This is a genomic window from Vibrio sp. R15-SG3-ISO1A, from assembly GCF_059833955.1.
In genome coordinates, this window is the sequence record NZ_JCBDGH010000093.1 from 1 (window position 1) to 40,474 (window position 40,474).

38 protein-coding genes and 2 pseudogenes are annotated in these 40,474 nt (G+C 43.5%); 19 read left to right on the forward strand and 21 right to left on the reverse strand.

Features of this window, described 5'->3' with window-relative positions; all coding sequences use genetic code 11:
- Window positions 1-45: 45 nt before the first annotated feature.
- Window positions 46-1,386 (forward strand): CDP-diacylglycerol--serine O-phosphatidyltransferase, encoded by a 1,341-nt coding sequence (gene pssA / locus AC6R0L_RS16820; RefSeq protein ID WP_500629900.1) that lies wholly within the window; start codon window positions 46-48, stop codon window positions 1,384-1,386.
- Window positions 1,387-1,408: 22 nt separating this feature from the next.
- Window positions 1,409-2,470 (forward strand): UDP-N-acetylglucosamine--undecaprenyl-phosphate N-acetylglucosaminephosphotransferase, encoded by a 1,062-nt coding sequence (gene wecA, locus AC6R0L_RS16825; protein WP_500629865.1) that lies wholly within the window; start codon window positions 1,409-1,411, stop codon window positions 2,468-2,470.
- A gap of 215 nt (window positions 2,471-2,685) precedes the next feature.
- Here the strand turns inward: wecA and AC6R0L_RS16830 are convergent, their stop codons facing one another.
- From AC6R0L_RS16830 to AC6R0L_RS16920, 19 genes and pseudogenes are all read right to left on the reverse strand, one after another.
- Entirely contained in the window at window positions 2,686-3,777 is a 1,092-nt protein-coding gene (locus tag AC6R0L_RS16830; RefSeq protein WP_500629866.1) for a DUF1972 domain-containing protein, read from the reverse strand.
- 183 nt (window positions 3,778-3,960) lie between these two features.
- Window positions 3,961-4,743, reverse strand: a complete 783-nt coding sequence (locus AC6R0L_RS16835; RefSeq protein ID WP_500629867.1) for a phosphoadenylyl-sulfate reductase — start codon at window positions 4,741-4,743, stop codon at window positions 3,961-3,963.
- Window positions 4,744-4,795: 52 nt separating this feature from the next.
- The gene (locus tag AC6R0L_RS16840; RefSeq protein ID WP_500629868.1) at window positions 4,796-5,902 is read right to left on the reverse strand and encodes a glycosyltransferase family 4 protein; all 1,107 of its coding nucleotides are present in this window, start codon (window positions 5,900-5,902) and stop codon (window positions 4,796-4,798) included.
- Between the two features lies 1 nt (window position 5,903).
- Window positions 5,904-6,581: an acyltransferase gene (locus tag AC6R0L_RS16845; RefSeq protein ID WP_500629869.1), complete on the reverse strand. Its 678-nt coding sequence runs from the start codon at window positions 6,579-6,581 to the stop codon at window positions 5,904-5,906.
- Entirely contained in the window at window positions 6,575-7,807 is a 1,233-nt protein-coding gene (locus tag AC6R0L_RS16850; RefSeq protein WP_500629870.1) for an O-antigen ligase family protein, read from the reverse strand. The genes AC6R0L_RS16845 and AC6R0L_RS16850 overlap by 7 nt, the downstream gene beginning before the upstream one ends.
- A gap of 17 nt (window positions 7,808-7,824) precedes the next feature.
- Complete coding sequence (locus tag AC6R0L_RS16855) at window positions 7,825-8,982, reverse strand: polysaccharide pyruvyl transferase family protein (RefSeq protein ID WP_500629871.1); 1,158 nt, start codon at window positions 8,980-8,982, stop codon at window positions 7,825-7,827.
- The gene (locus AC6R0L_RS16860) at window positions 8,972-10,450 is read right to left on the reverse strand and encodes an alkaline phosphatase family protein (RefSeq protein ID WP_500629872.1); all 1,479 of its coding nucleotides are present in this window, start codon (window positions 10,448-10,450) and stop codon (window positions 8,972-8,974) included. Before AC6R0L_RS16860 ends, AC6R0L_RS16855 begins: the two co-directional genes overlap by 11 nt.
- Window positions 10,447-11,727: an oligosaccharide flippase family protein gene (locus tag AC6R0L_RS16865; protein ID WP_500629873.1), complete on the reverse strand. Its 1,281-nt coding sequence runs from the start codon at window positions 11,725-11,727 to the stop codon at window positions 10,447-10,449. Before AC6R0L_RS16865 ends, AC6R0L_RS16860 begins: the two co-directional genes overlap by 4 nt.
- Window positions 11,728-11,777: 50 nt before the next feature.
- On the reverse strand, window positions 11,778-13,187 hold the full coding sequence (gene cysN, locus AC6R0L_RS16870) for a sulfate adenylyltransferase subunit CysN (protein ID WP_500629874.1): 1,410 nt from the start codon (window positions 13,185-13,187) through the stop codon (window positions 11,778-11,780).
- A 960-nt stretch (window positions 13,188-14,147) separates the two neighbouring features.
- Window positions 14,148-14,795, reverse strand: coding sequence for an adenylyl-sulfate kinase (gene cysC, locus AC6R0L_RS16875; protein WP_500629875.1), 648 nt, complete (start codon window positions 14,793-14,795; stop codon window positions 14,148-14,150).
- 24 nt (window positions 14,796-14,819) lie between these two features.
- A complete protein-coding gene (locus AC6R0L_RS16880; RefSeq protein WP_500629876.1) occupies window positions 14,820-16,559 on the reverse strand; it encodes an SLC13 family permease in 1,740 nt (579 codons plus the stop codon).
- Window positions 16,560-16,571: 12 nt separating this feature from the next.
- The gene (gene cysD, locus AC6R0L_RS16885) at window positions 16,572-17,486 is read right to left on the reverse strand and encodes a sulfate adenylyltransferase subunit CysD (protein WP_500629901.1); all 915 of its coding nucleotides are present in this window, start codon (window positions 17,484-17,486) and stop codon (window positions 16,572-16,574) included.
- Window positions 17,487-17,639: 153 nt separating this feature from the next.
- Window positions 17,640-18,188, reverse strand: a complete 549-nt coding sequence (gene rfbC / locus AC6R0L_RS16890) for a dTDP-4-dehydrorhamnose 3,5-epimerase (RefSeq protein ID WP_500629877.1) — start codon at window positions 18,186-18,188, stop codon at window positions 17,640-17,642.
- A gap of 12 nt (window positions 18,189-18,200) precedes the next feature.
- Window positions 18,201-19,073 carry a dTDP-4-dehydrorhamnose reductase gene (gene rfbD / locus AC6R0L_RS16895; protein WP_500629878.1) on the reverse strand — a complete coding sequence of 291 codons (873 nt, stop codon included), beginning with the start codon at window positions 19,071-19,073 and terminating at the stop codon, window positions 18,201-18,203.
- On the reverse strand, window positions 19,070-19,966 hold the full coding sequence (rfbA, locus tag AC6R0L_RS16900) for a glucose-1-phosphate thymidylyltransferase RfbA (RefSeq protein ID WP_500629879.1): 897 nt from the start codon (window positions 19,964-19,966) through the stop codon (window positions 19,070-19,072). The genes rfbD and rfbA overlap by 4 nt, the downstream gene beginning before the upstream one ends.
- Entirely contained in the window at window positions 19,966-21,063 is a 1,098-nt protein-coding gene (rfbB, locus tag AC6R0L_RS16905) for a dTDP-glucose 4,6-dehydratase (RefSeq protein ID WP_500629880.1), read from the reverse strand. The genes rfbA and rfbB overlap by 1 nt, the downstream gene beginning before the upstream one ends.
- Window positions 21,064-21,199: 136 nt before the next feature.
- Window positions 21,200-22,282: pseudogene (locus AC6R0L_RS16910) on the reverse strand (ISAs1 family transposase); the annotation flags it as partial.
- A gap of 146 nt (window positions 22,283-22,428) precedes the next feature.
- A complete protein-coding gene (locus AC6R0L_RS16915; RefSeq protein WP_500629881.1) occupies window positions 22,429-22,755 on the reverse strand; it encodes a hypothetical protein in 327 nt (108 codons plus the stop codon).
- 257 nt (window positions 22,756-23,012) lie between these two features.
- Window positions 23,013-23,297: pseudogene (locus tag AC6R0L_RS16920) on the reverse strand (helix-turn-helix domain-containing protein); the annotation flags it as partial.
- Between the two features lie 278 nt (window positions 23,298-23,575).
- On the opposite strand from AC6R0L_RS16920, the gene AC6R0L_RS16925 reads away from it, so the two are divergent.
- From AC6R0L_RS16925 to coaD, 16 genes are all read left to right on the forward strand, one after another.
- Window positions 23,576-23,893 carry a hypothetical protein gene (locus tag AC6R0L_RS16925; RefSeq protein ID WP_500629882.1) on the forward strand — a complete coding sequence of 106 codons (318 nt, stop codon included), beginning with the start codon at window positions 23,576-23,578 and terminating at the stop codon, window positions 23,891-23,893.
- A 68-nt stretch (window positions 23,894-23,961) separates the two neighbouring features.
- The gene (locus tag AC6R0L_RS16930; protein ID WP_500629883.1) at window positions 23,962-24,462 is read left to right on the forward strand and encodes an N-acetylmuramoyl-L-alanine amidase; all 501 of its coding nucleotides are present in this window, start codon (window positions 23,962-23,964) and stop codon (window positions 24,460-24,462) included.
- The gene (locus AC6R0L_RS16935) at window positions 24,459-24,800 is read left to right on the forward strand and encodes a hypothetical protein (RefSeq protein WP_500625410.1); all 342 of its coding nucleotides are present in this window, start codon (window positions 24,459-24,461) and stop codon (window positions 24,798-24,800) included. The genes AC6R0L_RS16930 and AC6R0L_RS16935 overlap by 4 nt, the downstream gene beginning before the upstream one ends.
- 305 nt (window positions 24,801-25,105) lie before the next feature.
- Entirely contained in the window at window positions 25,106-26,047 is a 942-nt protein-coding gene (gene rfaD, locus AC6R0L_RS16940) for an ADP-glyceromanno-heptose 6-epimerase (RefSeq protein WP_500629884.1), read from the forward strand.
- A gap of 160 nt (window positions 26,048-26,207) precedes the next feature.
- Window positions 26,208-27,374, forward strand: a complete 1,167-nt coding sequence (locus AC6R0L_RS16945; RefSeq protein WP_500629885.1) for a nucleotide sugar dehydrogenase — start codon at window positions 26,208-26,210, stop codon at window positions 27,372-27,374.
- A 151-nt stretch (window positions 27,375-27,525) separates the two neighbouring features.
- Complete coding sequence (lpxM, locus tag AC6R0L_RS16950) at window positions 27,526-28,482, forward strand: lauroyl-Kdo(2)-lipid IV(A) myristoyltransferase (RefSeq protein ID WP_500629886.1); 957 nt, start codon at window positions 27,526-27,528, stop codon at window positions 28,480-28,482.
- A gap of 13 nt (window positions 28,483-28,495) precedes the next feature.
- Window positions 28,496-29,740 carry an O-antigen ligase family protein gene (locus tag AC6R0L_RS16955; protein WP_500629887.1) on the forward strand — a complete coding sequence of 415 codons (1,245 nt, stop codon included), beginning with the start codon at window positions 28,496-28,498 and terminating at the stop codon, window positions 29,738-29,740.
- Window positions 29,737-30,858, forward strand: a complete 1,122-nt coding sequence (locus tag AC6R0L_RS16960; protein ID WP_500629888.1) for a glycosyltransferase family 4 protein — start codon at window positions 29,737-29,739, stop codon at window positions 30,856-30,858. Before AC6R0L_RS16955 ends, AC6R0L_RS16960 begins: the two co-directional genes overlap by 4 nt.
- Before the next feature lie 3 nt (window positions 30,859-30,861).
- Window positions 30,862-31,890, forward strand: coding sequence for a lipopolysaccharide heptosyltransferase II (gene waaF / locus AC6R0L_RS16965; RefSeq protein ID WP_500629889.1), 1,029 nt, complete (start codon window positions 30,862-30,864; stop codon window positions 31,888-31,890).
- A gap of 6 nt (window positions 31,891-31,896) precedes the next feature.
- A complete protein-coding gene (waaA, locus tag AC6R0L_RS16970; RefSeq protein WP_500629890.1) occupies window positions 31,897-33,168 on the forward strand; it encodes a lipid IV(A) 3-deoxy-D-manno-octulosonic acid transferase in 1,272 nt (423 codons plus the stop codon).
- Window position 33,169: 1 nt separating this feature from the next.
- Window positions 33,170-33,874 carry an acyltransferase gene (locus AC6R0L_RS16975; RefSeq protein WP_500629891.1) on the forward strand — a complete coding sequence of 235 codons (705 nt, stop codon included), beginning with the start codon at window positions 33,170-33,172 and terminating at the stop codon, window positions 33,872-33,874.
- A 5-nt stretch (window positions 33,875-33,879) separates the two neighbouring features.
- Window positions 33,880-34,611: a 3-deoxy-D-manno-octulosonic acid kinase gene (locus AC6R0L_RS16980; RefSeq protein WP_500629892.1), complete on the forward strand. Its 732-nt coding sequence runs from the start codon at window positions 33,880-33,882 to the stop codon at window positions 34,609-34,611.
- Between the two features lie 79 nt (window positions 34,612-34,690).
- On the forward strand, window positions 34,691-35,737 hold the full coding sequence (locus tag AC6R0L_RS16985) for a glycosyltransferase family 9 protein (RefSeq protein WP_500629893.1): 1,047 nt from the start codon (window positions 34,691-34,693) through the stop codon (window positions 35,735-35,737).
- A 1-nt stretch (window position 35,738) separates the two neighbouring features.
- Window positions 35,739-36,521: a glycosyltransferase family 2 protein gene (locus AC6R0L_RS16990; protein ID WP_500629894.1), complete on the forward strand. Its 783-nt coding sequence runs from the start codon at window positions 35,739-35,741 to the stop codon at window positions 36,519-36,521.
- A gap of 9 nt (window positions 36,522-36,530) precedes the next feature.
- Window positions 36,531-37,565 carry a glycosyltransferase family 4 protein gene (locus AC6R0L_RS16995; RefSeq protein WP_500629895.1) on the forward strand — a complete coding sequence of 345 codons (1,035 nt, stop codon included), beginning with the start codon at window positions 36,531-36,533 and terminating at the stop codon, window positions 37,563-37,565.
- Between the two features lie 7 nt (window positions 37,566-37,572).
- Window positions 37,573-38,055, forward strand: a complete 483-nt coding sequence (coaD, locus tag AC6R0L_RS17000) for a pantetheine-phosphate adenylyltransferase (protein ID WP_500629896.1) — start codon at window positions 37,573-37,575, stop codon at window positions 38,053-38,055.
- A 38-nt stretch (window positions 38,056-38,093) separates the two neighbouring features.
- Here coaD and AC6R0L_RS17005 read toward each other — a convergent pair whose 3' ends face one another.
- On the reverse strand, window positions 38,094-39,098 hold the full coding sequence (locus tag AC6R0L_RS17005; protein ID WP_500629897.1) for an NAD-dependent epimerase: 1,005 nt from the start codon (window positions 39,096-39,098) through the stop codon (window positions 38,094-38,096).
- 218 nt (window positions 39,099-39,316) lie between these two features.
- Here AC6R0L_RS17005 and AC6R0L_RS17010 point away from each other — a divergent pair, with 218 nt between their 5' ends.
- A complete protein-coding gene (locus AC6R0L_RS17010; protein ID WP_500629898.1) occupies window positions 39,317-40,084 on the forward strand; it encodes a glycosyltransferase family 25 protein in 768 nt (255 codons plus the stop codon).
- Between the two features lie 8 nt (window positions 40,085-40,092).
- Here AC6R0L_RS17010 and AC6R0L_RS17015 read toward each other — a convergent pair.
- Window positions 40,093-40,474 (reverse strand): zinc finger domain-containing protein (locus AC6R0L_RS17015; protein ID WP_500629899.1); only part of this gene is annotated, 382 nt, incomplete at its 5' end.

The window sequence follows — 40,474 nt, forward strand, 5'->3', positions numbered from 1 at the left end:
TTGCTAAACTCCCTGTCCACTTTAAATAAAGGTAACGCCGTCACCATGATGACCAATCGTAATTTGTTTGAGCAACTGCCTGCTCTGGCTCAAGATCCAGCTCAGTTTGAAACGCTGTTTTCTGCGGCCGATTTTCGAACTCGCTTAATTGAAGCGATTCGTCAGGCAAGCAAGCGAATCTATCTGGTTGCGCTCTACTTGGAAGACGATGAGGCCGGCCGAGCGATCCTCACCGAGCTCTATGAAGCCAAGCAGCGCAATCCAGGCCTCGATGTCAAAGTGTGCGTCGACTGGCACCGCGCGCAGCGTGGGCTGATTGGCGCAGAGCACGGCGAGACCAACGCCGCGATGTACAAGCGCTTTACTGAGCAGTATACCCATCGCGTGCCTGTGTACGGCATTCCGGTGCGTGGGCGTGAAGTGTTTGGTGTGCTGCACCTCAAAGGTTTTGTGATTGATGAACAAGTCATCTACAGCGGCGCCAGCTTAAACAACATCTACCTGCATTATAAAGAGCGCTACCGCTTTGACCGCTACCATGTATTGGCGAACCCAGCGCTCGCCGATAGTATGGCCGAGTTTATTGATGAAGCCATGGTGGCGCACCCGGCCGTGAACGATCTCGCGTGCCCAAGCAAGCCGGAAACCGCGCAGATCAAAGCGCAAATTCGCCAACTGCGCGCGCAACTCGCCAAAGCCAGTTACCCGTTTGAACCGCAAAGCATTGGCGCACATCAAGTGGCGGTGACGCCGATTGTCGGCGTGGGGAAAAAGCGCAACAAGCTTAACCAAAGCATCAACCATTTACTGGCGATGGCCAAAGATGAGATTTTCATCTGCACGCCCTACTTCAACTTCCCGCGCAGCGTCGCGAAAGAGGTGAAAAAAGCCATCCGTCGCGGCGTAAAAGTCACCATTGTGGTGGGTGATAAGACCGCCAACGACTTTTACATCTCCCCGGAGCAAGAGTTCAAAACCATTGGCGGCCTGCCGTATCTCTACGAGCGCAACTTGCGCGCGTTTGCCAAAGCCAATGAAGCCAATATTGCCGCCAGAAAGCTCTCCTTGAGACTGTGGAAGCACGATGAAAACAGCTTCCACCTCAAAGGGATTTGGGTCGATAAGCGTTACATGATGATCACGGGTAACAACCTCAACCCACGAGCTTGGAGCCTAGATCTCGAAAACGCGCTGCTCATCAGAGATGACTACCATCACCTCACCCCGCAGTTCGATCAGGAAGTGGAAAATATTCTCAAGCACACTCAGCTGATCTGCACTTATAAGCAGGTGGAGAAGTTTGAGGATTACCCGCTGCCGGTGAAGAAACTGATGCGAAAGATCACGCGTGTGAGAGCGGATCGGGTTTTAAAACGAATTTTATAAAATAACAAAAGAAGCAGTGGCTATGTTAACGCAAATCATCGACCTAGGTTTTCTATTCTTCTTCTCGCTGGTCACGATCTTTTTTATGCGAAAACTCGCGCAAGGGATCGGGCTGGTCGATAAACCGACAAAACGTAAGCAACATCTAGGAAGTATTCCCTTGGTAGGTGGTATTTCCATTTGTGTCTCGTTACTTTACTTCTTGTCTAATAACCAAACCATCTTGCCGAATACACCTCTATACGCGGTTTGCATCCTCATTTTGGTCGCGGTCGGCGCATTAGATGACAAGTTCGATATCAGTTTTAAGATCCGTTTTGCTGTTCAAGCTGCATTATCAGTTGCCATGATGATGCTCGGAGGTATTGAACTGCACACCATCGGTGACATCTTTGGTTCGGGCAACATCATCACTTTAGGTTGGTTTGGGTATTTAGTTACTATATTGGCGGTAGTCGGCGCTATCAATGCCTTTAATATGGTTGACGGTATCGATGGATTATTAGGTGGTCTCTCTGTCGTCACTTTTGGCGCTTTAGGCATGGTACTTGCTTATGACGGCCAAAGCAGCATCGCTTACTTCTGTTTAGTGCTCGTGGTAATCATGCTACCGTATATTATGCTTAACCTTGGCATGCTGAAACGAAAACACAAAGTCTTTATGGGCGATGCTGGCAGCATGCTAATTGGTTTTACCGTTATATGGTTGCTGTTACTTTCGAGCCAAAACGCAGGTCCTTCACCACTGAGACCTGTCACCGCTTTATGGTTTATTGCGATCCCACTGATGGATATGGCAGCAATCATGATCAGACGTATTCGACGAGGTGACTCTCCATTTAAACCAGACAGAGAACACCTACATCATATCTTCCAGCGTATTGGTTTCAGTCCTTTACAAACGCTTTGCTCTATCTGCTTATTTGCTACGCTATTTGCTGGTATGGGTATCGCTGGAGAGATTTATCACATACCCGAGTATGTCATGTTTTATGGGTTTGTCGCACTGTTTGGGGTGTATTACTACTTGATCACGCATGTGTGGGTAGTGACTGCGAAAGTGAAACAACTTTTGGGAAGATAGTACAAGGGTTACATAGTGAAGTGAAGCGAGACCGTCGGTCTATACCTGATGGATTACTACAACTAGCAGCGCAGCGTCCAAATCAACATAATGACGGGATGCTGCCAGCTGAAGCCAAGAATCTGCCTAACAGAGTGTCCGGATTTAGTTGGCCACTACATTACACATGTTACGAACGGATAGTTTGACCCAGGTGGACCAATTTAAAATCGGCGTTAGTGGGTCGGTTTTACATCAGCGATGACACCTAAAAAAGTGTCTTGATAACATCTTGATATCTCACGCCAAGTATATGATTTTTCTGCGATAGACTTCATATCGTTGCCAATACTATTTAGAGTTATTCTGGCACTACCTTTTAATAATTTTTCTAAACTATGTACGTCATTGAAGTATTCAGCTCTATTGTTTGTAGAATACCTATTAAAAGAACAGTCAAAAGCGAAAATTGGAACTCCAAAGTGCATCATCTCTACCAACGAAGGGTTGGTCCCACCAGCAGAATGACCATGAACATACAGTTCGCAATTGACTCTTAACTTATACAACTCGTCAAGATCATAAATTGGATCTATTAACTCAATATTATTAAAGTCGTTGTATTGCATTTTCAATCGTCGACCATAATCGTTAGCCCCCCAATTTCCAACAAATTTAAGACATCTATCAGACTTGGAAAAAGCTTCGAGAATTAACTCTACATTGTTCTCTGGTTCTATGCGACAGAGCGCGAGAGAGTATAGCTCTTCAGTTTCAGGCACTTGAATATCTCGTAACGCGTGATCTCCTCCATAAGCTATAGTAACGCTATCCATATTATATTTTTGCTTAACATAATCACTGATAGCCTGGTTATCTGTAATAACCACATCGGAATACTTTATTGCAAGAGATTCTGACCATTTTAGGAAACTCCGTGTTAACTTACCCCACTTATCTCTTTTCCACTCTAAACCGTCAATATTTGTAATAACACGGCTTCGAGAAAACAAACGAAAAATTGGCAAAAACATACATCCGGACACTCCTAAAATCACAACTACATCTGGGGTTGATTGAAGACACTTAATTAAGGACACAATATCATAAGGAATACTTTGAACTCCATTAGCCTTTAGCGGGATATAAGACAGTGAAGCTTCATTATGCTTGTGTAGTCGTTCAGGATAACTCTTGGATGAACAAAAAACAGTATACTCAACATCATTACTTACGTTCAATGTTAAGTTTTCAACTAACGATTCAAACCCACCGTAGCAAGCGGGTATCCCTACAGTACCAACTATAGACACTTTATATTTTTTCATAACGCAATACTCTAATATAATAGTTTCAAGAACAAAAGTTTCGTTTACAAGAAAGTATGTATGTTTACAAAGAGGCGCAATCTAACTTTATTCTAGGAAAAACTTAGTTACATTTGACTATCTACACAGGGGAATACAAAGGCAATACTAACATGCCCCCCCTCAGAAGAATAAGTGAAACTATCATTCATCTTCTTTAAAAAAAGTAGACATATCAACCTGAACCTCTTTAGATATAGTATCATCATGTAATCCACACTCACGCTTTAACCCATAAAACCTAGTATCTTGAACTTTCATCCCCTCCTCTAATGGGACGGTAGTATGAATATCACCTAAAGAAACGTAACCTTTATAGTAAAGTGGATGATAATCTAATTGATTTTTGTCAAAATACTCTCTAACATCTTCTTCTGACCAATCCAAAATAGGTAAGAACTTTAACCTGTTCCCTTGAATAGAGAGAAAATCAAAATCTGCTCTAGTATCAGACTGAGACTTACGGAGACCCGAATGCCACATAGATAAATCTAATTGTTCTAGAGCGCTAATCATTGGCAAAACTTTATTAATGCGATTATATTTTTTGATTCCTTCAATGCCCTGCTCCCATAATTTTCCATAGCAACTCTCTTGCCATGCTGGAGATAATTCAGGTCGAAACACTTTTAAATTAATATCCAACCTATTCTTCATTTCTTCAATAAACGTATATGTTTCTGGAAATAAGTAACCCGTATCAATCAATATAACCGGTATATCAGGCTTTATTGTGCTATACATATGTAAACATACTGCTGACTGAATACCAAAACTAGATGTCAATGCATGATTACCTGAAACATTATCAATAGCCCACTTTACTCTATCCTCAGCTTTCAAATTTGAAAGATATCTATTAATCTCGTCAATTATTTTACGTTGACTACCTGACTCTTTACTCAATAAAACATGCAAGTCTAACATATATGCGACCTTAAAATACTATAACATTAGGTATATAAATAATAATCTAAAACTAAGCTAAGCCTTCTTCTTGGAAATACAATCTAAACGTTCTTATAAAAACTGAGCTTCTAAACTGTTTTGATGTATAGAATGCATGGTGAGAAAAAGAGCTCCAAATATTTATAGAGGAATTCAACTTTTGTACAAAACAAACTATGTCATCAATACATCGTGAATCTACTAATAAACCGTTACTCGAATCGACAAACTCAGTCGGCCCACCGACAGGAGGAGCAACAACAGGGGTACCGAAAGCCATTCCCTCAATTAACGATAAACCGAATGTCTCTACCCATCCATCTGGTAGAGACAAATTTAATACAATAAAACTCTTCCTAAAGTAATCTTGAATGTCCTGTGGACGAGCGAGCGGTAAAAAATTACTCGGTAACTCTCTGTTTGCTGTAAAATGATGAAGTTCATCTAGAGAGCAATTCAATGCGGCTACAACCTTAAATTCAGGCAAACGATTAGCAATCTCAATAAGTTGAGATATCCCTTTATACTCTCTTAGTGAACCTGCGAAAAAAATCATTTTCCCTTCAAATTTTAAGCTAATATCCACTTCCTCTATTTCAGGAAAATCGCTCCTCAACCCATTATATATAACATTTTGTTTAGGACGCTTGAAAGCTTCTACTGACTGAAGATATTTCGAAACAAAAATAACGTTATCCGCACAATGCTCTATAAATAATCGAAGAAACTGCTTAAGCAGCTTAGGCTTTATTTTTGTTTCATGGACATAAGAAACAACTTTTTTCCCAAATAACTTTCCAGATAGTACCGCTCCAAAAGGGAGCATTGTATTAACAATGATTGTAGATTCCCTTTTTCTAATAGTCGAGCGTAATAAATAAAATGACAATTGAAAGAAAATTAAAAGTTGAGAGAGTAAATAGTAGAATAACTGGATATACCTGTTATTGCTGCGAGCATAAAAACAACTAAGACGATGCCCACATACTCCATCTAGAAAACCACTATGCCTACTCGTTAACACATAAATATTGTCGGGATCAATTATTTCGCTATCGATGACATCCCTAAGCACTCTAGGGCTACCACTGAAGTCATTAAAAATATGAACAAAATACAGTTCTGTCTTATTATTCAAACTAGATCTCCTTCAAAACTCGAGAAGGGACACCGCCTATAACAACATTGTTAGGATATGTTCCATTAACTACAGAACCAGCAGCAACAACGCATCCATCACCTATTACACTTCCGTCCAGTATAGTAACCTTAGCGCCAATCCAACAATTATTGCCAACTTTGATCCCTTTTCGATTTACTCCTTGCTTTCTAATTAGTATATCTTTGTCATCAAAGTTATGATTTTCTGGATGAACACTAAAATAAGCTCCAATAATTGTGTCATTCCCAATACTGACTCCACCTGCGCCACCTATATGCGAAAAATCCCCTATTCCAACATTGTCACCAAACTTAATCCCTTTGCCAATATCAGTCAAGGTCCCACTAACCCGAATTATTGAATGCGCCCCAATTGAAACCGCATTACCAAAAATCAAACCTTCTTTACTCAAACCATCAATTTCAGTAAACCTGCCTATGACAACACCTTTCCCAAAGAACATCCTAGAACGTGATGTTATTTTTGAACCCGAACCGATAAACACGATCTTTCTGATTAAAATAATCCCTCTCAACAAATCAATTGCTCGATGAAAAAAAATCGACAAAATTGCTCTATTAGGAACTTCTTTATCAATCTTAAAACTTCGCCCTTTAATAACTTTAACAGCGAAGGAAATAGCTCTTTTTAACATCTAGTTATTCCCTTAACATTTGAAGCAATAGCGTAAGAAATAGCAAAACACACGGAACTCATCCCATTAAAGACTACATGACCAGCTATAAACGAATGGCCAAATAAAAGTATAAAACCAAGAAAAAGTATTGGAAACTTTAGTAATCTAATTCCAACAAAAATTGAAAAACAAAAATACAAAAACACAGTTACCAGACCATACATAAATAACAGATCAAATAAATCTGTTTCTAATACGTCGTAATTCGCAAGATATGTTGGATTAAAGGAAATAAATGCTCCTGAGCCTAAAAGTAAACGTGCCGCACTTCCGTTCCCAGCCCAGAATACTTGAAATGCTGATGTTACATATTCAATTCGTCCACTTCCAAAATAAGAGATAATACTATCCGAATTTTGCAACCTCGCCATTATAACTTCAAACATAACACTCATAGTGTTTATGAGAATATTTGAAACAAGAGGGGCACCAAAAAATACACATATAAACATGAACACTCTATATTTAGAAGACCAAAAAAGAGCAACTAGATTTAAAGCACAAAATATCAACGAAGTTTTTGTTCCAATAAGAGCTACACTTAAAGAGCACACAAGCAAAATTTTGAAACTTAGAGCAGAAAAAAAATAGTTCCTAACTCCTATCAGAAGCATAGTGCCAATACCGAGGTATAACCCTAGACCGTTACCTGACGAAAAGAAACTTTTCGTTCCAAATCCCCAACCATACGTACTGTTTCCAATCCCGGTTATTGTTGAGAACACCAAGCACAATGAAATTACTAACAAATTATATTGAAACAGTTTAAAAAAATACCGTTGATTATCTGTTCCGTTGCTTAATACCGACCTCATTACCAATGAAACAAGCAATATATATACTAGCTTTTGAACAGATACTATTCCAATCAAAACTCCATAGATTTGCTCGTGAACAACTCCAAAGAAAAACTCTATACACAATAAATAGAATAGAAAGTAAAAAGGTGAAATGGAAAGTTTTCTCTTATAAATAATATAAATCACTAAGGACATTAATATCGCACGCCCTAGCTGGGAAGGAGATGCAACCCCTCCTTCCGAAATAACCCCACTTACAACCAAAATACCATTTACAGCATCAAAGAAAGGCAAGATTAGGAAAATGGAAAACAATACCAATCTATCTAAACTAATAGAAACGGTATTGCTACTACAAAACCGTTTATTACTATATTCGTCCATTTTAATCATGGCAAAGATTAACGTATATTACCTAGCGCTTCTGAAAGAAAGGATATAGACCTATCTCTTGCAACAGACAGTTTTTCGTTCACCTTATCGTAATCTATAGCCAACATCGCCTCTAAACTGTCTTTATTGATTACAGTTCCAAAAGAAACTAAATTCTGCTCCATGCCACACATACTCAGTAAACCTGTCAATCGAAGATTCTGCTTGTCCTTAAAAAGATCGCGCTGGAAGCCCAATAGAGGCTTTTTGAAAATTATTGAAAAAACCAACCCATGAAAGGAATTCGTTAAAACCAGTTCAGCATTTTTTATCAATCCTAGTAATTGATTTGGCGTTGGTAATCGAATATCTGCATTTGGTAAATCTAACGCACCATCTGGGGAAACAAAAATAACTTTATAACCAGTTATTTCTGAAATAGTTTCGACCTGAGACAAAAAGTAGTTTGACAAAGAATCGACTTGATTTAGCTTGTAAACCAAGATGTATTTGGAATCCGTCGGCTCGCATACCAACTCATTATAATCATTTAAAAGTAACGTTGGATCTAGTACCTGGCAAACTCGATCCGTAAACTCACTCACTATATCTAGACCACTACTTTCTCTAACTGAAATATAGTCAATTTTATTTATATACTGATTAAAAATTGGCTTTAGATAACCCTCTAACTCCATTTTTCCAAAGCTAGCTGCATAGCTTATTTTTGTCTTCCTGTCAGGAACAAAAGAGAGTAGATACGTAGGGCTAGTAAACAAAAAGTCAGCAGCCCATACTTGATCACTACCTACAATGAAGCAATCGAAATCATCACTCTTATACTTAATCGTTTCTGAGTTTACTGCACTCTTTGATATATTAAGGTAGCTCTTCCTAAAGTCATCAAATATTTCCTGTTTAATCAGCGAACCATTATTGACATCCGCCGTACTAGATAATCGACCTAGTATATTAGAAGGCTTAAACATCCCACGAGACAGCATTTTTCTTACAAATGATATGGGATTAGATAAGACCATGCTTTTTCTTGAAGCCTCCATCTTATAATCAAGAACTTCAACATCATAGCCTTTATCCTTTAGAAATTTAGACAGTGCATAAACCTGTAAAACTGCACCATAATTATTAGCCCAGTGCAGTGTCAAAATCGCTATTTTATTTTTCATTTTCATTCTTTCCAAAATACTTTACAATTAGTTTATAAACTTCTGTCAAGTCTCCGTTAATATTAGAAGACGCTGTCTTATCAAGAAGTGTATTTGATGCCATAAAAATAGGAGAGTGCGATTTTATACTTAGAATGTCCCCCTTAGTAATTGAAGAAAGAGACGAATTCGAATAAGGAGGCTTAAACTCTTCTAATTTATTAGTAAGCTTATCATCGGTCAAATATCCATCCTGAACCAATAACACAACATCCGGAAAATATTCATTTTGAGTATTTTTGTAATCATATTGCGAAATAGCTTTTATCCCATGTTTTTTATACAGAGGGTCACTATTTACGATAGTTACGATTTGACTTACTATTTCTTCCTTCTCGACTTTCTCTACCGGTCCAGAAAATCGATAGTCGTTAATATAGATACCATGGATCCAGTCACCTACAGTTTTACAAAAGGCTTTTGTACCATCGCCAAAATCTACAGCACCAAAGTTCTTATACTTAACCATCGGAGATTTTTTCAAGTAGGCTTTAACTTTAAAAGGCACTAACTCTTTGATTTTCCCAACTATTAGTTTAGATAGACTCTCTTTTACTCCCTTAAAGTAGAGACCATTTTCCATTAATAAAATATTAGGGTTAATGGAGAATTTACGCTCTGTACTTCCATGATCAGATACAAAAATAAACTCCGTATCAGGAAATGCAGATGACAACTTTCTAATCTCGTTATCAAAGTCATTGTAATACTTTTCGACTGCCTCGAGCATTTTGATATCTTTAGCATTAGCCGAATTTTTACCCCTAGTCTTCTCTGTATTATAAAATGTTTCCGCAAATACTGAGGAAGTTTTATAAACTACGAACCCGAAGTCTACTTCCTTTTCTTTGGATAGATGAATAAATGCATCTGTACGCTTACTATTTTTATATGAAAGTCGCCCCATAATATCGATTGGTGAAGTTAGCTTTTTCTCCGCGACTAACTGATATAATCTTTCATCAATAATATACCCAGAGTTGTTGAGGTAATCCTTAATTTCTTCTGGGTAGCACAGAGATTCTTGAACTTCTGCCGTTACTGGAGCTCCACCGCCACCTCCTGAAACAAAAAAACCATCAACTTTAGGAGCAGGAAACGTCGTCGGTAAGTTCATAATACCAACTTTATAGCCCCCTTCGTTTAATCTTTGCCATATTGGTTTTACTTCTGTGTTCAGATGAGGCACATCATCAAGCTTGAACTCGTTTGACCAGTTTAAGTTAGCTTCTTTTGTCGGTAAGTCGTAAAGGGCACCGGTCGAAGTTGCATGCTCTCCAGTTGCAATCTCCAACCACCCCCTACTTAATAAATCGTTATAAATATCTAATTGCTTATGCCCTTCTAACAGCGAACTAATAAATGGAGTCCAACCTCGATTAAACACATCTTCATGACAACCATCCATACCAACTAATAGCACTTTCACGATTTACACACCTTATTTAATAAAAAAACCAAACCAGAACTTTCAATCCCGGTTCTTTTCATAACTTGTTTTCTGAGCAGAAAATTCCATAATAACATTGATAACGTCGCAGACATTGCCGCTCCATAAACTCCAAAATAAAAAATCAATAGCACGTCAAAAAGTATATTTAATACTATAGTGACCAACATCGGCTTTACTGCATAGGACTCATTTCGCGTCATGTTGAGAATAGTGCTTACAGAACCAATACCCATATTTGCAATTTGCCCGAAGGAAAGTATCAGCAAAATGTAGTATGCGGCTTGATATTCAGCCCCGTAGAAATAGATAATAAAGCTTTCACCAAAAACAAGAACTAATGTAAAGACAATAACACCTAAAACTGTTATTAACAAAGAGCTATTACCAATTAGGTCTTGTAATTTTTCCGCATCTCCAGACTCATATTTCTTTACAATTTCAGGTTGTATAATTTGGTTTACAACTGTTTGGCTAAATATAATAATCAAGCTTATAACAAGTGCTATTTTGAATATTGCAACTTGTTCGCTTTCAACTAAAGCCCCCAAAATGAAAACTTCTATATTTGCAAATATAACTTGACCACCCGATATAATAGAGAGATTAAACAATTGCTTAAAACTATAGTCTGTTGCAGCTTTAGCTGTAGTACCTTTTTCAAAGTTGATCTTGATAAAGATTAAATAGTATATTGTAATTAGAAGATAAGAAACAACAGTTGAAACTATAGCAGCATAGATACTTACTGCCGAATATTGCACGTATAAAGCAAATACACACACTAATACAATAGAAGGTCTAATTACATGCTCCGGTATCATACTGGTTAATAGATACCCACCACCTCGACATATAGAGCTAAACAGCATTGATAACGGGATTAATACACAAAGAGGCGCAAATATATAAACTTGCCAGCTTACTACATTAGGTACTTCATAGTAGTTGATAATACCAATAGCTAGACCTACTATTAACACCCCATAGAAGATGACTTGCACAATAAAAGAGCTGAACTTTTCTGGTAATTCAACCTTTTTTTGCGCAAGTTTATTTCTGGCCATGTCTCTGAGTGCAATTACCGGGATAGCTGACTGTGTTGGTAGAGTTAGCAACATTACGATTGACAACATATAGCTATATGTTCCAAAAGTATCCGCACCCAGCACTCTAGCTAAAAATGAAGATAGTAGGAATGAAATACCTACTCCTCCAAATCTAGAAAAATAGGCTATTATTTGTTTTTTTTTCATTGGTGACTATTTGACATTTTAATTCTCATTCCATTCTTAAACCGCAGAGATTATATTTCCACGCAGCCCCATTCAGGATAGTTATTTCGGATATAAGCATTCAACTCTCGCTCAGCTTTAGTATATTCACGATGCTTTTCTTCACTTATATCTATGACTTTTTCAACCACCCCTGCACCAACAGTAACATTGCTATTACGATCAATAATAATAAATGCACCAGTTTGAGGCAGCTCCTTATACAAATCCAATGCAACGTTCTCCGTTAGCTTTATCGAAGTTAAAGCAATTTCATTAAGATCTAGGGACGTTTCTTTATCTAAATACAACTCTAGTGTGTTAACGTCTACTTTGTGTACTATTTGTACAAATTTTGCAATGACTGATTTTGTTGCAAACTTAAGTAGATAATCTTTATTACTAATTAACGGCTTTTCATCCATCCATACGACGTGAGCATCAAATAAAGTTGTCATCTGAGGTTCGTTACCAGTGTGAACCAGTATGTCGCCCCGAGAAACATCTATTTCATCAGCAAGAGTAACCGTAATTGCTTGTCCTGGATTCGCATAAGTTAACTCTCCATCAAATGTAAATATACTCTTCACTGTAGACTGCTTACCTGATGGAAGCGCTGTTACTCGATCTCCGACACTTACAACACCAGATGCTAATGTCCCACAAAAACCTCTATAATCGAGGTTTGGACGATTTACATATTGCACGGGAAAACGCATTTGAGTTAGATTTTTATCTTTATCAACTTTGACTGTTTCTAGTAGTTCTATTAGCGTTTCGTTTTTGTACCAATCCATGTTTCTGCTTGGTGTAACCACATTGTCACCTTTAAGAGCAGACAGAGGTACAAATTTTATATCTTCAATATCAAAGTCTTTAGCCATTTCACGATAGTCAGCTTTGATGTTTTGAAACACTTCACTACTGTAATCCATCAAGTCCATCTTATTAACTGCAACGATTATGTGTTTAATTCCAAGTAAGTTGCAAATATAGCTATGTCGTTTTGTTTGAGTTTGGATACCATGACGAGCATCAACCATAACGATTGCAAGGTCGCACGTAGAAGCCCCAGTTACCATATTACGCGTGTACTGTTCATGTCCTGGGGTATCGGCAATAATAAACTTGCGCTTATCTGTTGAAAAATAACGGTAGGCAACATCAATCGTAATGCCTTGCTCTCGTTCTGACTGAAGGCCATCAACCAACAACGCAAGATCAAACGCGTCATCCGTCGTATTGAACTTTTGTGAGTCTTTTTCAATCGCAGCCATTTGATCTTCATAAATCAACTTACTATCAAAAAGAAGGCGGCCAATGAGTGTTGATTTGCCATCATCGACGTTACCACACGTTAGAAAGCGCAATAGATCTTTATTTTCATGTACCTTTAGGTAGGCTTCAATATTAGTTGCAATAAGTTCAGAAGAATGTGACATTGTTGTATCCTTAGATAAAAACGTGCCCTAAATCAGCACGTTTTGAAAAATTGTTGATAATATTTAATTTACGCTTTGATTAAGTCACTTTTGCGAGATTTGGAAAGTGGATTGATACAGGATGACGCTCTTTATCCTCTCCCGATAGCAAAGGAAGCGCAAATTGCATCAGCACCAATCCAATTATTCAGAGGTGCTCGAACGCATACTTTGTAGTCGTGCCCAGATACGTTAAGAGTTAAAACGGCGTGAGCGAGATCTGGAGCTTTATTTGCTAGCTCATTGCCAAAAAGCCCAATACTCACAGGAAAACTCATAGACACAGGTTATTTCACTCTCTGAGATAGGTTTAAAAAGAAACATTCTTACCATCAGCAGCATAGCTGGGCGTAATTGTATAGTAAGGCGAATCAATGTCATTTTTCAACATCATAAGGCATAAGTAATCTAGTAATGTGAAACCTCCACCGTAACTATTATGTAGTTAATCAGCGTTCCGAGCTTCTTGATAAATCTAGTATCGTCTTGAACCAAACCTATGTGATAAACTAGCTTTTCTGCGCTTTTAAATAAATTACCACCGAACTCAGTTGCAACAACCCACTTAGCGAACTGGCTAAAGAGACACCGATTTATTGGAAGACTAGTGCAAGTTTCAGCATCTAAGTCAATTACAGTGATTAACTTATCCTATACTGGAATATTACCAGTTCAGTGGTGGTTGCAATAAAACATATAAGCATCTCTGTCCAAAAGTATACGAAGCGCTTTTTGATTTTTCTTCATTGAGATATTGAGTACAATCACTGATTTCACATCATCCTTAAATGCACTTTCCTCATAAGTTTTATATTACGCTTAACACCCGCAATCGACAATAAAGGACTTGGGTATTGCTAAACGCAACCGAAGCAAGCGCAGTGATTCCATCAGCAGCCCCATTAAAAACATCGTAATGCACTATTGGCTTTCAACAAAGTTCAAATATCCTCTCCCTCTTAGCTGTTCTACTACAAACTCAGCGCATTCTTCGATACTCTTATTTTGCGTACGTAGGTGAATTTCTGGTGAGAGCGGTACTTCGTAAGTCGAGTCAATTCCAGTAAAGTTTTTTATCTCACCAGCACGAGCTTTTTTATAAAGCCCCTTTGGATCTCTTGATTCACACACTTCAAGCGGTGTATCAACAAATACTTCTAAGAACTCTCCGTCTTGCATGAGTCCGCGTGCTTGCTCTCTATCTGAGATAAATGGCGAGATAAACGCAGTCAACACAATGATGCCCGAGTCAACAAATAGTTTGGCGACTTCACCAATGCGACGAATATTCTCAACGCGGTCATCATCACTAAAGCCCAAATCTTTATTCAGGCCATGACGAACATTATCACCATCGAGCAGATAGCTATGTTTACCAAGAGAAAGGAGTTTACTCTCCACCGCATTCGCTACCGTAGATTTTCCTGAGCCACTTAGCCCAGTAAACCAAAGCACAACCGGTTTTTGCTGTTTAAGTGTAAATCTGTCTTTACCAGTAACGGTGCTGTTATGCCAAACAACATCATCACTGACCGAATCGTTCTGTTTTATCTCATACGGTGATGTCATTATTTTTGTACTTACTGTTTAAGTCTAAAATGGAAAAAACACGGGGACAAGCATGGAAGCAATGAGTACATAAGAGAGCGTCATCGACCAACCGATTTTAACAAAATCGGACAGTTTGTAGCCTCCTGCGTTCATCACCATCAAATTGGTTTGATACCCATAGGGACTGATAAAGGATGCGCTTGCACCGTAAGCCACTGCCATGACAAAGGGCATGTAACTCACGCTAAGTTGCGCGGCCAAACTAATGGCTAGCGGAAGCACAATCGCCGCAGCTGCCGTATTGGTCATGATTTCAGTCATCACAATCGTTAGCAGAATAACGACTATCAACGCCTTGTGATGGCTCATCTGCTCAAGAGCACCAATTAGGGTCGTTACAATGTGGTCTGCTAAGCCGCTTTGGCTAAAGGCTGATGCAATGGATAAAGCACAAACCAAAATAGCCAACAGCTCAAAAGGAAAGCGTCGTCTTAATCGAGTACCATCAATAATGCCAATTAATAGAGAGCCCAAAAGATAAACGGCTAATGTTTCAATTAGCGACAAGCTAGTGCTGCTTGCTGTGACTACTGCGAGAATAAAGCCTACGATGCCAAACACATTTTGCCATGCCGAAATTGGCTTATTGACCCGTTGCTCGCTAAGAAAAAAGAAGTTTCTAGAAAGATTAGGTCTTTTATCAAAATCAGAGCCAGTTGCCAGCAGCATCTTATCGCCGGCGAGTATTTTCAGCTCGCCCAACTTTCCTGAAAGGGTTTGACCTTGACGCGAAATCGCGACAACAGCAGCGTCAAAGCGCGAGCGAAACTCGACCTGCTTGATAGTTTTTCCAATCAAAATGGACTCGGGGCTGACAAGTACTTCTCGTAGATTCTTGCTCAGATCGAAACCGTTCGAACTGTAAAGCTCAACGCCTTGAAGCTTATCAATTTGGCTGACTTCACGCACATCGCCAGCAAAAATCAGCTTATCACCTGCCTGTAGCTCTTCTTGTGGTGATACCGGAGAGATAAGCTTGTCTTTACGAACAATTTCGACTAGGAAAAGTGAACTCATAGAGCGGAGTCCATTTTTTAGAACCGTATTTCCAATAAGTGAGCTACCTTCCAACACTTCTGCTTCAATAAAGTATTCTTGCTTAGCCACCTGTTGGGTTTTCTTGTCGTTAGGTAGCCATTTCGCAATCAAAAAAATGACCAAACCACACCCGACTAACAGTGCGGTTCCCACAGGAAGAAAGTCAAAAATCGCCAGTGGCGCCAAGCCTTGTTCCTCTAAAAGGCCACTCACGACCAAGTTGGTCGCGGTCCCCACAAGGGTAAGTGTGCCGCCAAGAATTGAAAAATACGACAGCGGGATCAGCAGTTTTTTGGCCGAATGAAAAGGATTATTGAGCAGCGTCCCCATCAAAGTCGCAACTACTGCAGTATTGTTAAGAAACGCAGAGCTCAATGAACTAGAAAGGCCTAACTTCATCAGCGTTCGATAATAGCTCTCATCGGCAATTTGGGTTGCCAGCCACGACAAGATAATGGTGCGTTCAAGCACTAAGGCCGCAAGCATCAACATCACGAGAGTGACCACCGAAGCGTTGGTCACATTGCCAAAAATAGCGTTTTGATCAATCACACCTGTGACATACAGCGCGCCGGTGATGAGAACAAATGTATACACCGCTCGAATCCGACCCCAAACCAATAAACCAATCAGTGACAAAATCGCTAACGCCGTCACTGATTGTTCAAAGGGCAATAATCTCATTGCAGTTTGTCTCTAGAAATAGCCTTCGCGCTTTTTCTTCTCCATTGAGCCTGAGCTGTCGTGGTCTATGGCACGTCCTTGACGCTCTGATGTGGTGGTGAGAAGCATCTCTTGGATGATTTCAGGCAGTGTTGCCGCTTCCGATTCCACCGCGCCCGTTAATGGGTAGCAACCAAGCGTACGAAAACGCACCATTTTCTCTTCAACGACTTCGCCTTCTTTGATTTCCATACGCTCATCGTCCACCATAATCAGCATGCCACCACGTTCAACCACCGGGCGTTTTGCCGATAGGTAAAGGCCTGGAATTTCGATCTGCTCAAGGTAGATGTATTGCCAAATATCGAGCTCTGTCCAGTTAGACAGAGGGAAGACGCGGATGCTTTCGCCTTTGTTCACTTTGCCGTTGTAGATATTCCAAAGCTCAGGGCGCTGGTTTTTAGGGTCCCAACGGTGGTGCTCATCACGGAATGAGTAAACACGTTCTTTAGCGCGAGATTTCTCTTCATCACGACGCGCGCCGCCAAAGGCTGCATCAAAGCCATGCTTGTCCAATGCCTGCTTCAGGCCTTGAGTTTTCATGATATCGGTATGTTTTGAGCTACCGTGTACAAACGGGTTGATATTCATCTCTAACCCTTCTGGATTTTGGTGGACGATCAGCTTCATTCCGAGTTTTGTCGCCATATAGTCTCGAAACTCTATCATCTCTTTAAATTTCCACGTGGTATCTACGTGCATCAGAGGGAAGGGAGGTGTTCCTGGCGCAAATGCTTTTTTCGCTAAGTGAAGCATTACTGATGAATCTTTGCCTACAGAATAAAGCATTACTGGGTTGTCAAATTCCGCGGCGACTTCGCGCATAATGTGGATAGATTCTGCCTCAAGTTGCCTTAAATGCGTCATTCTATCTGGAGATACTTTCATCATTCCCACTTCTTTAATTTTAGGTTAATCACTTGTTCGCCACAGTCATTCTTTGAACTGCTGAGGCCATTTCATCGATCTTTTAAACAAAATACCTGCCAGCATGGTTTACTTACGTACTCTGTCTAAACTATAAGCTTTAGCAAGAACTAACTACAGCTTTGGCGCTTCATTAAAACCAATACCTGCAGCATCTTTCGCAGACAGCGATAAAACATCTCCCTCTAAAGGCCACTCAATACCAATCGTAAGGTCATCCCATTTGATAGATATTTCAGATGATGGGTCATAATAATCAGTACACTTATAAACAAACTCAGCATCATCACTCGTTACATAAAATCCATGCGCAAAACCTTCCGGGATCCACAACTGACGTTTGTTCTCTGCTGATAAATAGACACCAACCCATTGACCGAACGTTGGAGACTCCTTTCGCACATCCACTGCGACATCAAACACTTCACCTACAACAACACGTACCAGCTTTCCTTGTGTGTTTTCCGTTTGGTAATGCAAACCGCGCAAAATCCCTTTACTGGATTTAGAATGATTATCCTGAACAAAAGTCGTAGGCTTACCCGTTACTAATTCTTCAAATTTTGTCTGCTGCCAAGTTTCCATAAAAAAACCGCGCCCATCACCAAAAACTTGTGGCTCGATGATTTTTACGTCGGGAATATTTGTCTCGATTAATTTCATGATGTCTGTTACCTAACCGTAGGCAATAATGTTGTTAAGAGCCACTTGCCAATCACTTGGGTTAATTCCAAATACGCCTTGTACTTTAGAGCAGTTCAATCGTGAATTGGCCGGGCGTGGTGCGGGCAATGGATATTGGTCTGCAGTAATTTCATTTACGCTTGGTACCTGTGTTATCGCATCATGCTGCTCTGCTAAAGCAAAAATAGTTTGAGCAAACTGATACCAACTGACATGCGGCTCACCCGCAAAGTGGTACACTCCTGACTGCTCAAGGCTGGAGAACTTATTCATTATCACCACGAGCGCACTGGCAATATCACCGGCATACGTAGGACCACCAAACTGGTCACCGATGACTCCGAGATCCGAGCGCTCTTTACCTAGGCGAAGCATGGTTTTAACAAAGTTATTCCCGTGCTCACCAAACACCCACGCAGTGCGCAGAATTGCAAAACGAGTACAATGTTCCATTACCGCTTGTTCACCTGCTAACTTGCTTTGACCATATACTCCTTTTGGGTTGGGCGTATCAGTTTCTACGTAAGGCTTTGACTTATCACCATCAAACACATAATCGGTTGAAATATGAAGCATCAAAGCATCTAACGACTGTGCTGCTTTCGCCAAATATAACGGACCGTCCCGATTAATAGCGTAGCTCATTTCGACATCAGTTTCTGCTTTATCTACTGCAGTATGTGCAGCAGCGTTAATGATAACATTTGGCTTTAACTCTGATATTACCGCTTGAACGCTAGCTTCATTGGTAATATCCAACTGCTCTTTATCGTAAGCAAAAACGTCTACATCGCTTCGCTTTGATAGCTGTTTAACCAAGCTGTGGCCAACTTGGCCATGACTTCCTGTAATCAGTACTTTCACTGTGCCCCTGCCTTTTTGTACTTATCAACAACTAAGCGACTTAAATACTGACCGTACTCGTTTTTCATCATTGGCTTAGCGATTTCAAGTAGTTCATCATCACCTAGCCATTGATTACGCCAAGCGATTTCTTCTAAGCACGCCACTTTCAACCCTTGAACGTTCTCAATAGTTTGCACGAACGAGGATGCTTCGTGTAGACTTTCGTGAGTTCCTGTGTCTAGCCACGCAAACCCTCGACCCAGCATTTCCACATTTAAAGAGCCGTCTTCGAGGTACATCCGGTTAAGAGTCGTAATTTCCAACTCACCGCGCTCAGATGGTTTAACCTGCTTTGCCCACTCCACTACACGGTTGTCATAGAAGTACAGTCCCGTCACTGCATAGTCAGACTTCGGCTCCTGAGGTTTTTCCTCAATCGAGAGTGCTTTCATCTCTACATCAAATTCAACCACACCAAAGCGCTCCGGATCTTTTACCTGGTATCCAAATACTGTCGCTAAGCCTTGTGATGCCAGCTCACCTGCACGTTTTAACTGCGCACTAAACGATTGACCATAAAAAATGTTATCCCCCAACACTAAACATACCGAATCATCACCAATAAACTCTTCGCCGATAATAAACGCTTGCGCTAAACCATCTGGGCTTGACTGTACTTTGTAATCCAGATTAATGCCATAATCTGAACCATCACCGAGTAAACGCTGAAATCCCGCTTGATCTTCTAGTGTCGTAATAATCAAAATATCGCGAATACCGGCCAACATCAGTGTAGAAATCGGGTAGTAGATCATTGGCTTGTCGTAAATTGGAAGCATCTGTTTTGATGTGCCACGTGTTAGTGGGTACAAACGCGTACCGGAGCCACCTGCCAGAACAATCCCTTTCATTAGTTCGCCTCCTCTATTGAAGGTGTTTCAACGCCTAAGCGTTCACGCTGATAAGAACCATCTTGTACATTTTTACACCAAACTGCATTGTCAAGATACCACTGAACGGTTTTCTTTAGTCCTGTTTCAAAAGTCTCTTCCGGCGTCCAACCGAGCTCTTTTTGCATCTTGCTTGAATCAATGGCGTAACGGCGATCATGCCCTGGGCGATCTTGCACGTACGTGATTTGCTCTGCGTAAGCCGTTTCTTTTGGCACTAGTGCGTCCAAGATCGAACAAATAGTTTGTACCACCTCTAGATTTTGTTTTTCACTGAGACCACCAATGTTGTAGGTCTCACCTACCTTGCCTTCTGTCACGACTTTGTGCAGCGCACGCGCATGGTCTTCAACAAACAGCCAATCACGAATTTGATCGCCCTTACCGTAGATTGGCAAATCTTTACCTTCTAACGCATTTAAGATAACTAAAGGAATCAATTTCTCTGGAAAGTGGTATGGTCCATAGTTATTAGAGCAATTTGTAACAATAGTCGGTAAACCATACGTGCGAAGCCAAGCACGTACAAGGTGATCACTTGAGGCTTTAGATGCCGAGTACGGACTTGAAGGCGCGTACGGAGTCGTTTCCAAAAACATCGGCAGCTCTGTACCTTCGGCAACCTCATCAGGATGTAGTAGATCACCATACACCTCATCGGTTGAGATATGATGAAAGCGGAAAGCTTGTTTCGAGTCAGTGCCTAGCGTATTCCAATATGATCTCGTTGCCTCTAGCAAGGTGTACGTACCTACGACATTGGTTTCAATGAAGGCTGCAGGCCCAGTAATCGAACGGTCTACGTGACTTTCCGCTGCTAGGTGCATTACAGCATCAGGTTTGTGCTTTGCAAAAACAAAGTCCAGCTTTTCACGATCGCAAATGTTGACTTGTTCGAACACATAACGCTCGTTTGATTCAACAGTTGCTAAAGACTCTAGGTTGCCCGCATAGGTCAGACAATCCACGTTAATAACACTGTCTGTTGTATTTTCGATGATGTAGCGCACGACTGCTGAGCCGATAAAACCTGCGCCTCCGGTGACGAGAATTTTCACTGATTTAAACCTACTTTGAAATGATGATTGGTGCGCAAACACGTTAGGTTTACGAAATTACGAAAATTGGATTTTTATTTGTACTTTTTCAGGATTTAGTCTCAGCGGTATTTCACCACTAAAACACAAGGCAAGATTACGAAGCCCCTTTCCCCGCAAGGACTAAAGAAAGGTACGCGTTACTTCGATTCGCTTTCTGTTGCTTTCTCTCAATCCCTGCTTTAAAACATTTCTCTGCCGTAAGTAAATTCAAAGCGATATACCGAGCCACGGCTAAGTTCTCTCCCGCCTGCTCACGCCTAATACTACAGCTATCTTCATTGAAACCGACATCGAGTCGCCAATGCATCTGATTTTCAATGCTCCAGTGTGCTCTAGTCCCCGCCAGTAACTCTTTTGCAGATAACTTTGCTGAGCTGATGTGATGCTTAACCTGCATCGTTTCCGCCGGACTGTCACCTTCCTGACGAATTGAAACAACCATTCCCAATGTCGTGAGTTGCGGCCAATCGAATTCAACATCACCCAACAAAGCCACATCATCTTCAACTAGGCAAAGACGCGTCTCAGTTCTACCATCTCTACCATCGCCTTGCTCTTGGATGACAAACTTGTCACCTTCAAAGTTGTTGATCATGCTAGTGTTAAACACTTCGTTGATCGCTTTTTCCAGTTTCTTTTGGTTACCTTTGACAACGAGAAGATAATCAGCTTCTTTGGTAATGATTTTTTCAGCAATGTCCTTCTGACACCCCATAGCATCTATGGTGACCAAGCAACCCTTGATAGACAAGAGATCCAAAAGTTCAGGTATTGCCTTGATCTCATTACTTTTATCCGCCGTCTTTACTTGACCTATAACGGTATGATTAGCAGCACTAAAAGCACTAAGCATATGGATAACACCACAGCGTTTGTCTTTGTTATAAGTACCACGAATCGTCTTGCCATCAATCGCTACAACATAGCCTTTGGTCGCTTCATAGCAGTCTTTCATCCACTTAGAGAAACATCGCTAAAGCTGCTTTGCCGAGATCATATTTACCGCTCGAACTATGGTGTCATGAACAGGTATACCGTTACCAAAATCGCCATACTGTTGTAGCCATTCGAGGTTATCTTCGCCAAAATCTTCAATATCTTCCTACCCCTCAGCACCTGCAATAACCGCTGTCACCATTAGGAAGATGATATCGGTTAGTGAATGTTCGACTTTCCCTGCTCACGCTACCGCCCTTAGGTCACACCCCCACAAGCGATTTCGCTCACAGCGCAGCGTAAAGTGACAGCTGCACTGTGCCTAATTTTGCGCGCAATAATACACTATTTACCTCAGTGGATAAACTCAGCCAACGTATTCCACCGCTAATCAAACTCGCTGCACATCACACGATTCAACAATTGATTGAGGGCAACACGCTGAACACACGCATCATCGAGTTGGTAATAGGTCGTTTTCTCAGCACTATCATAACGCTTAATCACATCAATAAATATCTCCGCATTGCGCACCGCAGAGGGGAGTGCATGGCCGCCGGTCATATTAAGCGCGAGCTTGAGTTCGCGGCAACTCATTGGCTTGGGGTACGCGCCTAATAGCACGTCGAGCAACTCTCGCGGTCGGCCGCTGGCGCGGGTGATGTATAAGTTTAAGATGTGCTTTTGCTCAGTGAGTGATAGTCGGTGTTTCATGATGTCTCCTACCCTTTCTTTTGCTCATCCGCACGGCTTCGCTTACGTGCTTTGATCAAACCTTGAATGCGCTCTTCAAACGGGTGGGTTCGCCCTTTGGCGTGATACTCGCTGACTAACTTATCCACAGCGCGCTGGGGTGGCGCTGCCTGCCTATAACCCTCTTTATTACTCTTTAACTGGGAGATTCTCGGTGCAGCTGCTGCACGGGGTGAGGGTGAAGACTTTGCTTCCTCTCCGGTGCACGTGCCGTCTAGTTCAACGTGCAAATGGGCAGGGGTGTAGAGCTGGTACAGGTTGCTACGCTGGCGGCCGCGTTTATCAAAGCGATGCACCAGTTCGAGAAAGCCTTGCTCCTCTAGCCGTTTGATGTGCTCTTTCACCGTGCGCAGCGAGACTTCGCAATAGAGCGCTAAGTATTGGTAAGAGGGAAAGCAGCGGCCGTGCACATCGGCGTTATCGGCCAGCTTAAGTAAGATCAATTTGCTGATAGGCGATCCGGTTTTGGTTTTCATCAGGGTGGCGACTAGGGTGTGGCTCATGGGCGCTCCTCGGCTTTGTTATTGGAATGTAAACAACAAACAAAACAGCCTCTTACCGATTAGGGTTCGCCATACGGCAGAAATGCCTTAGTAATTGGTGAGGTTGCAAGCCGCCTCACGCCTAGTCATGCTTTGGCTCATTGGATATGCACCTAATTTTGTACACGCTCGCATTTTTTCCCTTACTCTCTCGGGCTGTATAAATCACCAGCATTTCACCAACCCTAATGGCGAAATGTCGCGTAGAGTGTCGCCTCCTGATTGAGAAGGGAGTTGCTATGCCAGTGTGTCACCAATGCAGTGAATGGGCGATTCGTCGCCTCTGCTACGTGTATTCCCCCTTTGACCCAACCCTAGAGGAGATCTACTTCCCCACCTACCACTACTGTTCCATCAGCCGTGAGGGGTTTATCGCCCTAATTGCCCAGGCCCAACGCACCGAGCCACTGGGTTATGAGCTCACCTACTTCATGTGGGTAAAAGGCCGTAATTTGACAAACCTTGCCAAGCAAACCGGCGAGGCGTTGCCAACGCTCGAGCGCGCCATGAACGCCTTTATCAACACGCTCACCACCCTCTACACCGAACACCCATAACCCCATTACCCATTACCCATTACCCATTACCCATTACCCATTACCCATTACCATCATGAGGAAAACCGATGCCCCCAACTTCAACAAACCCCACCTCACTACCCGCCACCCCTGCACATAAGCCACACTACCCCCTAACCACAATCACCGTGCATTGCAGCGCGACCCGTGCCGAGCAGGATATTGGCGCCAGCACCCTTCGCGCTTGGCACCGGGCAAAAGGGTGGCGAGATATTGGCTATCACTTTGTGATCACGCGCGCCGGGAAAGTCGAGACAGGCCGCCCGCTGTCACACATTGGCGCCCATGTCCGTGGCCACAACCGCGGCAATATTGGCATATGTGTGGTGGGCGGGTGTGATGAGCAAGGCGGCGCGCAAGACAACTTCACCCTCGCCCAACGTAAAGCGCTGTTTGCGTTAATCGAGCGGCTGCAGCAAGAGCACGGCATTAGCGATGAGCAGGTCAAACCGCACCACGCCTTTGCCAACAAAGCCTGCCCGGTGATGGTGCTTCACCCTGTTCAATCCGTTTCTGTGGTTAAGCAAACTAACAAGGAGACCCTATGAGCCTTTGGAGCCGTATTTTTGGTAGCCCGTCGTTTATCGATAAGAGCCTAGAAGCCCTCACCGACACAGGAGATGCGATGTTTTTCACCAACGAAGAGAAAGCCAAGCACAAACTCGCCCTGCTCAAAGCGTTTGAACCGTTTAAATTGGTTCAACGTTATATTGTGCTACTGTTCACCATCCCTTATGTGTTGCTCCATTCGATGGTGGTGATCGGCTGTATGCACGGTTTCGAGTGGCAACCCATCAGCGAGATGATTAATGAGGCGTTCGGGTACCCGGTATTAGCGGCGATTGGGTTGTATTTGACGGGAGGGGTGGTTAAGAAAAGTTCTTAAAAGTTCCTAGTGGAAAAGAAGTTCCTAGTTCCTAGAGGGGAGTTTCTAGGTATGAGTTCCTAGTTAAGAGCAGTGCCTAGTTCCTAGAGGGGAGTTCCTAGTGGAAGACAAGTGCCTAGTTCCTAGAATTGGATGCGTAGAAGTGATTTGTCTATCGTGCCAGCAATAATCTGGGGCTTTACCCTAATTGACGCGCTCCCCCACACCCCTTCTAGGAACTAGGATCTAGGAACTAGGAACTTATCCCCAGTACCTGATATACTTCGCCCATAACGAACAATTTCTAGGCTGAGGTAAACAAACGTATGATCATCGTAACAGGTGGCGCGGGCATGATTGGCAGTAACATTGTCAAGGCGCTGAATGAGCAAGGCATTAACGATATTTTGGTGGTCGATAACCTGAAGAACGGCAAAAAGTTTCAGAACTTGGTGGATCTGGATATTGCTGATTACATGGATAGAGACGACTTCCTTGTTCAGATCATGGCGGGTGAGAACTTTGGCCCAATTGAAGCCATCTTCCATGAGGGTGCGTGTTCTGCGACCACCGAGTGGGATGGCAAGTACATGATGCTCAACAACTACGAGTATTCAAAAGAACTACTGCACTACTGCCTAGATAGAGAAATCCCGTTCCTTTATGCCTCCTCAGCCGCTACGTACGGCGAAACCGACACCTTTATTGAAGAGAAAGAGTACGAAGGCGCACTGAATGTCTACGGCTACTCCAAACAGCAATTTGATAACTACGTAAGACGCGTGTGGGAAGATGCCAAAGCGCACGGCGAGACGCTCTCTCAAGTGACCGGATTCCGTTATTTCAATGTCTACGGCCCGCGTGAGCAGCACAAAGGCTCGATGGCCTCTGTCGCCTTCCACCTCAATAACCAAATGAACGCCGGTGAAAGCCCGAAACTGTTCGCCGGTAGCGAGCACTTTAAGCGTGATTTCGTCTACGTGGGTGATGTGGCCGCCGTGAACTTGTGGTTCTTTGAGCATGGCGTCTCGGGCATTTTTAACCTGGGTACGGGTAATGCGGAATCTTTCCAAGAAGTAGCAAAAGCCGTGATCAAGTACCACGGCAAGGGCGAGATTGAGACGATTCCGTTCCCAGAGCATTTAAAAGGCGCGTACCAAGAGTACACTCAAGCGGATCTAACAAAACTGCGCGCAGCGGGCTGTGAGCATGAGTTTAAGACGGTGGCGGAAGGGATCGCGGAGTATATGGGGTTAGTGAATAAGTAACGGGTAATGGGTTGTGGGTGTTGGGTAGTGGGGTGAGAGCCTAGTTCCTAGTTCCTAGTTCCTAGTTCCTAGTTCCTAGTTCCTGGAAGATTGTGAGTAGAGAGTCGGATGTGTGAAATAGAAATCCGTCGTTGAATTTTATTTTTAGGAATTACAGATTGTGAAAATTGCCGTAGCGGGTACGGGCTATGTGGGCCTTTCTAATGCGATGTTGTTGGCGCAGCATCATGATGTGGTCGCTGTAGACATCATCGAAGAAAAGGTGACGATGCTGAACAACAAGCAGTCACCGATTGTCGATACAGAGATTGAGTACTTTTTAACAAACAAATCACTCAACTTTACCGCAAGCTTGGATAAGCAGCTTGCGTATCAGAATGCTGACTACGTGATTATTGCCACGCCGACGGATTACGATCCGCACACCAACTACTTTAATACCGCATCGGTTGAAGCGGTCATCAAAGATGTGACGGCGATTAACCCAAACGCTGTGATGGTGATTAAATCAACCGTGCCAGTTGGGTACACCGAGCGCGTTAAGCAAGATTTCGGGACAGACAACATCCTCTTCTCACCGGAGTTCCTTCGTGAAGGCAAAGCGCTGTATGACAACCTTTACCCTTCTCGCATCATCGTCGGTGAGCAAAGTGATCGCGCGCAGGTGTTTGCCAATTTATTGGTCGAAGGCGCGGTAAAAGAAGACATTCCCGTTCTGTTTACCGATTCCACCGAAGCCGAAGCCGTCAAGCTCTTTTCCAACACCTATCTCGCCATGCGTGTCGCGTATTTCAATGAATTGGATTCTTACGCCGAAGCGCACGGTTTAAACGCTCGTCAAATCATTGAAGGTGTTGGGCTCGATCCACGCATCGGCAATCATTATAACAACCCCTCTTTTGGTTACGGTGGCTACTGCCTACCGAAAGACACCAAGCAGTTATTAGCGAACTATCAAGATGTACCGAACAACATCATCGGTGCGATCGTTGATGCGAACAGAACGCGCAAAGACTTTATCGCAGACAGCATCTTAAAGCGCGAGCCTAAAGTCGTCGGGATTTATCGCCTGATCATGAAAGCGGGCTCAGACAACTTCCGCGCCTCTTCGATTCAAGGCATCATGAAACGCTTGAAAGCGAAAGGCATTGAAGTCGTCGTCTATGAACCTGTACTCAAAGAGTCTCACTTCTTTCATTCTGAAGTGATCTCCGATCTTGAGGCCTTTAAATCACGCTCGGATGTGATCGTCTCCAACCGAATGACTGAAAGTTTGTCGGATGTGGCCGATAAAGTTTATACTCGCGACCTATTTGGGAGTGATTAGATTACAGTTCCTAGTGAAAAGCAGTACCTAGTTCCTAGAGTTAGGTTCCTAGTTAAGAGGCGAGTTCCTAGTTCCTAGAGATGACACTTCTAGAAATCACCCTCTAGGAACTAGGCACTAGAAACTAGGCACTATTATTATTCGAGCATTTATGAGTTTTATTCGCGACGATTACGATCCTAAGGCATACAACCCCACCTTTGAATGGGGCTTTCTTGCACCGAGATACTGGGGAACTTGGCTAGCCGTTTTCTTTGGCGCTCTGTTGAGCCTGTTGCCTAACGCACTGAGGCTTGGGCTAGCACGCCAGTTGGCGAAAGTGGCGGTAAAGCTGAATAACAAAGCCAACCGCCGCGCTCGGGTTAACTTGGCGATGTGTTTTTCACAAAAAAGCGACGCCGAGCGAGAGCAGATCCTGTTCGATGCTTACGTGACCTCGATTTCCTTTACGATTGGCTTTGCTTCACTCACCCTAAGAAGCAAGCAGTGGCTTGAGAAAAACACCACCATTCGCGGCTTTGAGCATCTTACCCAAGTAACAGATTCTGGCGAGAACGTGATCCTACTGGTGCCGCATACTTGGGCGATTGACATCCCAGCCGTGCTACTGGCCTCACGCGGATTGCCTGTTTCTGCCATGGCAAAAGCGCAAAAGAACAAAGTCTCAGACTGGTTAATGCACAGACAACGCGTTCAGTACGGTGGGCGTGTTTATGACCGAAGTGGCGGCATTAAACCCTTTATCAAATCCGTGCGCAGTGATGGCTACTTAGGTTATTACTTGCCCGATGAAGATTTAGGCCGTGAGCACAGTGTGTTTGTTGATTTTTTTGATACCACCAAGGCGACCATTTCAGGCTTAGGGCGCTTATCTAAACTGAGTAAGTCGAAAATTGTGCCGCTATTTGCGATGTACAACAGCCAAACTGGGCAGTATGAACTGGATTTTTATCCCGCCCTTCCGTTTCCTACCGGGGATGAACATCAAGATGCGCGGATGATGAACACGTGTATTGAAGACTACGTATCGCAAAGACCGGAGCAATACATGTGGATCTTGCGCCTATTAAAAACTCGCCCCGACAGTACACTCAACCCTTACCACTAATATGCCAACTTTGATGTCGAATTATAAAACTACACTTACGTCCTTATTGTGTGCCTTCTTTTTTGTAACGCTGTTATCTTTTGGTAAAGGCCACAATGTCGGTTCACTTCTTCTACTCATTACCTCCTTAGTAATGCTTAACCAGTGGCGTAAGGGAACATTCAATCACAACGAGAAGCTGTTTTGCCTCTCATTTCTGGCTTACTATCTGGTGTACATCGTCAATATGTTGGTTTGGGATGGAAATATCTCAGACACCGATCAAGCCAGTCGTTTTGCTCTCGCGATACCCGTTTTTCTGATGTTAGTCATTTATCCACCCAAAATCCGCTGGATAGTATGGGGGATTGTCATAGGAAGTATCGTGTCAGGAGCTAGCGCACTCCTGCAATGGTATGTATACAACGTACCAAGAGGTTTTAGCGGCTTAGATTCTAACTGGTGGTTAAAAGGCTATATGCCAATTCAAAACGGGAACATGGCGATGACCTTTGCCTCGCTCTCTCTTTGTATTGCTCTCTACTTTTTATCCCGAGACCGACTTGTGGCATTTTTCGCTTTTATGGCGTCTATAGCCGGCCTCATGGCGAGCATGTACTCTCAAAGTCGGGGGGGATGGATGGTACTACCCATTACGCTGATTTTTCTCTATTTGACTTATCGTAAGACACTATCATTCAAAACAAAGATCATCTCCATACTGGTAGCATGTCTTTGTCTCACAGGGCTAGCTACAACGCCCCAAGTTCAAAGTAGGGTTGAGGTTGCCATAAAAAATATCGAAAGTTACAGCCAAGGTTCCAAATACACTTCAGTGGGTATTCGACTTGAATTATGGAAAAGTGCCTGGTTAAACTTTAAGCAACAGCCTATTCTCGGCGTGGGTGAGAAGGAAAGAAGAATCCTCAATAAACATTGGGGCGAAATCGGCCTCGTCGATAAGAAGACGGCCAATCACCCAACTCATGCACACAATCAATATCTTGATGATCTATCCGTAAGAGGCATTTTAGGGATTGCGTCTCTTTTAGCTATATTTATTGTTCCTTTGATCTTGCTGTGGCGCATACCCATCACTCACGAATATGGGCAACTGACTCGGCAGTTAGGTACCGTACATATTGTGGCCTTTATGATTTACAGTTTGTCGCAAGCGATGTTCTCTCATAACTCTGGTACGATTTTTTACGCCCTAACGACGTCGATCCTCGTCGCCGTGCATCTTCAATTCTGTCAGTCACGAGAGGTGACAAGTTGAACATTTTAGTCTGCAGTTCCTACAATGACGCTTGGAACAGTGTTCGTCCCGAAGCGGAGATATTCATCGAGTGGGCAAAGATGGGACATAAGGTGACCATACTCACCCAAGGTAGCGCTGACTATGTAGAGAGATTTCAATCGTTCGGTATCACAGTGATTGATGCCTACCCCCGTAAAAAAATAGATCTCACGACCATCAAAGCAATTCGTAAAGAGCTTGCTCAACACCGCTACGACATTGTCTATGCCATGAACTCCAAAACCATACCTAATGCGGCCTTTGCCTGTGTGGGCTTTGAGTCTACTCGTTTTGTCACCTACCGAGGTACTGTGGGAGGACTGTATAGACATGATCCGACTGCCTATCTGACGCACCTGCACCCTCGTGTTGATGGCGTGATATGCGTCGCAAATGCTGTTAAAGAAGATGTCCAAAAGCGAGTGTGGCGCAAAAATATGCCTGTCACTACCATCTATAAAGGACATGATCTTTCTTGGTATCAAGCTACCCCCCTACAAAAGGCAGAACTTGGTGTCCCTGAGGATGCCATTTGTGCCATCTGTATTGCCAACGCAAGACCAAGTAAAGGTGTACACGTTTTACTCGATAGCGCTAAGTCCTTATCTAAACTAGATAAACTTCATATTTTACTTGTGGGAAGGGACATGGATACGCCTGATAATCTGACTCTTGCTAAAGAAAGCGGCATGGAAAACAGAATTCACTTTTTAGGCTACCGCAACGATGTTCCTGAACTACTGGCCACCAGCGACATGCAACTTCAACCGTCGATTAGTGGGGAGGGTTTACCGAAAACCATTATTGAAGCAATGGCCATGGCAAAGCCTTCTATTGTTACAACCACAGGCGGTGGCAAAGAGTTAATCAAACAAGGTGAAACTGGGTTTGTGATCCCAGTCAATGATGCTCTCTCATTAGCCAATCACATTGAAATGCTGTACTCAGATCAAGAACGGAGAATTTCAATGGGTAAGCTCGCTCAGCAGAGGCTGAAACAAGAGTTTTCATTACACCAAACCGCATTGAGACACCTCGAGTTTTTTGAGTCTTTGTGTCATGTTGAACGATTACCCAGTAAGGATAGCGGCGAATAACCTATGAATATACTCGTAATTGGCCCTTCATGGGTGGGTGACATGGTGATGTCGCAGTGTCTTTATACTGTTTTAAAACAGCAACATCCGGACGCAACGATTGATGTGATGGCACCGGCATGGTGTCGGCCAATTCTTGAACGTATGCCAGAAGTCAACCAAGCATTGGCGCTGCCGTTTGCCCATGGTGAGTTGAATATCTCCGCGCGCCGTACATTGGGCAAATCACTGCGCGGGCAATACGATCATGCCTATGTTTTGCCCAACTCCGCTAAATCGGCACTCATCGCATGGTTCGCTAACATTCCTGTACGCACGGGTTGGAAAGGGGAAATGCGCTATGGATTGCTTAACGATTTGCGTCCAAACAAAAAAGCCTTTCAATATATGACTGAGCGCTACGTCGCGCTCGGTTATCCCAAATCAGCCATGACAGGCTCTCACGCGCTAGGTGGCTTGGGCAACTTGCCAAAGCCTAAGCTCACTATTGATCCCACTGTACAGAAGACCGCCATGCACAAATTTTCGCTGCATGACGAGCGCCCCACATTAGGTCTTTGCCCCGGAGCGGAGTTTGGCCCTGCCAAACAGTGGCCAGTCGAGCACTACGCTAGCGTCGCGACAGAACAAATTTTGGCGGGCGATCAAGTCTGGCTATTTGGTTCAGCGAAAGACAGCCAAACCACACAGCGCATATTGTCACTGATTCCTGAGACACTGCGTGAGCACGTCTACGATCTGGCCGGCAAAACCAGTTTGATTGAAGCGGTAGATTTACTGGCGTTTTGCAAAACCGTCGTCAGTAATGACTCTGGTCTCATGCATGTCGCGGGCGCGGCGGGCTGTAACGTTGTCGGTGTCTATGGCTCAACGTCGGATCGCTACACGCCACCACTAGCGCCTAAAAGCAAAGTGGTCCATACCGATATTGAATGCCGTCCATGCTTTAAGCGGGAGTGTCCACTTGGGCATCTAAAATGCCTTAAAGATCTTTCGCCTGCACGTGTCATTGAAGCGATTCGAGAGTTATAACCCGTCATGTGGATTCGATTACTCTATTCTTGTGTCCTAGCACTCACCTCACCTTTTTTCTTGTACTCTCTTTATAAGAAAAAGCCGGGGAAGCCTACATTTGGCCCTCGCTGGAAAGAGCATTGGGGAAGAACGCCTAAGGTCGACGCTGAAAATCCAATCTGGATTCATGCGGTCTCTGTCGGGGAGTCGATTGCCGCGATTCCAATTATCAACGCTTTAAAAGAGCGGGATCCGCACACACAGATAGTGGTCACAACAACAACCAGTACCGGCGCCGAGCAAATAGAAAAACTGGGTGATAAGGTGATCCACCGCTATATGCCCCTCGACTTTGCTTGGTGTGTGAAAGGGTTTCTCAAAGCCGTTAAGCCATCACAGATGCTGATCATTGAAACCGAGTTATGGCCAAACACCTTACACCAAGTCGCTAAACACGGCATTCCTATTACTGTCATCAATGCGCGCCTGTCTGAACGCTCTTGCCTTAGATATCAGAAATTTCAACACGTTTTTAACTCACTAGCGCAACATGTTTCACTGTTCTTGTGTCAGTACGCGTCAGACGCAGAACGCTTTATTCGCTTAGGTGTGGCGGCTGAAAGAATCGACGTGACAGGGTCTGTAAAATTTGATGTTCGTATTGGCGATGACGTTGCAACAAAAGGGAGTGCACTGAGATCGCAATTAGGAGAGAAACGCCCCATCTGGATTGCAGCGAGCACACATCAAGGTGAAGAGGACGTTATTCTTGCGGCGCATAAAGCGTTACTCACTTACGATCCAAATGCATTACTCATTGTTGTCCCAAGACATCCTGAGCGATTCAATGATGTAGCCACTTTGTGTCAGCAACAAGGCTTTTCTGTGATTAGAAGAACATCTCAACAGAGCGATGCCACTTCTCAGGTGTATCTGGCTGACACTATGGGTGAAATGCTTGTGTTGATCTCAGCAGCTGATGTTTGTTTCATGGGCGGAAGCTTAGTTGGAGAGAAAGTTGGAGGGCATAACCTGCTAGAGCCTGCAGCGCTAAGTAAAGCGATTCTATCCGGACCGAGTTACTTTAATTTTCATAATATTGCAAACGAATTAATATCAAACGACGGACTCGTTATTTGCCATAATAGCAATCAAATCGCAGAGTGCTTAAATCGCCTCCTAGAGCCAAACAATCATGAGCAACAAGTGATGGGCGAGCAGGCACTGAAAGTTGTTGAGCGCAACCGAGGCGCCGTCATCAAGACACTTAACCATATTTTTGCTATAGGGAAATAACGTGAAGTTGTTAGATTATTTATTGGCCATCCCGAAAACGCTTTACTTTAACTTACGAGTTTTTGGTCTACGTGGTCTTAAGTGCCCAATACTCGTTTCTCACCATACCGTACTAAAATCAATAAAAGGACAATTCCTCCTTCCAGATCGAGCAAAAACCGCTTCAGTTCGTATTGGCTTCGGTGATGTCCCAATATTTGAACGCTCTCATTCGAGGCCTATCGTGTGCAACGATGGGACAATCGAGTTTAAAGGCCGAGCCAAGATCGGTCATGGAGGAAAGATTGTAGTCAAAAAAGGGGCACAGCTAACCTTTGGTCAACGCTTTAATATGTCAGCAGAGAGTGCGATATATTGCTGTCACTCGATTACGTTTGGTGACTACAACCTTATGTCGTGGCAAGTGTTAGTCATTGACTCTGATCTTCATGACATATATGAGAAAGACACAAAAGCTCCTATCAATCATAACGCCGCTATTCAGACCGGTGAATCGGTCTGGCTTGGAATGAGATCCACTGTATTAAAAGGGGTAAACCTCCCCAACGACACTATTGTCGCAGCGAACAGCAATGTCACTCAAAGCAACGAGCAGCCCAATGCGATTTATGGCGGAAACCCTGCCAAATTAATTAAAGAGAATATCTGTTGGGACAGCGCAAAACGTGACTACATGTCTACCTCACTGCAAAACGAAAGCAGGTAGACCGAATGAATTACCACATAAGCGACCACTGTTATATCCTTTATGATCCAGATCTGCTCTCTACTGAAGTAACCCAAGTAGAACAACTCGAATCGCTCTTTAATATGTCTCACTGGAGAGAAAAAGACGCCATCGTGGGCAGTGCGAAAGGGCGAGGAACGACATGGTTTATTCGCTTAGAACAAACCGAAGCAGCTTTAAGACATTATCGTAGGGGTGGGATACTAGGAAAAGTCATACGAGACCATTACATTTTTACTGGATTAGATGCCACACGGAGCTTCGCCGAGTACAAGCTACTTTCAAAGCTCTATCAATCTGGAGTTAATGTTCCTCGTCCTATTGCAGCCAAAGTACTAAAGCGATTCAGGGGCTTTTACCAAGCGGATATCATTACAGAAAGAGTCCAAAATGCTTGTGACTTAGTTACGGTTTTACAAGCTAAAGCACTAGACGAGAAAGTCTATCAGCGTATTGGCCAAGAGATCGCAAAAATGCACGCAACGGGTATCAATCATACAGACCTCAATATCCACAACATTTTAGTGGATAGCGATGAACGTGTATGGCTGATAGATTTTGACAAGTGTTACGAATCTCAATCCCATAATAATCGGTGGAAAGACAATAACATTGCTCGACTCTATCGATCATTTGTCAAAGAGAAAGGTCGCTTCAACATTCAGTGGAACGACGATGATTTTAACTCGCTGTTGATTGGCTATCACTCTATCTGATTGAGCCCGGTTTTACATTTTTAGTTACTCACTGCATAATTCTTGCTCTTTCAAAGTAAACGTTTTAGGTCCAAGCATTATGGCGCTCTTCAATACGCCCCCTAATTCACTGTGTATTTTGCGCCTCTCTGCCATTGGCGATGTCTGTCACGCTATCTCTGTCGTGCAAGCCATTCAGTCTCATTGGCCAACAACTCAAATCACTTGGATAACAGGAAAAGTGGAAGCCCAACTTATCGGTGACTTGCCAAACATCAACATTGTGGTGTTCGACAAAAAGCAAGGTTTCGCAGGCATGAAATCGGTTTGGCGCCAACTGAACAATACGCGTTTTGATGCGCTTCTCCATATGCAAGCAGCACTTCGCGCGAGTGTTCTATCTCTGGGCATTAAAGCAACACATAAGGTGGGGTTTAGTCGTAATCGTACTAGAGAATTGCAATGGCTGTTTACCAATCGTCACTTACCCGATACCAATGCTTTCCATGTTCTTGATAATTTCGCAGAGTTTGCTCGCTATATCGGAGTTCCCATGGATAAGCCAACTTGGCATATTCCTCTAAATGAGCAAGATATCGATTTCGCGATCAATAACATTAGTGCTCGCACCTTGGTCATCTGCCCTGCCGCGAGTAAGGACGAGCGAAACTGGCTCATCGAACGTTATGCTGAGGTTGCAGATTATGCCGCCACGAAAGGTATGGATATCGCTTTGTGTGGATCACCGAGTGAGCGTGAACGTCTCTTAGGTCAAGCGATTGCACAGCATACAAAAGCACCCATCATTAATTTGATTGGTCAAACTAACCTCAAACAGTTGACTGCCGTATTGGCAAGAGCACAAATCGTCATCGCGCCTGACTCAGGACCCGCGCATATCGCAACGACACAAGGTACGCCGGTCATTGGCTTATACGCACACAGCAACCCGAAGCGTACTGGGCCATATTACAGTCAAGACTATGTCGTAAATCAATATGACACCTCAATCAAGCAACAAGCAAAATCAGATTCGTGGGGTGCTCGCGCGAAAGGTGATACACTGATGCAAAGCATTTCCGTTCAGTCCGTGATTAAAACATTGGATATCGTGTTGAAATCACAACAAACGTTGAGTAATCACTAATATGACGACCAGCAAAAGTATTGGCGTTTTAATGATCGTTAAAAACGCTGAACTACATCTCGAGAAAACGCTATCTTCTGTATCTGGCTGGGTGGATGAAATCGTGATACTCGACTCAGGCAGTTCCGATAACACCCTAACGATTGCGAAGAAATATACCGACAAGGTTTACCATCAAGATTGGTTAGGGTTTGGCCCTCAACGTCAAAAAGCGCAAAGCTATATGACCAGTGATTGGGTGCTGCCACTGGATTCTGATGAGGAAGTATCGCCAGAGCTGAAACAGGCGATCATCCAAGCCGTGAACAGTGATGATGGTCAATCTGTTTACCAAATCAATCGCTTAACGGAAGCCTTTGGGAAGTTTATTCGTCATTCCGGTTGGTACCCCGATCGCGTTACTCGCTTATATCCGCGCCACGTCACCCAGTATAATGATGCCTTAGTTCATGAGTCAGTGGTGATACCCAAAGGTTTCACCGTTAGGCAACTCAACGGTGATTTGTTTCATTATACTATCGACTCGATGCCCAATTACGTCAGCAAAACTCAGCAATACATGAAAGCGTGGGCCGATCAGCGTGAGGGTAAAAAACAAGTCACGTTAGGCAGTGCTATTGCGCATGGATTTTTTCGCTTCATCAAAATGTATATTCTCAAGCGTGGATTTTTGGATGGTCGGCACGGTTTATTACTTGCCCTTTTGAGTGCGAATACCACCTTCACTCGCTACGCTGACCTATGGTTAAGAGACTATATGAAGCAACAGAAAGGCTCTAAGTAATCACTCACTATGAAGATATGTCACGTTAATCTCGCCTCGGGCTACCATGGTGGTGAAAACCAAACGCTGCAGTTGATCAAACAGCAGATCAAACTCGGTTATGATCTGACGGTTGTCGCCAACCCCAAAAGCCCCTTCGCCGATGCGGTTAAAGCGCTGAAATGTCGTTACGTGCCCGCTAAGCACTTTTTGCTCCAACATCAAAAATCCGTCACTCAAGATTGTCAGGCGATACATGTTCATGAAGGGCGTGCGATCTATTGGGCTTTGATCCAACATTGGCTTTATGGCGTCCCTTATATCGTCACTCGGCGTATCGATAACCCTCTAAAAAACAAGTGGCTGTCGAATCTGGCATACCGCAGAGCCCGTACTCTTGTAGGGCTCAGTAAAGAGATTGTGTCGCGTATTCAACATGTCTTTCCCAATAAAGACATTCACTGCATTCCTAGCAGCCCAGTGCGTTACCCGAGCGATCCGGTGAAAATCGAGGCTATTCGCAACCGCTTTTCCGATTCCTTTTTGGTCATTCATGCCGCTAACATGCTTGGTCACAAAGGTTTTGACGTCACCATAGAGGCAGCAAGGCATTTGAGTACCCAAGACAACACAGTGCATTTCGCCTTACTCGGTGACGGAAAAATACGCCAAGATCTAGAAAAACAGGCAAGCGGTCTTAGTAATGTGAGTTTCGTTGGAAAACAGTCGGATATGGGCAACTGGTTTGCCGCCGCTGATATGCTGGTCCATCCTTCATATTCCGAAGGTCTAGGTTCTGTTATTCTCGAAGCGCTAGAGGCTGGATTACCGGTGGCTGCGAGTAACGCCGGTGGAATTCCCGATATTATCGAGAATAACCAGTCTGGACTCTTGATTGAATCGGGCAATGGTGAACAACTCGCTCAGGCGATCTTACAGGTAAAAAACAGTGACACATTGCGCACCTCGCTATTGGCTGGTGCCCAAGAAAAACTGCACACCTTTCGTATTGAACACACGGCTCAGCGTTATCAAGCGCTCTACTCTGCTTTAACGAGAGATTAATTACTTTATGAAAAAGAGAGTCATCTACCCTGGAACCTTCGATCCCATCACCAATGGGCATTTAGATATTATTCAGCGCGCTGCCGATATGTTCGATGAAGTAATCATTGCCGTCGCCGCCAGCCCGAGCAAAAACACCCTGTTTACGCTCGACGAGCGGGTCCTATTTGTTCAGGCGGTCACCCAAGGCTTGTCGAATGTTAGCGTAAAAGGGTTCACAGGATTGATGGTGGATTTTGCCAAGCAAGAACAAGCCAACATTTTGATCCGAGGGCTACGCACGACCGTCGATTTTGAATATGAGTTTGGTCTCACCAATATGTATCGTAGGTTGATGCCAGGGCTAGAGAGTGTGTTTCTAACCCCAGCTGAAGAGTATGCGTTTCTCTCTTCGACTATCGTGCGAGAAGTGGCGATTCATGGCGGAGACGTGACAAACTTTGTGCCAGCCGTTGTCGCTAACGCGCTGATGGGAAAAGCGAAGTTTTAAGTCAGTTCCTAGAGGTGAATTCCTAGAAAGACTAGGAACTACAAACCATAGTATCCCTTGTACCAATCCGCGAACGCTTTCGCGCCTTGTTCAATCTTCACTTGCGGCTTGTAACCGACGGCCTCAAACAGATCTTCGGTGTCGGCATACGTTGCGTAGACATCACCGGGCTGCATCGGCATAAAGTTTTTCTTCGCTTCAATGCCAAGCGCATCCTCTAATACTTGTACGTAATCCATCAGTTTTACCGGGCTACCGTGACCAATATTAAACACACGATAAGGCGCAGAACTGGTCGCCGGTGTGCCCTGTTCGACAGTCCAATCGGGCTGCCTCGCTGGGATGTTATCTTGGATACGAATGATCCCTTCAACGATATCATCAATGTAAGTAAAATCACGCATCATGTCGCCATTGTTATAGATATCGATCGTTTTACCCGCGACGATAAGGTTGGCAAATTTAAACATCGCCATATCAGGTCGGCTCCAAGGCCCGTAGACGGTAAAAAATCTAAGACCTGTCGTAGGTAACCCATAGAGGTGGGAATAGGTATGAGACATCAGCTCATTGGCTTTTTTCGTCGCCGCGTATAGAGAAATAGGGTGATCAACACTGTCTTGGGTATCAAACGGCATCTTTTGATTTAACCCATATACAGAGCTGGAAGAGGCATACACTAAGTGCTCGATATTGTTATGACGGCACCCTTCAAGAATCGCCAAATGGCCCACCAAATTGCTATCTGCGTACGCCATTGGGTTATCAATCGAGTAGCGTACTCCGGCTTGTGCCGCCAAATGAATAACTCGTTGGAATTGTCCTTTTTTGAAGAGCTCAGCGACCCCTTCGCGATCAGCAATATCCATCTTGATAAATTCAAAGTTGGGGTGCTTAATGCGCTTCAAACGAGCCTCTTTTAAAGAGACATCATAATAATCGTTTATGTTGTCGATCCCAACGACATCATGACCAGCGGAACACAATCGTTCAATAGTCGCTGAACCGATGAAGCCTGCAGCTCCTGTGACAAGGTATTTCATATGACAACCTCAAATTCTTTATAGTGTTATATATTACTTGTATCACGATTGATTGACCACCAAGTCAACACAATATGCACCCATGTCATCACCGATGAAATAGTGGCCGATTAGCGTTATAAAAAGGGAACACAGATCGATATTTAGGCCTATCGCGGTGTGCACGTTCATGCTTTTAAAAGACAATACTCCCATATGGTAAATTAGTAATCTGTCACATGAAAACCTTTTGTATTACCTTAAAAAGCTGTATAGAGCGCCAAGAGAACACCGCATCCCTACTTAGTGAGATGGATATTCCTTTCGACTTTTGGTTCGGTGTTGATGCACGAACTGACCATCATCCACTACTCGACAAATACTGTGAACAAGGATTTCGACACCGAATGGGGCGGCCAGCGGCCAAAGGGGAGCTTGGTTGTTACGCGAGTCACTATTTACTTTGGCAAAAATGTGTCGAGCTGAACGAACCAATTCTGGTTTTAGAGGATGACTTAGTCATTGATACCAAGTTATTTCCCAAAACCGTCAGCATTGCCAAGCAACATATTGAGAATTGTGGCTACATTCGCATGGAAAACGCCGATAGAAATCGTCTTCACTACCGCGTTCGACAATATGAGCATCAAAAATTAGTCAAATATTTGAAAGTGCCACAATGTACAGCCGCTTATGCTATCACACCAAGCGCGGCCAAAGCATTCTTAGAGAGCAGTCAGCATTTCTACTACCCCGTAGACGTATTCCTGCGCAACGCTTGGGTTCATAAACAAACCATGTTTGGTGTTCTTCCGGCTGGCTTGAGTGGGGGGAATACTGCCTCTATTATTGGCGATAGGAAGAATCAAGGTAAGAAGACATTATCCACGGTAATATTAAGGGCGTGCCATAAACTAAAAAGTATGACACTCAACCTCACCACCAACCTCTACCACCTCGGAAAGCTGGGTTCGAACTACAAACCGCTGCGTTGGTGGTTCGGTTAAGCCAGTCGCTACACCTGACACCCACCACAATAGAACGTATTCCTCTGCCCAATTTTGAGCTCTTCAATCGGCTCGCCGCAGGTTGGGCAGGGCTTTCCGGCTTTGCCGTAGACTTGTAGCTCTTGGGCAAAGTAGCCGGGCTTGCCGTCGGCTTGGGCGAAATCTTTCAGCGTTGTGCCGCCTTGTTTGATGGCGGTCGCCAGTACGGCTTTGATGTCGCCAACCAGTTGCTGCCACTCTGGCAGAGATAAGCTGCCAGCCGTTCGGCTGGGGTGAATTTTAGCACTAAATAGCGACTCATTGGCGTAAATATTGCCCACCCCGACCACGACTTTGTTGTCCATAATAAACTGCTTTACTGCAACGCGTTTGTTGACAGCTTTTTCTAGC

Excerpts from the sequence above, each read along its gene's own strand:
- pssA (WP_500629900.1), top strand. The coding sequence starts at position 46 with ATGATGACCAATCGTAATTTGTTTGAGCAACTGCCTGCTCTGGCTCAA.
- wecA (WP_500629865.1), top strand. The coding sequence starts at position 1,409 with ATGTTAACGCAAATCATCGACCTAGGTTTTCTATTCTTCTTCTCGCTG.
- AC6R0L_RS16830 (WP_500629866.1), bottom strand. The coding sequence starts at position 3,777 with ATGAAAAAATATAAAGTGTCTATAGTTGGTACTGTAGGGATACCCGCT.
- AC6R0L_RS16835 (WP_500629867.1), bottom strand. The coding sequence starts at position 4,743 with ATGTTAGACTTGCATGTTTTATTGAGTAAAGAGTCAGGTAGTCAACGT.
- AC6R0L_RS16845 (WP_500629869.1), bottom strand. The coding sequence starts at position 6,581 with ATGTTAAAAAGAGCTATTTCCTTCGCTGTTAAAGTTATTAAAGGGCGA.
- AC6R0L_RS16850 (WP_500629870.1), bottom strand. The coding sequence starts at position 7,807 with ATGGACGAATATAGTAATAAACGGTTTTGTAGTAGCAATACCGTTTCT.
- AC6R0L_RS16855 (WP_500629871.1), bottom strand. The coding sequence starts at position 8,982 with ATGAAAAATAAAATAGCGATTTTGACACTGCACTGGGCTAATAATTAT.
- AC6R0L_RS16865 (WP_500629873.1), bottom strand. The coding sequence starts at position 11,727 with ATGAAAAAAAAACAAATAATAGCCTATTTTTCTAGATTTGGAGGAGTA.
- cysN (WP_500629874.1), bottom strand. The coding sequence starts at position 13,187 with ATGTCACATTCTTCTGAACTTATTGCAACTAATATTGAAGCCTACCTA.
- cysC (WP_500629875.1), bottom strand. The coding sequence starts at position 14,795 with ATGACATCACCGTATGAGATAAAACAGAACGATTCGGTCAGTGATGAT.
- AC6R0L_RS16880 (WP_500629876.1), bottom strand. The coding sequence starts at position 16,559 with ATGAGATTATTGCCCTTTGAACAATCAGTGACGGCGTTAGCGATTTTG.
- cysD (WP_500629901.1), bottom strand. The coding sequence starts at position 17,486 with ATGAAAGTATCTCCAGATAGAATGACGCATTTAAGGCAACTTGAGGCA.
- rfbC (WP_500629877.1), bottom strand. The coding sequence starts at position 18,188 with ATGAAATTAATCGAGACAAATATTCCCGACGTAAAAATCATCGAGCCA.
- rfbA (WP_500629879.1), bottom strand. The coding sequence starts at position 19,966 with ATGAAAGGGATTGTTCTGGCAGGTGGCTCCGGTACGCGTTTGTACCCA.
- AC6R0L_RS16915 (WP_500629881.1), bottom strand. The coding sequence starts at position 22,755 with ATGAAACACCGACTATCACTCACTGAGCAAAAGCACATCTTAAACTTA.
- AC6R0L_RS16925 (WP_500629882.1), top strand. The coding sequence starts at position 23,576 with ATGCCAGTGTGTCACCAATGCAGTGAATGGGCGATTCGTCGCCTCTGC.
- AC6R0L_RS16930 (WP_500629883.1), top strand. The coding sequence starts at position 23,962 with ATGCCCCCAACTTCAACAAACCCCACCTCACTACCCGCCACCCCTGCA.
- AC6R0L_RS16935 (WP_500625410.1), top strand. The coding sequence starts at position 24,459 with ATGAGCCTTTGGAGCCGTATTTTTGGTAGCCCGTCGTTTATCGATAAG.
- rfaD (WP_500629884.1), top strand. The coding sequence starts at position 25,106 with ATGATCATCGTAACAGGTGGCGCGGGCATGATTGGCAGTAACATTGTC.
- lpxM (WP_500629886.1), top strand. The coding sequence starts at position 27,526 with ATGAGTTTTATTCGCGACGATTACGATCCTAAGGCATACAACCCCACC.
- AC6R0L_RS16955 (WP_500629887.1), top strand. The coding sequence starts at position 28,496 with ATGTCGAATTATAAAACTACACTTACGTCCTTATTGTGTGCCTTCTTT.
- waaF (WP_500629889.1), top strand. The coding sequence starts at position 30,862 with ATGAATATACTCGTAATTGGCCCTTCATGGGTGGGTGACATGGTGATG.
- waaA (WP_500629890.1), top strand. The coding sequence starts at position 31,897 with ATGTGGATTCGATTACTCTATTCTTGTGTCCTAGCACTCACCTCACCT.
- AC6R0L_RS16980 (WP_500629892.1), top strand. The coding sequence starts at position 33,880 with ATGAATTACCACATAAGCGACCACTGTTATATCCTTTATGATCCAGAT.
- AC6R0L_RS16985 (WP_500629893.1), top strand. The coding sequence starts at position 34,691 with ATGGCGCTCTTCAATACGCCCCCTAATTCACTGTGTATTTTGCGCCTC.
- AC6R0L_RS16990 (WP_500629894.1), top strand. The coding sequence starts at position 35,739 with ATGACGACCAGCAAAAGTATTGGCGTTTTAATGATCGTTAAAAACGCT.
- AC6R0L_RS16995 (WP_500629895.1), top strand. The coding sequence starts at position 36,531 with ATGAAGATATGTCACGTTAATCTCGCCTCGGGCTACCATGGTGGTGAA.
- coaD (WP_500629896.1), top strand. The coding sequence starts at position 37,573 with ATGAAAAAGAGAGTCATCTACCCTGGAACCTTCGATCCCATCACCAAT.
- AC6R0L_RS17005 (WP_500629897.1), bottom strand. The coding sequence starts at position 39,098 with ATGAAATACCTTGTCACAGGAGCTGCAGGCTTCATCGGTTCAGCGACT.
- AC6R0L_RS17010 (WP_500629898.1), top strand. The coding sequence starts at position 39,317 with ATGAAAACCTTTTGTATTACCTTAAAAAGCTGTATAGAGCGCCAAGAG.